Genomic DNA, 46,076 nt, shown 5'->3' with positions numbered 1-46,076 from the left:
GATTACCAGGGTGATCCGGCGGCGGTGCAGGCCACGGCCGAGGAGATCGCCTACCTGTGCGCGGCGGCGGGCGAGTACTTCGCCACGCCGGTCCGCGCGCAAGACGTGGTGTGGAGCTATTCCGGCGTGCGGCCGCTGGTCGACGACGGCGCCTCGGCGGCGCAGGCGGCGACGCGCGACTACGTGCTGGCGCTGGACACGCCGGAGGGCGGGGCGCCGCTGCTGAGCGTGTTCGGCGGCAAGATCACCACCTACCGCAAGCTCGCCGAGGCGGCGCTGGCGAAGCTGGCGCCGCACCTGCCCCTGGCCAACGGCTCCTGGTCGGACCGGGCGCCGATGCCGGGCGGCGACTTCGCGGTGGACGGAACCGGGGCGCTGATTACGGAGCTGCGCGCCCGCTACCGCTTCGTCGAGCCGGAGCACATGGCGCGGCTGGTGCGCGCCTACGGCACCCGCACGCGCGTGCTGCTGGGCAGCGCCACGCGCGCGACGGACCTGGGGCGGCGCTTCGGGGCGGACCTGACGGAAGCGGAGGTCCGCTACCTGATGGCGGAGGAGTGGGCGCAGACGGCCGAGGACGTGCTGTGGCGCCGCTCTAAGCTCGGCCTGCGGCTGGCGCCGGCCGAGGTGCGGGAACTCGAGGATTTCATGGCCGCGGCGCGCGCGAGCATCGATGCGGCGGCGGAATGACGGGAGGAACGACGCGGTGAGCCTGGTCCTGGACACGGTCAGCATGCATGTGGGCGGGCACACCCACATCGAGCAGGTGTCGCTGACGCTGGAGCGCGGCTCGCTGAACGTGCTGCTGGGCCCGACGCTGTCCGGCAAGACGTCGCTGATGCGGCTGATGGCCGGGCTGGACAAGCCCTCGGCCGGGCGCGTGCTGGTGGACGGGCGCGACGTGACCGGCGTGCACGTGCGCCAGCGCTCGGTCGCCATGGTCTACCAGCAGTTCATCAACTACCCCTCGCTGACGGTGTACGAGAACATCGCCTCGCCGCTGCGCGTCGCCCGCCGTCCGAAGGCCGAGATCGATCGCAAGGTCCGCGAGGCCGCCCGGCTGCTGAAGCTGGAGCCCTACCTGGACCGCACGCCGGCGCAGCTCTCGGGCGGCCAGCAGCAACGCACCGCCATCGCCCGCGCGCTGGTCAAGGACGCGCAGCTGGTGCTGCTCGACGAGCCGCTGGCCAACCTGGACTACAAGCTGCGCGAGGAGCTGCGCGAGGAGCTGCCGAAGATCTTCGCCGCCAGCGGTGCCGTCTTCGTCTACGCCACCACCGAGCCGGCGGAGGCGCTGCTGCTGCGCGGCAACACGGCGACGCTGTGGGAGGGACGGCTGGCGCAGTTCGGCCGCACGCCGGACGTCTACCGCCGCCCGGCCAACATCACCAGCGCGCGCGTGTTCTCCGACCCGCCGCTCAACACCATGCGGGTGCACAAGCGCGGCGCCCAGGTGGTGCTGGACACCGGCGACGCCGAGGCGGCGCGCGGCGTGCTGGCCGGGCTGCCGGACGACACCTACACCGTCGGTTTCCGCGCCGACTACCTGTACCTGCGCCGCCCCGACGCCGAGGCGATCGCGGTGACCGGCACCGTGGCGGTCAGCGAGATCACCGGTTCCGAGAGCTTCGTGCACGTGGACGTGCCGCGCGCCGACGGCGGCAGCGACCGCTGGGTGGCGGTGTCGCGCGGCGTGCTGGACGTGGAACCGGGCGAGCGCATCGAGGTCTTCATCGACCCGCGCCGCGTCTTCGCCTTCGGGCACGACGGCACGCTCGCGGCCGCGCCGCCGCTGGCCGTGGCGGCGTGAGGGGAGGGGAGCATGGCCCGCATCGACCTTCAGAACCTGGCGCACAGCTACGTCCCCAACCCCAGGGGGCCGCAGGACTACGCGCTGAAGCGGATGGACCACGTCTGGCGGCAGGGCGGCGCCTACGCGCTGCTCGGGCCGTCGGGCTGCGGCAAGACCACGCTCTTGAACATCATCTCCGGCCTGCTGGTGCCCAGCGAGGGGCGGGTGCTGTTCGACGGTAAGGACGTGACCGGGCTGCCGACCGAGGCGCGCAACATCGCCCAGGTGTTCCAGTTCCCGGTCGTCTACGACACCATGACGGTGTACGAGAACCTCGCCTTCCCGCTGCGCAACCGCGGCCTGCGCGGGCTGGCGGTGGACGCGCGGGTGCGCGAGATCGCCGAGCTGCTCGACCTCACGCCCGACCTCAAGCGGCGCGGCAGCGGCCTGACGGCGGACGCCAAGCAGAAGATCTCGCTGGGCCGCGGCCTCGTGCGTCCGGACGTCGCCGCCATCCTGTTCGACGAGCCGCTGACCGTCATCGACCCGCACCTGAAGTGGGAGCTGCGGTCCAAGCTGAAGGCGCTGCACCGCGCGCTCGACCTGACGATGATCTACGTGACGCACGACCAGACCGAGGCGATGACCTTCGCCGACACGGTGGTGGTGATGCACGACGGCGCGGTGGTGCAGATGGGCCGCCCGCAGGAGCTGTTCGAGCGCCCGGCGCACGTCTTCGTCGGCCACTTCATCGGTTCGCCCGGCATGAACGTGCTGCCGGCGACCGTCTACGGCCGCACCGCGCACGTCGGCGGGCACGAGATCCGGCTGGCGCGCGGCTACCCGCCCATCGCGGCGAACCGCGTCGAGATCGGCGTGCGGCCGGAGTTCGCGACGCTCGGCCCAGCAGGTTCCGGCGTGCCGGTGCGGGTGCGCCGCATCGACGACCTGGGCCGCGTCCGCCTCGCCAAGGTGGAGCTGGCCGGCATCCCGATGGCGGCGACGGTGCCGGAGGCGATGCCGCTGGTGGGCGACGAAGCCTCGCTGACGTTCGAGCGGGACATGGTGCACGTCTACGCCGACGGGCATCTGGTGGAAGGGGAGGCGGCATGATGGACAAGCCGGTCAACCAGGGAGCATGGCTGCTCGTCCTGCCGGTGCTGCTGATCGTCGCCTTCTCGGCGATCGTGCCGCTGATGACGGTGGTCAACTACTCGGTCCAAGACACGTTCGGGAACAACCAGTTCTTCTGGAACGGCATCGGCTGGTACCAGGAGCTGCTGGACCCCTCCACCGACCTGGGCGGGCGCTTCTTCGACGCGCTGTGGCGCAACCTGCTGTTCTCGTTCCTGATCCTCGCCATCGAGGTGCCGCTGGGCATCGCCGTGGCCTTGAGCATGCCGCGCCAGGGCTGGCGGGTGGCGGCAACGCTGGTGGTGCTGGCGCTGCCGCTGCTGATCCCCTGGAACGTCGTCGGCACCATCTGGCAGATCTTCGCCCGCGAGGACATCGGCCTGCTGGGGTGGGTGGTGAACCACCTGGGCATTTCCTACAACTACACGGCCGACCCGCTGTCGGCGTGGGTGACCATCGTCACCATGGACGTGTGGCACTGGACCTCGCTGGTGGCGCTGCTGTGCTACGCCGGGCTGCGCTCCATCCCCGACGCCTTCTATCAGGCGGCGCGCATCGACGGCGCGTCGCGCTGGGCGATCTTCCGCAACATCCAGCTGCCGAAGATGCGCCGGGTGCTGCTGATCGCCGTGCTGCTGCGCTTCATGGACAGCTTCATGATCTACACCGAGCCGTTCGTCGTCACCGGCGGCGGCCCCGGCAACTCGACCACCTTCGTCTCCATCGACCTCGTCAAGCTGGCGCTCGGCCAGTTCGACCTGGGCAAGGCGGCGGCGCTGTCCATCGTCTACAACCTGATCATCCTCGCGGTTTGCTGGGTCTTCTACACGGTGATGACCCGCATGGATTCGCAAAGGAGCTAGAGCCATGCTGCGCGCGCGGATCGTGCTGGGCCTCTACATCGTCTTCCTGCTGCTGCCGATCTACTGGCTCGTCAACATGAGCCTGAAGACCAATTCGGAGATCGTCAGCGGCCTGACGCTGTGGCCGCACACTCTGACGTTCGAGAACTACACGAAGATATTCACCGATCCGTCCTGGTACTCGGGCTACATCAACTCGCTGCAGTACGTGGCGCTGAACACGGTGCTGTCGATCGCGCTGGCGCTGCCGGCGGCGTACGCCTTCTCGCGCTACCGCTTCGTTGGCGACAAGCACCTGTTCTTCTGGCTGCTGTCGAACCGCATGGCGCCGCCGGCGGTGTTCGCGCTGCCGTTCTTCAACCTGTACTCGGCCATCGGGCTGTTCGACACGCCGTTCGCCGTGGCGCTGGCGCACTGCCTGTTCAACGTGCCGCTGGCGGTGTGGATCCTCGAAGGCTTCATGTCCGGCGTGCCGCGCGAGATCGACGAGACCGCGTACCTCGACGGCTACGGCTTCCCGCATTTCTTCGTGAAGATCTTCACGCCGCTGGTGGCCAGCGGGATCGGCGTCACCGCCTTCTTCTGCTTCATGTTCAGCTGGGTCGAGCTGCTGCTGGCGCGCACGCTGACCTCGGTGGACACCAAGCCCATCGCCGCCACCATGACCCGCACGGTGTCCGCCGCCGGCATGGACTGGGGCCTGCTGGCCGCGGCCGGCGTGCTGACCATCGTGCCGGGCGCCTTGGTGATCTGGTTCGTGCGCAATTACATCGCCAAGGGCTTCGCCCTCGGCCGGGTGTGAGGAGGAAGCCATGGAACACCTCGCCTGGATGGCCTGGACGTGGCAGACCGGCGTGTTCTTCGCCGTGGTCGCCGGCCTGCTGGCGCTGCTGACCGCGCTGGCCGTCAACCGGCCGGAGATCGCGCGGCCGGGGATCCTGGGGATCACCACCACGCGCGGCGACCGGCTGTTCATCGCGCTGCTCGGCAGCGCCTTCATCCATCTCGCGTGGCTCGGGCTGGTCGGCCCGGAGCTGGAGATCGCGTCGGGGCTGGCGCTGCTCTACGCGGCGGCGGTGTTCCGCTGGGTGTGAATCAAAACTGGGGAAGGGAGGAAACCATGCGCAAACTCTGTCTGGCCACCGCGTCCGCGGCGGCCCTGCTGATCGGTTCGGCGCCGGCGTTCGCCGACATGGAGGCGGCGCGCCGCTGGGTGGACAGCGAGTTCCAGCCCTCGACGCTGTCGAAGGAGGAGCAGCTCAAGGAGCTGGAGTGGTTCGTCAACGCCGCGAAGCCCTTCGCCGGCATGGAGATCAACGTCGTCTCCGAGACGATCACCACGCACGAGTACGAATCCAAGGTTCTGGCCAAGGCGTTCAGCGAGATCACCGGCATCAAGCTGCGCCACGACCTCATCCAGGAGGGTGACGTCGTCGAGAAGATCCAGACGCAGATGCAGTCGGGCAAGAACATCTACGACGCCTGGATCAACGACAGCGACCTGATCGGCACGCACTTCCGTTACAAGCAGGCGGTGCCCTTGAGCGACTGGATGACCGGCGAGGGCAAGGACGTCACGCTCCCCAGCCTGGACGTCGACGACTTCATCGGCAAGTCCTTCACCACCGGCCCGGACGGCAAGCTGTACCAGCTGCCCGACCAGCAGTTCGCCAACCTCTACTGGTTCCGCTACGACTGGTTCCAGCGCGCCGACCTGAAGCAGAAGTTCAAGGCCAAGTACGGCTACGAGCTGGGCGTGCCGGTCAACTGGTCGGCCTACGAGGACATCGCCGAGTTCTTCACCAACGACGTGAAGGAGATCGACGGCGTTAAGGTCTACGGCCACATGGACTACGGCAAGAAGGACCCGTCCCTGGGCTGGCGCTTCACCGACGCCTGGCTGTCCATGGCCGGCAACGGCGACAAGGGCATCCCCAACGGCAAGCCGGTGGACGAGTGGGGCGTGCGCATGGAGGGCTGCCGCCCGGTCGGCTCGTCGGTCGAGCGCGGCGGCGACACCAACGGCCCGGCCGCCGTCTACTCCATCGCCAAGTACGTGGAGTGGCTGAAGAAGTACGCGCCGCCGCAGGCCGCCGGCATGACCTTCTCGGAATCCGGCCCGGTGCCGGCGCAGGGCAACGTCGCCCAGCAGATCTTCTGGTACACCGCCTTCACCGCCGACATGGTGAAGCCCGGCCTGCCGGTGGTGAACGCCGACGGCACGCCGAAGTGGCGCATGGCCCCGTCGCCGCACGGCGCCTACTGGAAGGACGGCATGAAGCTCGGCTACCAGGACGCCGGCTCGTGGACGCTGCTGAAGTCCACGCCGCTGGAACGCCGCAAGGCCGCCTGGCTGTACGCCCAGTTCACCATGTCGAAGGCGGTCAGCCTGAAGAAGAGCCACGTCGGCCTGACCTTCATCCGCGAGAGCGACATCTGGGACAAGAGCTTCACCGAGCGCGCGCCCAAGCTGGGCGGCTTGATCGAGTTCTACCGCTCGCCGGCGCGCGTGCAGTGGACGCCGACCGGCGTCAACATCCCGGACTACCCGAAGCTGGCGCAGCTCTGGTGGCAGAACATCGGCGACGCCTCGTCGGGCGCCAAGACCCCGCAGGCCGCCATGGACGCCCTGGCCGCCGCGCAGGATTCGGTGCTCGAGCGCCTGGAGAAGTCCGGCGTGCAGGGCGAGTGCGGGCCGAAGCTGAACAAGAAGGAGAAGCCCGAGTTCTGGTTCGCCAAGGCGGAGAAGGACGGCAACATCGCGCCGCAACGCAAGCTGGCCAACGAGAAGCCGAAGGGCGAGACCGTCGACTACGACGAGCTGATCAAGTCGTGGCCGGCCAATCCGCCCAAGAAGGCGGCGATGAAGTGAGCATGGGGGCTCGCGCGGCGGGCCCCCTTCCTCCCACGGCTTCGCCGCGGGCCCCTCCTTCCCCCACTGCGCGGGGGCAGGTTAGTATGCCCTCCCCCGTCGAAGATGGGGGAGGGTTGGGTGGGGGCCCAACGCCATGAACTCCAGGGACGCCGACCATGCCCACGCCCGCCCACGTCCTGGCCATCGACCAGGGCACCACGTCCACCCGCGCCATCGTCTTCGACGCGCAGGGCCAGCCCGCCGGCGTCGCGCGGCGGGAGTTCGCGCAGCACTACCCCGCCGACGGCTGGGTCGAGCACGACCCCGAGGACATCTGGCGCGACACCGTCGCCGTGATGCGCGAGGCGGCCGCCGCCGCCGGTCTCGCCGCGTCGGACATCGCCGCCATCGGCATCACCAACCAGCGCGAGACCACCGTGGTGTGGGACCGCGCCACCGGCGCTCCCATCCACAACGCCATCGTCTGGCAGGACCGCCGCACCGCCGACGCCTGCCGCACCCTGGTGGAGGAGGGCTTCCTGCCGCTGGTCCAGGCCAGGACCGGCCTGCTGATCGACGCCTATTTCTCGGCCACCAAGATCGCCTGGATCCTCGACGCCGTGCCCGGCGCCCGCGCCCGGGCGGAGCGCGGCGAGCTGTGCTTCGGCACCATCGACAGCTTCCTGCTGCACCGCCTGACCGGCGGCGCCGTGCACGCCACCGACGCCACCAACGCCTCGCGCACGCTGCTGTTCGACATCCACCGGCAGGACTGGGACGACGAGCTGCTGGCGCTGTTCCGCGTGCCGCGCGCCATGATGCCGGACGTGCTGGACAGCAGCGCCGAGTTCGGCGCCGCCACCGCGGACCTGCTCGGCCGGCCCGTCCCCATCACCGGCATCGCCGGCGACCAGCAGGCGGCGACCTTCGGGCAGGCCTGCTTCGAGCCGGGCATGGTCAAGTCCACCTACGGCACCGGCTGCTTCGCGCTGCTCAACACCGGGGCGGAGCCGGTGCGCTCCGGCAACAACCTGCTGACCACCGTCGCCTACCGGCTGGAGGGCAGGCCGACCTACGCGCTGGAGGGGTCGATCTTCGTCGCCGGCGCGGCGGTCAAATGGCTGCGCGACGGGCTGGGCATCATCACGCACGCCTCGCAGACCGACGACCTCGCCACCCGCGTGCCGGACAGCCACGGCGTCTACTTGGTGCCGGCCTTCGTCGGCCTGGGGGCGCCGCACTGGGACCCGCACGCGCGCGCCGCGATCTCCGGCCTGACGCTGGACACCGGGCCGGCGCACATCGCCCGCGCGGCGCTGGAGGCGGTGGCCTACCAGACGCGCGACCTGCGCGACGCCATGCGCGCCGACTGGCCGGCGCCGGCCGGGGCGCTGCGGGTGGACGGCGGCATGGCGGCCAACGACTGGCTATGCCAGTTCCTCGCCGACATGCTGGAGGTGCCGGTCGAGCGGCCGGCGGTGATCGAGACGACCGCGCTGGGCGCGGCGTGCCTCGCCGGGCTGAAGGTCGGGCTCTACCCCGACCAAGCGGCGGTGGCCGGGGCGTGGCGCTGCGAACGGCGCTTCGAGCCGCGCATGGAGGCGGCGAAGCGCGACCGGCTGTACGGCGGCTGGCTCGACGCGGTGGAGCGGGTGCGGCGCGCGGGGAAGATGGCATGAGCGGGTGGGCGGCGAGCGCGTTGGGCGACGACCTGCGCGGCAAGCGGGTGCTGGTGACCGGCTCCAGCCGCGGCATCGGCGCCGCGGTGGCGGCGGCCTTCGCTGGGCTGGGCGCGCGGGTGGCCCTGCACGCCTCGGCCAGCCGCGAATCCGGGGAGCGTCTGGTGGCGGAGCTGGCGGCCGGCGGCGCCGACGTGCGCCTGCTCGCCGGCGACTTCCGCCGCCCGTCCGAGGTGACGGCGGTGGTGGACGGCGCGGTGGACGCGCTGGGCGGCCTCGACGTGCTGGTCAACAACGCCGGCACCATGGTCGGCCGCACGCCGCTGGCGGCGATGGACGACGCCTTCCTGGACGAGGTGATGGACCTCAACCTGCGCTCGGTGGTGGTCGCCTGCCGGCGGGCGCTGCCGGCGCTGACGGCGGCCGGCGGCGGGGCGATCGTCAATACCGTGTCGATCTCGGCGCGCACCGGCGGCAGCCCGGGCTCGTCGGTCTACAGCGCGTCGAAGGCGTTCGTGGCGACCTTCACCCGCTCGCTGGCGGCGGAGCTGGCGCCGGTGCGCATCCGCGTCAACGCGGTGTCGCCCGGCACCATCGACACCGACTTCCACGGCCGTTACTCGACTCCGGAGAAGCTGGCCGCCACCGCGGCGCGCATCCCGCTGGGCCGGCTCGGCACCGCGGAGGATTGCGTCGGCGCGTACCTCTTCCTCGCCTCGGAACGGCTTGCCGGCTACGTCACCGGCCAGACCATCGAGGTCAACGGCGGCCAGCTGATGCCGTGATTCGGAGACGATGCCGCCCACCTCCCCGGCGTCGTCAGCATTCCCGTCCCATTTCTCTAAAATTCTGTGCGCCAATAGTTACCTCTCTAAGGGCGTGAATTGGCGGGATCCTGAAGCGTCGGCGAGCCTGGACTGCGCAATTAACACAACCTAAACCATTGCGCCTTTAAGGTGATGGCCTGGAATGGCGAATCGTGCGGCCCCGGCGTCCTTCCGCTCCGCGGAAGGGCTGCGGCGGCCGTTCGGTGTTTTCGGTCGGCAAAAGCCGATCGCGTGTCATCGGCGGGCAGGGGGACGTCACATGGTATCGATCAACCCCATATCGTACCTCACGCGGACGCAGTTCTCGTCCCTGACCACCACCTCGCTGGCCAGCCTGTCGACCTCCGACATGAAGGTGCTGACGACGTCGCAGATCGACGCGCTGTCCACCACCCAGATCACCGCGCTGACCAGCAGCCAGGTGGGCGCGCTGACCACGACGCAGGTGGGCGGACTGTCGACGGAGCAGATCAAGGCGTTCGACTTCAGCCAGGTCAGCTTCAGCGCGGCGCAGCTGGCGGTGTTCAGCAGCACGCAGGTGCAGGCGCTGGAGACCGAAGACATCAATGCCCTGTCGTCCAGCCAGTTCGCCGGCCTGACCGCCACCCAGCTGGGCGCGCTGACCACGACGCAGCTCGGCGTGCTGGACACCGGCGACATCGCCCAGCTGAGCACGACGCAGATCAAGGGGCTGACCGCCACCCAGCTGGGCGCGCTGACCACGACGCAGCTGGGCGCGCTGACCGCGACGCAGGTCGGCGGCCTGAGCACGGCGCAGGTGGCGGTGCTGTCCACCGACCAGATCACCACGCTGTCTTCGGGGCAGCTCGCCGGCCTGACGGCGACGCAGTTGGGCGTCCTGAGCACCGCGCAGATCGGCGCGCTCGACACCGCCGCCATCGCCCGGCTGAGCACCGCGCAGGTCCGCGGCCTGACCACCAACCAGGTGGCGGCGCTGACCACCGCGCAGACCAACGCGCTGACCTCCACGCAGTTCGCCGCGCTCTCGGCGACCCAGGTCGGCACGCTGAGCACCGCGCAGCTGGCGTCCCTGGACGCCACGGACGTGGCGGCGCTGACGGCGACGCAGGCGAAGGGCCTGACCACCACCCAGCTGGCCGCGCTGACCACCGAGCAGGTCGGCGGCCTGACCACGTCGCAGGTCGCGGCGCTGAGTTCCAGCCAGATCGGCAGCCTGAGCACGTCGGGCCTGTCGGCGCTGACCGGCACCCAGGTCGCGGCGCTCGGCGCCAGCCAGCTCCAGGGGCTGAGCACCGCTCAGGTGGCGGCGTTGAGCACCGCCGACATCCGCGAGCTGTCGGCCACCCAGGTCTCGGCGCTGACGACGTCGCAAGTCTCGGCGCTGAGTTCCGCGAACGTCGCGGCGCTGACCGGGACGCAGGTCTCCGCGCTGGGCTCCAGCCAGATCGGGGCCCTGGCGGCGACGCAGTTCTCCGCGCTGGGCACCACCGGCCTCGGCCTGCTGACGACCACCCAGCTGCGCGGCCTGACCACGGAGCAGACGGGATCGCTCGGCACCAGCGGCGTGGCGACGCTGACCACCACGCAACTGGGCGTGCTGACGGCGACGCAGCTCTCCGGGCTGTCCTCCTCCGGCCTGTCGGCGCTGACCTCCACCCAGGTGGCGGCCCTGGCGGCCACGCAGCTGTCCGGCCTGACGTCGGGCCAGCTCGGCGGGCTGACCACCGCCGACGTCGGCGAGCTGTCCACCAGTCAGGTCGCCGCGCTGTCCAGCGCCGCGGTGTCCGGCCTGACCACCACAGCCGTCGCGGCGCTGACCACCGACCAGATCAACGCCCTGTCGGCCACCCAGCTTTCCGGGTTGACCGTCGAGCAGTTCGCGGTGCTCGGCACCGGTGGCCCGGCGTCGCTGAGCACCACGCAGCTCGCCGGCCTGAACTCGGCGCAGGCCGCCTCGCTGACCACCACCCAGATCACCTCCCTGACCACCACCCAGCTCGCCTCGCTGACCAGCAGCGCCATCGGCGGGCTGAGCACCAGCGGCCTGACGGCGCTGACGACCACACAGCTGTCCACGCTGTCGGCCACGCAGGTGAGCGGGTTCACCTCGTCGCAGCTCTCCGCGCTCGGTCCGGCGACGCTGTCGACGTCGCAGCTGGGCGGCCTGACCGCCACCCAGATGTCCTCGCTGAGCAACACCCAGTTCGCGACGCTGTCCACCACGCAGGTGTCGTCGCTGACCACCGCGGCGGTGCAGGGGCTGAACGCCGACGTCCTGTTCAACCTGTCGGGGACGCAGCTGTCCGCGCTGTCCGGCACCCAGATCGGGGCGCTGTCGACCAGCCAGTTCTCGTCGCTGCAGTTCGCGTCGATCTCGTCGCTCAACAACACGCAGGTCTCGTCGCTCAGCCGCGACATCATCGGCACGCTGTCGACGACCCAGGTCAGCGTGCTGTCGGCGGCGCAGATCGGCAGCCTGAGCAACTACCAGGTCACCGCGCTGTCGGCGGACAACATCCTGGCGATGACCCGCACGCAGGTGCAGGGCCTCACCCAGACCCAGACGCAGGTGATGTCGCCCGCCCAGCTCAACGCCTATGCCACCGCGCTGCAATACTAGGGAGCCGGCGGCGACCGCTCAGCGGTGTTCGGAGAACAGGTCGCGCACCTTGCACAGCAGCCGTCCGATCGGGCGCGGCCTGGGCGGCGTGACGGCGTCCGCGCACCACGCGGCCACCGCGGCGGCGGGGTCGGTCTCGCCGGTCATCACGGCGACGCCGCCGCGCTTCTCCATGCGGCGCAGGAAGCCCTCGCCGGCCGACGCGGCGATCACCGCCGCGATGCCGTCCAGCGGGTGCGCCCCCGCCTCGTCGCGCCAGTGGTGGAAGACCTGCTCCTTGCTCAGCTCGACCTGGCCGGCCAGGGTCGGCGTGCGACCGGGGGCGGCCTCGAACACCAGCCAGCGCCGCGCCTGCCCGGCGTGGCCTCCGACGGTCTGGTAATCCGGCGTGGCGACGGCGACCCGCATCGTGATTCCCCCTGCGGCTGTACCCCTGGGACCACGACTATAGACCATAAAAAAATTATGGCTACTCCCGCGGAATGAGCGCCAGCACCGCGTCGATGGCCGGCGCGCCGTCGTCGCGCATGGAGTCCGGCAGCACGGTGCGCGCGCTGTCGATGGCGGCGCGGAGCTCCGTCGGGGCGACGCCGGCCGCCGTCAGGCCGCGCGCCAGCGTGCCGCACACCGCGCTCAGCGCCGCGATCTGCGCGTGCAGGGCCTGCTGCTGCCTGTGCAGCGTCTCGATCTGGCCCTGCGCCTGCCGGGTGGCAGTGATCAGGCTGCGGAACGCGTCGTTCTGGTCGAGGAGCGCGGTGCGCATCGCCTCCGCCTCGGCGCGGGTGCCGAAGTCGTTGCTGGCTTGGTCCAGGAAGGCCTTCCACAGCCGTTCGAACTCGTTCCGCGTGATGCCGTCGTACATGAGGGGGGCCGCCGGGGCTGTGGTTTTCGAGCCCGAGTCTAGCACGCGCCGCCGCCGCGTGACAGCCGGGGCGGCATGCCCGGAGGGGGTGTCCGGATGGGAGCCGTCAAGCGTGCGATGGGGGCATGCCCCGACGGTCATCAACCGTTCGTGGCGTTGCGGCGGCGGGGCAGGGCGGGTAGGGTCCGGCCCATCCAAACGACAACGAGACCAGCCATGAACGGACTGCACTCCCCGCAGGCGTGGCGATGCCGCGTTGCCGATCTCCTTGACGACCCCGTGGCGGAAGCGGTGCTGCGCCGCGATGGGCTGTCCCGCGACGACGTGTTCGCCGAGCTTGCCCCCGTCGCCGACGCGCTGACCCGCCGCCAGCGGCGCCAGCGCCGCTCCAGCCCCTGGGCCTTCGCCGAGGCCGACCCCGCGACGAATTGACCCGCCCGGCCGTTCCGCATAGGCCGCGCCCGCACCGGCATCACGATGTGGTGACGGACCTTGAAGCCGTTTGCACACTGAACGATCTGTCTCCTTGCACCCCACGGTCCAGGGAGGCAGGTTTGTTCAATCCGTTGATCACGGCCACCGCCGGCTGGTCGGAGGCGGTGGAGGAACGCGCCAAGCGGTTCCTCGCCTTCCCCATGGGCGGCGAGGACGGCGTCCCGGTGACCATGGCCACCCTGCTGGAGCGGGCCGGGCAGGATCCGGTCAACACCGCGCGCTACCTGATGATCGTGCCGCCGCTGGCGGCGCAGCGCGAGCTGATCGGGATGATCGGCGCCTTCCGCATCGACGGCGAGCCGTGCCCGGATCCCGTGGCCGCGGCGCACGCCGCGCTGTCCTACGCCGGTCGCGCCGTCACCATGAACGAGATCCACCCGGAACGGCGGTGGCTCGCCGCCCTGCTGTGCGCCCTGTTCGGGGGCAGGCGACAGCCGCACTGAAGCGGCGCCCCGGCCCCTTTTCCCCACTGCGTTATCGCGTCGCGCAACCGTAGACGGGGTGCGGCCGTATGCACACGCGTGCATGACCAACGGGGGGTCGCCACCACGTGCGACGGTTGATAAACTGCCGCCCGGATGTCGAGGCGAGGGAGGCGGATGGGCGGCAAACGGTCCGGGGTGGCACGGCGCCGGCTGGCGGGAACGGCCGGCGCGCTGGCGCTGGTATTGACGCTGGTGTTGACGCTGGTGTTGACGCTGGTGGCGGCGCTGCTGGGCGTGCTGGCGCTCGGCGCGGTGCCCGATGGCGCGGCCTCCGAGTCGCTGCGGCCGCTGCTCGCCGGCGCGGTGGCGGCGTCGCTGGCCGGCGCGCTGGCCGTGCTGGCTCTCGGCGTTGCCGTCGTCCGCCGCCCGCCGGAGGCGGCCGACCGCGTGCCGGACGCGCCCCCGATCGTCCTCGCCGCCGCCAACGACGCCGTCGAGCCCACCCTCGCCGAAGGCCGGCGGCGGGAGGAGGCGCTGCGCGAGAGCGAAGCGCGTTTCCGCGGCCTGATCGAGGGGGCGTCCCAGGGCATCCTGGTCCACCGCCGCTTCGTCCCGCTGTTCGCCAACGAGGCGTTCGCGCGCATCCACGGCTTCGGCGCCGCCGCGGAGGTGATGGCGCTGCCCGACGTCAAGGGGCTGATCGCGCCGGAGGACCGGGCGCGCGCGTGGAAGTCGTACATCGCCCTGATGGCCGGCGACGAGGCGCCCGACGCGCAGCGGGTGCGGGGCCGGCGGCGCGACGGCGGCGCGCTGTGGCTCGACCTGATCGACCGCGTGGTCGAGTGGACGGACGGCCCGGCGGTGCTGACCACCGTCATCGACGTGACCGAGCGCGTGCACGCCGAGACCGAGGCCGCCACCATCGCCGGCCACCTGCACGACGCGGTGGAGGCGATGCCCAGCGCCGTCCTGCTGATCGACGAGGACCGCAACATCCTGCTGCACAACCGGCGCTTCCGGGAGTTCTGGAACTTCACGCCGGAGGAGATGGCCGCCCACACCAACGCGGCCGAGCACCTGCGCTACTGGGCCCGCCGCGACCTGCCGGACATCGACCCCGACGCGTACGTCGAGAGCCGCTGGCGGGTGCTGGACGGCGGCAGGCCCTACGCCCACCAGGTGCGCACCTCGGACGGCCGCGACATGGAGATCCGCGGCTCGCCGCGGCCGGCCGGCGGCTGGGTCATCACCGTCACCGACATCACCGACCGCATGCGCACGCTGGCGGCGCTGCGCGACAGCGAGGCGCGCTTCCGCGACCTGATCGAGGGGTCGGTGCAGGGCATCCTGATCCTGCGCGACTTCCGCGCGCTGTTCGTCAACCGCGCCTTCGCGGCGATGACCGGCTATGACGAGCCGCGCGCGCTGATGGGCGTGTCGCTGCTCGACGACCTGGTGCCCGCGAAGGAGCGCGCGCAGGTGCTCGCCTGGAACGCCCGCTTCCTGTCCGGCGCCTCCATCGACGAGCCGGCGCGCCGCGGCCGGCTGCGGCGGCGCGACGGGTCGTACATCTGGGTGGACATCGCCACCCGCGCCGTCGATTGGATGGGCGAGCGGGCGATCCAGCTGACCTGCGTCGACATCTCCGCCCAGGTGGCGGCGGAGCGGGTGCTGGCGGCGCGCACCGCCCAGCTCCAGGCGCTGGTCGAGGCGATGCCCAGCGGGCTGTGCATGTTCGGCGCCGACCTGCGCGCCGCGGTGTGGAACGACCGCTACGTCCAGCTCTGGCGCTATCCGGAGGGCCTCCTCGACGGGCGCCCGACGCTGGCGGAGCTGGTCCGCTTCGTGGCGTCGCGCGGCGACTTCGGCCCGGTGGACGTCGAGGAGCAGGTCCGGCGCATCACCGCCTACGTCGCGCGCGGCGCGGCGGTGGACCTGGAGATCAAGCTGGCGCACGGCCCGGTGCTGGCGATCCGCGGCAACGGCATGCCGGACGGCGGCTACGTCTACACCTACGCCGACGTCACCGACCGCCACCGCGCCGAGGACGCGCTGCGTAAGGCGCTGGCGCAGGCGGAGGAGGCGGCGCACGCCAAGTCCACCTTCCTCGCCACCATGAGCCACGAGATCCGCACGCCGATGAACGGCGTGCTGGGCATGCTGGAGGTGCTGGAGCGCACCACGCTCGACATCGAGCAGCGCAAGGTGCTCGGCGTCATCCGCGAGTCGGCCTCGGCGCTGCTGACCATCATCGACGACATCCTCGACTTCTCGAAGATCGAGGCCGGGCGCCTGCACATCGAGGCGGTGCCGGTCCCGGTCCGCGACCTGACGGAGGGCGTGGCCGACCTGCTGGCCACCCGCGCGCGCGACAAGCGCCTGGACCTCGTCACCGACGTGGCGATGGACGGGGAGGGAACGCGCGTCGGCGATCCGGTGCGGCTGCGGCAGATCCTGCTGAACCTCGTCGGCAACGCGGTGAAGTTCACCGAGCGCGGCTTCGTCGCCGTGGTGGTGCGGCCCGGGGCCGGACCCGACGGCGTCCGCTTCGAGGTGCGCGACAGCGGCATCGGCCTCAGCGACGAGCAGAAGGCCCGCCTGTTCCAACCCTTCACCCAGGCCGACGCCTCCACCACCCGGCGCTTCGGCGGCAGCGGCCTCGGGCTGTCGATCTGCCGGCGGCTGGTCGACATGATGGGCGGCGCCATCGGCGTGCACGACACGCCCGGCGGCGGCTCCACCTTCTGGGTCGAGGTGCCGCTGCCCCGCGCCTCCTCGTCCAGCGATGCCGCCGCGCCCGCGGGGCCGTCCGTCGACCTCGGGGGGGTGCGGGTGCTGGTGGTGGACGACACCGCCGTGGTGCGCGACGCCTTCGCCGCGGCGCTCGCCGGGGCGGGGGCAGCGGTCGCCGTGGCGGCGGGGGCCGCCGACGGGCTCGACGCGCTGCGCGCCGCGCAGGCGGCGGAGGCGCCGGTGCAGGTGCTCGTGCTCGACCATGACCCGGGCGTGCTGGACGGCCTGGCGCTGGTCGACGCGCTGACGGGCATTCCGGGGCTGGACGCCACCCGCGTGGTGCTGGCGACCGGCCGCGAGGACTGCGGCGTCGCCGCGGCCGGCGAGCGGCTGGGCATCGCCGAGGTGCTGTACAAGCCGGTGCGCCGCGACGTGCTGCGCGCCGCCGTGGCCCGCGCCGCCGGCCGCGCGGGCCCCGAGTTGGAGCCCGCGGCGCTGGAGGCCGACGTCGGCGCCGTGCTGCCGCCTCCGGTGGCGGAGGCGCGCGCGGCCGGCGCGCTGATCCTGGTGGCGGAGGACAACCCGACCAACCAGGTGGTCATCCGCAAGCAGCTGGAGCAGCTGGGCTTCGCCGCCGAGATCGCCGACAACGGCGCCGCCGCCTGGGAGGCGCTGCGGCGCGACGGCCACGGCCTGCTGCTGACCGACTGCTTCATGCCGGAGGTCGACGGCTGGGAGCTGGCCCGCCGGATCCGCGCGGCCGAGCGTGACGGCACGTTCGGCGCGGCGCGGCGCCTGCCCATCGTGGCGCTGACCGCCAACGCGCTGTCCGGCGACGCCGAGCGCTGCTTCGCCGCCGGCATGGACGATTTCCTGTCGAAGCCGGTCGGTCTGCAGAGCCTGTCGCGGGTCATCGCCCGCTGGCTGCCGCAGGCGCTGCCGCTGCGCCGGCCGGTCGGGGATGCCGCGCCGGCCCTTCCGCCGCCGAAGGCGAGCGGGGCCGCCGTGCTCGACCTCGGTCATGTGGCGGAGACGTTCGGCAGCGTCGAGGCGGCGCATGACCTGCTGCTGTTCTTCCTGGAGACCACCGAGCCGCTGATCGACCGGCTGGCGGCCGGCTTGGCGGAGGGCGACGCGGAGGGCTGCCGCCACGCCGCCCACGCCGCCGCCGGGGCCGCCCGCACGGCCGGGGCGGTGGAACTGGCGGCGCTGTGCTCGGACATCGAGCGCTGCGCGGCGGGCGGCGACCTGGATGCGGCGAAGCGGCGCGCCGCCGGCCTGCGGGCGGCCTTCGCCCGCGTCGAACGGGCGATCCGCCAGGATCTCGCGCGCGGGCGGGCGCCCGAGCTGGTGTGAGCCGTTGGTCTGAGTCGCAGTTGCCCGCGGCGGTGTGCGCCTGCTACGGTCCGAACGGGGTAGGGGGTGCCGAACGGCACGGGAGGAATGAGCATGGACAGGAAACCCGTCGACTACGAGCAGTACACGATCCTCGTGATCGAGGATCAGCCGTTCGTGCGGCGCACCATCATGCAGATCCTCATGCAGATCGGCTTTAAGACCATCGCCGAGGCCGACAACGGCGAGACCGGCATGGCCGAGTGCATCCGCGTCAACCCCGACGTCGTCGTCTGCGACATCGACATGAAGCCGGTGAGCGGCCTGCAGTTCCTCGCCCAGCTGCGCGCCAGCCCCGACGTGACCAACAGCCGCACCCCCGTGGTCTTCCTGACCAACCACACCGAGTCGGAAATCGTGAAGAAGGCGATGGCGCTGGGCGTCAACGGCTTCGTGGTGAAGCCGCCGTCCTTCGGCGCGCTGAAGGAGCGCGTGGACCGCCTGCTGGCCGGCCGCTAGGCCCCGCCCCCATGAGCCCGCCCGCCGACCGACCGCCCGCCGACCCCGCCGCCGACCTGCACGCCGCGGAGATCGCCCGCCTGACCGCCGCGCTGGAGGCCGCCCAGGTCCGCGCCGAGGAGGCGGTGCGCGCCAAGACCCGCACGCTCGCCTTCATGAGCCAGGAGATCCGCGTGCCGGTCGGCGCCATCGTCGACGCCGTCCGCCCGCTGCTCGCCGCCCCGCTGGGGCCCACGGAGCGCGAGCGGGTGTCGCGCATCCTGCGCTCGGTCGGCACGCTGCGCCTGCTGCTGGAGGACCTTTCCGACCTCGCCCGCCTGGAGGCCGACGAGCTCCGGCTGGAGCAGGAGCCCTTCGCCGTCGAAACGGTGGTCGGCAGCGCCGTCTCGGCGCTGCGCGAGGCCGCCGAGGAGCGTGGCATGCGCGTCGAATCCTTCATCGATCCGGCGGTGCCGGCCAAGGTGGTGGGCGACGCGGCGTGGCTGCGCCACGTGCTGGTCGACCTGCTGGGCATGGCGCTGCGCGACGGCGAGGCGCCGGTGCTGACGGTGCGGGTCGCCGTCGCCGCGCTGGACCGCGGCCGGCAGGGCCTGCGCTTCACCGTCGCCGAGGCTGGCCCCGGCCTGATCGCCGAGCTGCGCCGCTGGACCGCCGCCGGGGCGGAGGGCGGGGCGGACGGCGAGGCGCCCACGCCCCCCGGCCGGGCCGGCGAGCGGGCGCTGGGACTGCACGTCTGCCGGCGCATCCTCGGCCTGATGGGCGGCGCGGTGGGCTTGAGTGCGGACGGCACGGTGTGGTTCACCGTCGGCGCCGACCCCGGCCCGGCCGCACCGACGGCGCCGCGCGACCGGCCGTCGCTCAGCATCTTGGTGGTCGAGGACAACCCGGTGAACCAGCGCGTCAACGCCTGGCTGCTGGAGAAGGACGGCCACCGCGTCACCGTCGTCGGCGACGGCCGGCAGGCGGTGCGGCTGGTGGCGACCGGCGGCTTCGACGCCGTGCTGATGGACCTGGACGTGCCCGGCCTCGACGGGTTGGAGGCGACGCAGGCGATCCGCGCGCTGCGCGGGCCGGAGGCGCAGGTGCCGGTGATCGCCATCACCGCCAGCACCCGGCCGGAGGACGTCGAGCGCTGCCGCGCCGTTGGCATGGACGACCACGTGCCCAAGCCGGTGAACCCGGCGGCGCTGGCCCGCGTGCTCGCCCGCCTGACCGATCCGGAACCGCCGCCCGAGGCGGCGGAGTTCGATTCCGCGGCGCTGGCCGCGCTGGAAGGAGTGCTGGGCGCCGACCGGGTGCGCGCCCTGGTCGACGACTTCCTGGCCCGCGCCGCCACCCTGCGCACCCGGCTGGAGCGCGCCGACGCGCCGGAACTGGCCGACGTGGCCGCGGAACTGAGGAAGACCGCGGGCACGGTGGGTCTCGCCGCCGTCCACCGCACCGCCGTGGCGCTGGAGCACGCCGCGCACGAGGGCCGGATGGAGGCCTCCACCCTCGCCGTCACGCTCGACGGCCAACTGGCGCGCGGGGTGGAGCGGCTGCGCGCGTTCGTCGGTTAGAGGCTCTCCGCTTCGCTGCCAAACCCCTGTCCCTCGACGGGAGAGGGGCCTTGAGGTGAGCGCAAACCGCTCTGTGGGGCGGCCGCCCGCAACGGCGCGCCCTTCTCGCCGTCGAAACAGGCGTCGTAGTCGTCGCACCGCTCGCAATGCGGCGATTTGCACAGCAGGAAGCCCTCGCGCGCGCAGAGCTGGCGGTAGAAGAATTTCTTCCACTTCATGTCGCCGCTGTTGAGCGCCACCAGCGACGGGAAGTGCCGGCCGAACATGGCGCCCAGCTCGCCGCGGTCGGCGAAGCCCATGTCCTGCCACAGGTGGTTCGTTTCCAGGCTGCGCCGCGCCACGATGGTGGCCAGCCAGACCGGCTCCGGCCCGTCGCCGGCGCGGTGCTCCAGCAGCAGCGCGCGCAGGTCGGCCTCCTCCAGCGCGTCCTCGCCCGTATCCTCGTCCAGCCCCTCCAGCAATGCCCCGCGTTCCGGCAGGTGCACGCCAAGCAGGCGCGTGAGGTCGGCCCGGCCGAGGCCCAGCGCCTGCGTCAGCGGCCGGGGGTCGTGCACGGCCAGATCGACGATCCGGCCGAACAGGTGGCGGTCGAGCTCTTCGTCCGGAGGAAGCATGGCGGCGCACCATCCCAAGGGCGGAGGACGATGGATGATGACCTATTTCGCAGGTGCAGCAAAGCCCCTTCATGAGTGTGGTATTTCGCCCATTGATCCAAAAGGGTTTTCGCCTCAGACTCGGCTCCGGGTCCACACGCGGGGAGGGACGGCGATGGCGCAGGCGGCGGGGCACGGCGTGCTGGCCCGGCTGGCGGCGCTGCGCGATGCGCCGGAGCCGCTGGCGGCCCTGCTGGTCGATTTCAGCGGCATCGAGCATGCCGACGACCCGCGCTTCTCGCTGACCCTCGACCATTACCTGGAAAGCTGGCTGGGGGCGCGGCAGCGCGAGGTGTTCCGGCTGCCCGGCCCGCGCCTGCTGATCCTCGCCCCGGCCGACACCGCGCCGTTGCTGGAGAGCGGGGCGCAGGCGCTGGTGCAGGTGCTGCGCCAGCACGGCTTCGGCGCCATGCGCTTCACCACCTGGGACGTGACCAGGGACGCCGCCCGCCTCGCCGCCGCGGTGGCGCCGCCCGAGGCGCTGGACCGCGCCAGGGCGCTGGCCGCGGCCGAACGCGTTCCCACCGCGGCGCTGGGCCAGGTGTTGGAGGTCGAGCGGGTGCTGCACGGCGCCGATATCGAAAGTCTGGTGCGCGAGCAGACCGTCTGGTCCTTCGCCGACCCGGACCAGCCGGAGCCGGTGCTGACCGAACTGGCGGTGTCGATGGAGGAGCTGGAGGCGCGCCTCGACCTGCCGCTGCGCCGGGACGCGTGGCTGCGGCACGAGGTGTTCGCGCGGCTCGACCGCGGGCTGATGCGCCACGTGGCGCGCGACCGGCTGCACGACCGCCGGCCGCTCGCCATCGACCTGCACACCGCCACCGTGCTGGACGACCGCTTTTCCGAGCTGGCGCACGCCATCCCCGCCGAGATGCGCCGCCGCCTCACCGCCGAACTGGCCTGCTGGGAAACCGGCCTGTCGTCCGAGCGCTTCGTGGCCGCCGCCACGCGGCTGGCCGACCTGGGCTTCGCGGTGGCGGTGGACCACGTGCCGCTGGCGGCGCTGGGCACGCTCGACCTCGGCGGGATCGAGGTGGCGGCGGTCAAGGCGCTGTGGGTGCCGGGCATCCCGGACGCCGAGGCGCTGCTGCGCGCCGGAGTCGAGCGATTCGGGCCCGAGCGGCTGGTGCTGTGGCGCTGCGAACGCCCGGACGCCTTCGAGACCGGCCGCCGGGCCGGCGTCGCGCTGTTCCAGGGCCATGCCGCCGACGCGGTGGCGCATGGTCAGGCCGCCGGGACTCCCGAGCCGCCGCCCCGGTCCCGCGGGCGCACCGAGCCCGAGGAGATCGTGGCGGGCGAGGCGCCGGAGGTCGAAAAACCAAAGGGTGGCGTGCTGGCCCGCCTGTTCGGGCGCGGCGGTTGAGCGCAGCTGACCTCCGCCGATGTGCGTTGACGCTGCATCGTTCCGGGTGTGCAATACCTTTGATTTGATGCATGTCCTCAGCGTCGGAGGTGGGTGTTGAACCCGGCGCGCAGACTTCCCGGCTTCCTCAGCTCGACCGTGCTCGGCCTCACCGGGGCGCTCGGGCTGCTGGTGTACATCGCCATGGGGCACGGGGTGGAGGCCCTGTGGAACCCGACGGGCGCGGTGATCGTCGCCGGCGGCATCGCGGTGGCGGCGCTGCTGGCGTTCCGGGCGCGCGAGCTGTGGGCGGCGCTGTCCGCCTTCGCCGCCATCTTCCGCGACGAGGACTCCATATCCTCCGACATCGAGGAGGTCGTCGCCTTCGCCCGCCTGTACCAGCGCGGCCAGGTGCAGCAGGCCGAGGCCTACGGCGCCAAGGTGAAGAGCCCGTTCCTGCGCCTGGGCCTGCAGCTGATCGCCGACGCGGCGCCGGTCAACGACATCCTGCACGTGATGAACTGGCGCATCCAGAAGCTGATCGAGCAGGAGACCGTGCAGGCCCGGCTGTTCCGCACGCTGGCCGGTCTGGCGCCGGCCTTCGGGCTGCTGGCGACGCTGGTCGGGCTGATCGGCATGATGGCGCAGCTGGGGACCGCCACCATCGCCCAGGTGGGCGAGCACATGTCGGTGGCGCTGGTCGCCACGCTGTACGGCGTGGTCCTCGCCAACGTCGTCTTCAAGCCCATCGCCATCAAGCTGGAGCAGCGCACGGCGCGCCGCGTGGCGATGCTGAACGTGCTGCTGGAAGGCATCCTCCTGGTGCGGCTCGGCCGCTCGCCGACGGTGGTCGCCGACGCGCTGGCCGAGTTCGTCCGCGAACGCAGGGACGAACTCCATGGCGCCGCGTGACCCCGTCGAGCTGCCGGCGGAGCGGGTCCGCATGCCGGCCGCCAACGCCGACGAGGACCAGGAGATCTGGCTGCTCAGCTACTCCGATCTGGTGACGCTGCTGTTCTCGGTGTTCGTCATGCTGCTGGCGATCACCACGCTGAAGGACCAGCTGCCGACCACGCCGTTGCCCCCCGAGGCGCCGGCGGTCACCGTTCCGGCGGACGAGCCCGCGCCGCCAGAGCCGGTACCCGTACCGATCCGTGAGGATCCGCGCCCGCACCTCGACCCCGACCAGGTGGCGGTGGAGGCGCCGGAGCCGCTGATCGACCGCTGGCGGGCGAAGCTGTCGGATCTCGGGGTGCCGCCGGGCGTGGCGGTCAGCGTGCGGCAGAACCGCGTGGGCATCGTCATCGGCGACGCCATCCTGTTCGCGCCGGGGCAGGTGGAGCTGTCCACCCCCGGCCGCGGCGTGCTGCGCCGCCTGCTGCCGGTGCTGCTGGCCGCCCCCGGCGAGATCCTGGTGGAGGGCCACACCGACGCCGTCCCGACCACCGGCGGCCGGTTCGTCTCCAACTGGGAGGTGTCCACCGCCCGCGCCTCCAGCGTCGTGCGCGCGCTGGTCGATCTGGGCGTGCCGGCGCGCCGTCTGTCGGCGGTGGGCTACGCCGACACGCGGCCGATCGCGGCGGGGACCGACCCGGCCTCGAACGCGCGCAACCGGCGGGTGGCGATCTCCCTGCAGGCGAGCGAGTAGCCTTCCCTCTTGAAATCGCAGGGCCATCTGTCCGAACTACTATGCCGCATCGCACACCACGGCAGACACTCCCATGGCGATGATCCTCATCGAGAGCCTCGTGAAGCGCTTCGGCGCGTTCGCGGCGGTGGACGGCATCAGCTTCGCGGTCGAGCGCGGCACGGTGCTGGGATTCCTCGGTCCCAACGGCGCCGGCAAGTCCACCACCATGAAGATGATCACCGGCTTCCTGCCCCCCACCTCGGGCAGCATCCGCGTCTGCGGCCACGACGTGCAGGCCGAGCCGCTGGCGGCCAAGCGCCGCATCGGCTACCTGCCCGAGGGGGCGCCGACCTACCCGGACATGACGCCGCTGGCCTTCCTGGAGTTCGTCGCCCGCGTCCGCGGCCTGAAGGGCCGGGCCGCCATTGGCCGGGCGGTGGAGCGGGCCGACCTCGGCGCCGTGCTGCACCAGCCCATCGACACGCTGTCCAAGGGCTACCGCCGCCGCGTCGGGCTGGCGCAGGCGATCCTGCACGACCCCGACGTGCTGATCCTCGACGAGCCGACCGACGGCCTCGACCCCAACCAGAAGCACGAGGTGCGCCGGCTGATCCGCGCCATGGCCGCCGACAAGGCGATCATCCTGTCCACCCACATCCTGGAGGAGGTGGAGGCGGTGTGCACCCGCGCCCTCATCATCGGCCGCGGCAAGGTGCTGGCCGAGGGCGCGCCGGACGGCCCCAGCTGGCGCTTCGGCGAGCTGGAGGCGCCGCCCGGCGGCCTGGACGCCCTGTTCCGCCGCGTCACGCTGGGGAACGCCGCATGACGGGGACCCTCGCGATCTTCCGCCGCGAGCTGGCGGCGTACTTCGCCACGCCGGTGGCCTACGTGTTCATCGTGGGATTCCTGCTGCTGGCGGGGATCTTCACCTTCTACGTCGGCGACCTGCTGGGGCGCGGGCAGGCCGACCTGCGGCCGTTCTTCCAGTTCCACCCCTGGCTCTACGTCGTGCTGATGCCGGCGGTCGCCATGCGCCTGTGGGCGGAGGAGCGCCGCGCCGGCACCATCGAGTTGCTGCTGACCCTGCCGCTGGGCCTGGGCGCCGTGGTGGTGGGGAAGTTCCTGGCGGCCTGGGCCTTCACCGCGGTGGCGCTGGCGCTGACCGCGCCGGTGTGGCTGACCGTCAACGCGCTTGGGCATCCCGACAACGGGGTGGCGCTGGCCGGCTATGTCGGCAGCCTGCTGATGGCCGGCGGCTATCTGGCGGTGTGCGCGGCGCTGTCGGCGCTGACCCGCAACCAGGTGGTCGCCTTCGTGCTGGGCGTGGTGGCCTGCCTGCTGCTGACGGTGGCGGGCAGCCCGATCGTGCTGGACGCCGTGGCGGGCTGGGCGCCGCGCGCGCTGGTCGACGCGGTGGCGGGGTTCAGCGTGCTGACCCGCTTCGCCGCCATCATGGACGGCGTCATCGACCTGCGCGACGTGGTGTTCTTCGCCTCGCTGATCGCGCTGGCGCTGTTCGCCAACGCGCTGATCGTGGACCTGCGCAAGGGGGTGGGGTGATGGGCCGCTCCGCCCGATCCCTCGCCGCGCTGGGCCTCGCCGCCGTCCTGTTCGTGGCGGTCAACGTGCTGGCGCAGAACACGCTGCGCGACGCGCGCCTCGACCTGACCGCGGAAGGCCGGCACACCCTGTCGCCCGGCACGCGCACCCTGATTGGCGGCCTGCGCGAGCCGCTGGCGCTGACCTTGTACTTTTCCGCCTCCCTCGCCGACGAGATCCCGGCGCTGCGCACCCACGGCCAGCGCGTACGCGAACTGCTGGAGGAGATCGCCGCCCGCGCCGACGGCCGTATCCGCCTGACCGTTATCGACCCCGAGCCCTATTCCGACGCCGAGGATCGCGCCGTCGAGGCCGGCCTGCAGCCGGTGCCGCTCGACCGCGCGACCGGGCGGCCGTTCTACCTGGGGCTGGTCGGCACCGACAGCACCGACCGGCAGGAGACCGTCCCCTTCCTCGACCCGGCGCGCGAGGCGTTCCTGGAGTACGACGTCACCAAGCTGCTGCACACGCTGACCGAGACGCGCAAGCCGGTGGTCGGCATTCTCACCGACATGCCGCTGGCCTTCGGCCCCGGCGGGCTGGCCGAGGCGATGCGCGGCGGCGCCAAGCCCTATGCGGTGTACCAGCAGCTGCGCGCGCTGTTCGACGTGCGACTGCTGCCGCCGACGCTGACGGCCGTGGACCCGGAGGTGAGCGTGCTGCTGGTCGCCCGGCCCGCCGGCCTGTCGGACGACACGCTGCACGCCATCGACCAGTACGTCCTGAAGGGCGGCAAGGCGCTGCTGTTCGTCGATCCCTGGGCGGAGAGCGACCTAGACCACGGCGCCGACAAGGCGGCGACGCTGCCGGCGCTGTTCGACGCCTGGGGCCTGACCATGGACGCGGGACGCTTCGTCGCCGATCCGCGCCTCGCCATCTCCGCCGGCACCGGGCGGCGCACCGTGCCGTACCCGGCGTGGCTGGCGCTGGGCGCCGAGGAGCGCGACCGCGCCGACGTGGTCACCGCCGACCTCGGTATGGTCAACGTCGCCACCGCGGGCAGCCTGGGCGTGCGCGACGGCGCGGGCGTCACGCTGGCGCCGCTGCTGACCTCCTCGCCGGCCGGGCAGCTGGCCGACGTGGGGCTGGTGGCCGGGCGGCCGGACCCGGAGAAGCTGCTGGCCTCGCTGGCGCCGCAGGGCCGGGTGCAGGTGTTGGCGGCGCGGGTGGGCGGCCGGCTGAGGACCGCCTTCCCCGACCGCGACGGCGTCAGGGAGAGCACGGCGCCGGCCAACCTGATCGTCGTCGCCGACAGCGACCTGCTGGAGAACCGCTTCTGGACCGACGGGCGGCAGCCCTTCGCCGGCAACGGCGATTTCGTGGTGAACGCGGTGGAGAACCTCGCCGGCGGGGCCGACCTGATCGGGCTGCGCGGGCGCGCCGGTTCGGCCCGGCCGTTCACGCTGGTCGAGGACCTGCGCCGCGCCGCCGGGCAGCAGGTGCTGGCGCACGAGCAGGAGCTGCGCCGCCAGCTCGACGACACCGAGCGGCGCCTGTCCGCCATCCAGGCCAAGGCGCGCCCCGGCTCCGGCACGCTGCTGCCGGCCGAGGAGCAGGCGGAGATCGACCGCTTCCGCGCCGAGGTGGCCCGCATTCGCAAAGAACTGCGCGTCGTGCAGCACACCCTCAACCGCGACATCGAGCACCTGGAGGCGACGGTCAAGGCGGTCAACATCGCGGCGATGCCGCTGGCGGTCGCGGTGGGCGCAATCGGCCTCGCCGGCTGGCGTGCGCGCCGCCGGGCGCGCCGGGTGCGGGAGTGAGCCGATGCGCACGCGATCCCTGATCGTCCTGGCGGCGCTGACCGCCGTCACTGTTGCCGCCGCCGGCTGGTCGGTGGCCGTCCGCAGCCGCGCCGCGCCGGTGGCGGAGGGGCCGCTGGTCCCGGGCCTCGCCGCGCGGGTCAACGACGTCGCCCGGCTGGAGATCGTCGGCCAGGGCACCCGCGTCACCATCGCGCGCACCGCCGAGGGCTGGGGCGTCGGGCAGAAGGACGGCTACCGCGCCGATCCCGACATGGTGAAGGCGCTGGTGCTGGCGGTCGCCAACGCCCGCACGCTGGAGCCGCGCACCGCGCAGCCGGACCTCCACCCGCGCCTGCGCGTCGAGGATCCGACCTCTCCCGGCGCCGCCTCCACCGGCGTGACGCTGCGCGCCGCGGACGGCACGCCGCTCGCCGCGCTGGTGGTCGGCAAGCCGGCCGCCGCGCCCGGCACGCTCTACGCCCGGCGGGCGGGGGAGGGGGCGTCCTGGCTGGTCAGGGCCGACCTTGCCGTCGAGGCCGATCCGCTGCGCTGGATCGACGCCACGCTGCCACGGGTCCCGCGCGACGCGGTGGCGTCGGTGGAGATCCGCCAACCGGACGGCCGGACCGTCCTCATCAAGCGGGATGCACCGGACGCGCCGTTCGCCGCGTCGGGTCCCGCCGTTCCAGCGCTGGTCGAGGAGACGGTGGACGCGGCGGCGCAGCTCGTCCCGCAGGACGTGGCGAAGGCCGACCCGGCGCCGGACGCGGTCACCACGACGGTGCGCCGCTTCGACGGCACGGCCCTGGTGCTGCGCACGGTTCGGCGCGACGGTCAGGCCTGGGTGATGTTCGGGGACAGGGCGGGCTGGCGGTTCCGGGTGTTCGACGCCCCCGGCCGGGCATTGACCCGCGCGCCCGAGGGCTTTGCGGAGGGAAAGTCGTGAGACAGGCCACCACCACTCTGCCGGTCGGAACCCGCGGCCAGGGCCTCGTGGAGATCACCGCCCCGGTCGCCCGCTGGCTGTCCGGCACGGGGATCGGCACCGGGCTGCTGACGCTGTTCTGCCGGCACACCTCGGCGTCCCTGGTCATCCAGGAGAACGCCGACCCCGACGTGCGCACCGACCTGGAACGCTTCTTCAAGCGCCTGGTGAAGGAGGACCCGTCGCTCTACGACCACACCATGGAGGGGCCGGACGACATGCCGGCGCACATCCGTTCGGCGCTGACGGCGGTGCAGCTGTCGATCCCGGTGATCGGGGGCCGGATGGCGCTCGGTACGTGGCAGGGGATCTACCTGTTCGAGCACCGGGCGCGCCCGCACGGGCGCGAGGTGGTGGCGCATGTGATGGGGGAGTAGGGCGCTATTGCCCCCTCCCTATCCCTCCCCCTCTTCGAGGTGGAGGGAACTCCGCCGCCTGCCCCCTCCACCGCGCAGCGGGGGAGGGATGGGGAGGGGGCAAAAGAAGCTCACCCCGCCGTCGTCCCCGCCCCCGACGCCCCCCGCAGCCGCTCCAGCAGCGTCTTGGTGGCGAACCCGTCCGGCACCGCGCCGATGCTCTTCTGGAAGCGGCGCACCGCGTTGCGGGTGTTCGCCCCGACGATGCCGTCCGCGGTGCCCGGCTCGAAGCCCAGGGTGGCGAGGCGTTCCTGCAGCTCGATGCGCTCGTCGCGGCTCAGCGCCGGTTCCTGGCGCGGCCAGGAGGCCTGGACGCCGGGCCGCCCGCCCATGCGGTCGGCCAGCAGCGCCACCGCCAGCGCGTAGCTGGTGGACGGGTTGTACTTCATGATGGCGCGGAAGTTCTCGCGCACCAGGAAGGCCGGCCCGCTCGCCCCCGCCAGCAGCAGCACCGAAGCGTTGCCGTCGCCCGCCAGCTCCGCGCCGTCCAGCGGCCGCACGCCGAGGCGCCGCCATTCCGACACCGGCTTGGACACCGTCAGCTCCGCCTGCTCATACGGGAAGTCGGCGGGCAGCGTCACCTCCTCGCCCCAGCGCTCGCCGGTGCGCCAGCCGTTGGCCAGCACGAACTTGGCGGTGGAGGCGAAGACGTCCGGCAGGCTGCCCCAGATGTCGCGCCGGCCGTCGCCGTCCTCGTCGATGGCGTGCTTGAGGAAGATGGTCGGCATGAACTGCGTCATGCCCATGGCGCCGGCCCAGGAGCCGCTCATACGCTCCGGCGCGATGTCGCCGCTGTCGAGGATCTTCAGCGCCGCCAGCAGTTCGGTGCGGAAATACGTGGCGCGGCGGCCCTTGTAGGCCAGCGTGGTCAGCGCATCGACCACCGGGAAGCCGCCGGTCTCGCGCCCGAAGTCGGTCTCGATGCCCCAGAACGCCACCAGGATCTCCGGCGGCACGCCGGCGCGCGCGGAGATGCGCTTCAGCAGCGCGCCGTTCTGCTGGATCTTCTCCCGCCCGTTGCGCACGCGCAGGTCGGACACCGCGCTGTCCAGGTACTGCCAGGGCTGGCGGGCGAACTCCGGCTGGCTGGAGTCCAGCTCGATGACGCGGTCGCGCAGCTGCACGCGGGCGAAGGCGCGGTCGAAGGTGGCCGGGCGGATGCCCTGGCCCAGTGCCTCGGTGCGCAGGCCGGCCAGCCAGTCCTGGAAGCTCAGCGGCTGCTGCGCGGACGGCGCGGCGATGACCGTGTCGGCCGCGGTGGCGGTGGTGACCGGAGTCGCGTTGGTGGTCTGGCAGCCGGCCAGGAGCGCGGCGGCGAACAGGGCGCGGAAGGAATGCTTCATGGAGAAAAAACACGCTGGGCAGGGGACCGGAAGGGATGCCCGCGCAAGGTAGGCGCGCACGCCGCCGGGCTCAACCGCGAAAGCGTCCGGAGCGTTGAAAATCCTCAGGGAAATCCGTGAACAAAACTTGAACGGAATGGGCTGAAACCCCATATCTAGAGCCGTTCCGAAACGATCCGAAAGACACGCTGGGGCGGCCCGCAAGCCGGCCCCGGGAGGAGACCCATGCCGTACTTTCCCACCATCGAGCTGACGCCGCAGGTGTCCATGCTGCTGGCGCGCGGCGCCCTGCAGCTGAACCCCGGCCAGTGGGTGCGGGGGGAGAAGGGCCGCGGCCGCTACCTGCGCACCGACCCGCGCACGGGCGTCAGCTACATCAGCTGGGTGCGCCCGGGCGACGACTGGAGGGCGGCCGCCGACCGCTTCCACCGCGCCTGCCGCAAGGGCTTCATCGGCAAGTACCGCCCGCTCTACGAGGCCGAGAAGGCGCGCCGCGAGATGGCGCGCCAACTCGCCGAGTTGAACAGCCAGGAGGCGGAACCGGAACTGGCGTTCTGAACCGGCCCGCTGTTACCCACGGTTACAAAGGGCGGAGCCAGCGGAAACGAAGCGGTTACACGGCGGCGCTAGGGTGGAGGCATGATCTCAACGCATAACGCGAGCCCCTAGCCATGTCCGCCGCCCTCCGCACCGTGTCCCGTACCATCGTCACGCCGGTGACCATCGTCCTGTTCGTCGTCTCGACCGTCACCGGCGTCATGCTGCTTCTGCGCTGGCAGGCCGGGCTGGTGCGCTTCTCGCACGAGTGGCTGAGCATCGGCTTCTCCGCCATCGCGGTCTGGCATCTGGTGCGCAACTGGACCGCCTTCCTCCAGTATTTCCGGCGCAACCTGGCCCTGGGGGCGTTCGCCGTCAGCCTGATCGCCTCGGTGGTCATCACCGGGATGACCGGAGCCCCCTCGTCGAACGCCAACCCCGGCGCGATCTTCCGCGCTCTGTCCGCGTCCACCCTGGAGACGGCGGCTCCGGCGCTGGGCCTGACGCCCACGGCCGCCATCCAGACGCTGAAGACCGCGAACATCGACGCCGCGGCCAGCGAGACGCTCACCCAGATCGGCGCCCGGGCCGGCATGAACGGGGCCGGGGTCGCCTCGCTCCTGGTGACCAGGCAGCGCCGCTCCTAGGAAAGCCGGGGCGGAACTCCGACCCTGCGGCCCCCGTTGGCCCTTCGGAAGGGCAGGGAGGGGCAGGATTGGAGAGTTCAAAGCCCGTCTTCATCGGCACCGCCGGGTGGAGCGTCCCGAAGGCCGTCGCCGACCGTTTCCCCGGCGTCGGCACGCATCTGGAGCGCTACGCCCGCACGCTGCCCTGCGTGGAGATCAACAGCTCCTTCTACCGCCCGCACAAGCCGGAGACCTACGCGCGCTGGGCGGCCTCGACGCCGCCCGGCTTCCGTTTCGCCGTCAAGGTGCCGAAGGCGATCACCCACGTCCGGCGCCTGAACAACGCCGCCGACCTGCTGGACCGCTTCCTGGGCGAGGCGGGGGAACTGGGCGACCGGCTCGGGCCGCTGCTGGTGCAGCTGCCGCCGACCGGCCGCTTCGACCCGGAGGTGGCGTCGGCCTTCTTCGAGGAGCTGCGCGCCCGCTTCGACGGCGACGTGGTGTGCGAGCCGCGCCACGCCTCCTGGTTCACCGGCCCGGCCGAGCGGCTGCTGGTGGAGCACCGCGTCACCCGCGTCGCCGCCGACCCGGCCCCGGTTCCGGACGCGGCGGAACCGGGCGGCTGGGACGGGCTGCTGTACTGGCGCCTGCACGGCGCGCCGGAGATCTACCATTCCCCGTACCCGCCCGCCGAACTGGAGCGCGTCGCCGCCACCCTGGCCGTCGAGGCGGCGCGCCAGCCGGCGTGGTGCATCTTCGACAACACCGCGCTCGGCCACGCCACGGCCGACGCGCTGGACGTGCTCTCCCGGCTGGCGGCCAGGCTGGCGGCCAGGCTGACGGGTTGACAGCGGGGGCGTGCCCGCGCTCCCATGTTGGCCAACCAAACAAATAGCCCGGGAGCACCAGCGCATGGCCACCGCCCATCCCATCGACCCGCAGGGGGAACGCGGCTTCACCGTCGAGGCCTCGTCCATGAAGTTCGGGCCGGGCATGCTGGCCGAGCTGGGCATGGACGCGCGGAACCTGCGCCTGCAGCGCGTGGCGCTGTTCACCGACCCGCACGTGGCGGACACCGAACCGGTCCGCCACGCCCTCGACTCGCTGAAGCGCGAGGGGGTGGACGCGGTGGTCTACGACCGCTGCCGGGTCGAGCCGACCAGCGCCTCGTTCCTGGAGGCCGCCGACTTCGCCCGCGACGGCAAGTTCGACGGCTTCATCTCCATCGGCGGCGGCTCGGTGATCGACACGGCCAAGGCGGCCAACCTCTACGCCACGCACCCCGCCGACTTCCTAGCCTACGTCAACAAGCCGCTGGGCGAGGGACGCCCGGTGCCCGGACCGGTGAAGCCGCACATCGCGTGCCCCACCACCTGCGGCACCGGCAGCGAGACCACCGGCGTGGCGATCTTCGACCACGTCGAGATGAAGGTGAAGACCGGCATCTCGTCCAAGTTCCTGCGACCGACCATGTCGGTGGTGGACCCGACGACCACCTACAGCCTGCCGCCCGGCGTGGTGGCGGCGACCGGCTTCGACGTGCTGACGCACGCCATCGAATCGCACACCGCGCGCCCCTATCGCAGCCGCCCGCGCCCGGCCACCAGCGCCGAGCGCCCGCCCTACCAGGGCGCCAACCCCTGGTCGGACATGGGCAGCCTGCAGGCGATCCGCCTCGGCGGCCTGTACCTGGAGCGTGCCGTGAACGACCCGGACGACCATGAGGCGCGCGACGGCCTGATGTGGGGCGCCACGCTGGCCGGCCTGGCCTTCGGCAACGCCGGGGTGCACATCCCGCACGCCATGTCCTATTCGGTGGCCGGCATGAACCACAGCTTCGTGGCGAGTGGTTACGAGAAGGCCGACCCGATGGTGCCGCACGGCATCTCGGTGGTCCTCAACGCCCCGGCGGCCTTCCGCTTCACCGGCCCGTCCGCCGCCGAGGCGCACCGCCGCGCCGCCGAGGCGCTGGGCGCCGACGTGCGCGCCGCCGCCCCCGACGAGGCCGGCGCCGTCCTCGCCGACCGGCTGGTCGAACTGATGCGTGCGACCCACCTGCCGAACGGGCTGTCGGCGCTGGGCTACGGTTCAGACGACATACCCGGTTTGGTCAGGGGCGCCATGGCGCAGCAGCGCCTGCTCTCCATCGCGCCGTGTCCGGTGAGCGAAGACGACCTGCGCGGGCTGTACGCCGACGCCATGGCGTACTGGTAAACCGCCCTTCCGCATGGGACGCCGCGCACCCATCCGGCCGGTGCGCGGAACCCGCGGTCATTCCCCTCGTTTCCTCGGCAAATGCCGCGAAACCCCGCGGCTCTACGCGCGAGGTGGAGGGGCGATGACGGGCATGGGCAAGGGCGGCAAGGTCCGGGTGGCGGTCGTCGGCGTCGGCAACTGCGCCTCGGCCCTGGTGCAGGGCGTTCAGCACTACCGCGCAGCACCCGACGACGCCGAGGTGCCGGGGCTGATGCACGTCCGTCTCGGCGGCTACCACGTCGGCGACGTGACCTTCGCCGCCGCCTTCGACGTCGCCGCCTCCAAGGTCGGGCGCGACCTGTCGGAGGCGGTGTTCGCCGCGCCCAACAACACGCTGCGCTTCGCCGAGGTGCCGCACCAGGGCGTGCCGGTGCACCGCGGGCCGACGCTGGACGGGTTCGGCAAGTACCTCACCGGCTTCGTCGAGGAGTCCTCGGCCGAGGCGGAGGACGTGACGGCGATCCTCAAGCGCACGCGCACCGACGTGGTGGTCTCCTACCTGCCGGTCGGCTCGGAGCAGGCGACGCGCTGGTACGCCGAGCGCGCGCTGGAGGCGGGGTGCGGCTTCGTCAACTGCATCCCGGTGTTCATCGCGTCGGACGAGGGCTGGGCGCGGCGCTTCGCCGAGAGGGGGCTGCCCATCGTCGGCGACGACATCAAGTCCCAGGTCGGCGCCACCATCGTGCACCGCGTGCTGGCCAACCTGATGCGCGAGCGCGGCGTGCGGCTGGATCGCACCTATCAGCTGAACTTCGGCGGCAACACCGACTTCCTCAACATGCTGGAGCGCGAGCGGCTGGAGTCCAAGAAGATATCCAAGACGCAGGCGGTCACCAGCCAGGTCGGCCACGATCTGCCCAAGGGCGACTGCCACATCGGGCCGAGCGACCACGTGCCCTGGCTCGACGACCGCAAGTGGGCGCACATCCGCCTGGAGGCCACGGCCTTCGGCGGCGCGCCGATGAGCATCGACCTGAAGCTCGAGGTGTGGGACAGCCCGAACTCCGCCGGCGTGGTGATCGACGCGGTGCGCTGCGCCAAGCTGGCGCTCGACCGCGGCATCGGCGGGCCGCTGGAGGGGCCGTCCTCGTACTTCATGAAGTCGCCGCCGGTGCAGTTCACCGACGCCGAGGCGCGGCTGCGCACCGAGCGCTTCATCGAGTCCGGCGACCCCTGCTAGGCGGATGACCTCCATCCACCTCATCCGCCACACCGACCATGACTGGGTCGCGCGGGGGCTCGCCGGGCGCATGCCGGTGCCGCTGAACGCCGACGGCGTCCGGCAGGCCGAGGCGCTGGGCCGCTGGTACGCCGGCCGGCGGGTGGACGGCGTGTGGTCCAGCCCGCTGCCGCGCACCCGCCAGACCGCCGAGCCCATCGCCCGCCCGCACGGCCTGACGGTGCAGGCCGCCGACGCGCTGCTGGAGGTGGACTTCGGCGCCTGGGAGGGCCGGGACTTCGCCGACCTGGAGAACGACCCGGCGTGGCGGCGCTGGAACGGGTCGCGGGGCCGGGCGCGGGCGCCGGGCGGCGAGACCATCGCCGCGGTGCAGGCGCGGATGTGCGGCTTCATCAACGACCTGTGCGACCGCGACCCGGAGGGGACCCATGCGCTGGTCAGCCACGGCGACCCGATCCGCGCGGCTCTCGCCTACTACCTTGGTGTGCCCATCGATCTTTTTCTTCGGCTGGAGGTCTATCCCGGCTCCGTGAGCGTTCTTTCTATCGACGGTTGGGGTCCGCGGGTCGAGCGGGTCAACCTGACCATCGGGGACGGAGGCATCGCGGCGTCGCCATGAAAATCGTCATCTTCGGACTCACCATCAGCTCCTCCTGGGGCAACGGCCACGCCACGCTGTGGCGCGGCATGGTCAAGGCGCTGGTGCATCGGGGGCACCGGGTGGTGTTCTTCGAGCGCGACGTGCCCTACTACGCCGAGCACCGCGACTGCTGGGAGATTCCCGGCTGCGACCTGGTGCTCTATCCGGACTGGGACGGCATCGCCAGGCACGCCGAGGCGCAGGTCGCCGACGCCGACGTGGCGATGGTCACCTCCTACTGCCCGGACGGGGTGGCGGCGTCGGACCTCGTGCTGGGCTCCAAGGCGCAGCGCAAGGTCTTCTACGACCTCGACACGCCGGTGACCCTGGCGCGGCTGTCGGCCGGCGAGCGGCCGGCCTACCTGCCGCCGGACGGGCTTGGCGGTTTCGACCTCGTGCTCAGCTACACCGGCGGGCAGGCGCTGACCGAGCTGCGCGAGCGCCTCGGCGCCAGGGTGGCGCTGCCGCTGTACGGCTGGGTGGATCCGGAGGTGCACCGGCCGGTGCCGATGGTCGAGAGCTACATGTCCGACCTGTCCTACCTCGGCACCTACGCCGAGGACCGTCAGGAGACGCTGGAGCTCCTGTTCCTCGAACCGGCGCGCCGGCTGCCGCGGCGGCGCTTCCTCATCGGCGGTGCGCAGTACCCGCACGACTTCCCGTGGACGCCCAACCTGTTCTTCGTCCGCCACCTGCCGCCCTCCGAGCACCCGGCCTTCTTCTGCTCCTCGCGCTTCACGTTGAACGTCACGCGCGGCGCCATGAAGCGCATGGGCTGGTGCCCGTCCGGCCGGCTGTTCGAGGCGGCGGCCTGCGGCGTGCCGATCATCTCCGACCATTTCGACGGGCTCGACGGCTTCTTCGAGCCGGGCCACGAGATCCTGGTGGCGCGCGAGACCGACGACGTGACCACGGCGCTGGCCCTGCCGCGCGCCCACGTCGAGCAGATGGCCCGCCGGGCGCGCGAGCGCACGCTGGCCGAGCACACCGCCGACCGCCGCGTCACCGACCTGCGCAACGCGCTGGAAGCCGCCGGCACGCGGGCGGGGGGGATGTGAGTGCACGCGTCGTTTGCCCCCTCCCTAACCCTCCCCCGCTGCGCGGTGGAGGGAACTCCGCCGCTCTGCCCCCTCCACCGCAACGCTCTCGCGCAAGCGAAGCTTGCGCTGACGCGGCAGGCGGATCCTTTGGATCCGCCGAGAGCGGGGAAGGGATGGGGAGGGGGCAAATGCAGCCGAAGAATGGCGGGAGGCACGTGACATGTGGGGCATCATACCGGCGGCCGGCAGCGGCACGCGCATCCAGCCGCTCGCCTTCTCCAAGGAACTGCTGCCGGTCGGCAGCCGGTTCGACGGCGGCACCGAACGGCCGCGGGCGGTCAGCGAGTACCTCGTCGACCGCATGGTGAGGGGCGGCGCCGACAAGATCGCCTTCGTCATCGCGCCGGGGAAGTTCGACATCCTGCAGTACTACGGCGACCATTACGGCGACGCCGCCATGGCCTACGTGGTGCAGCCGCGCCCGGGGGGGCTGTGCGACGCTCTGTTCCGCGCGCTGCACCTCGTCCACCCGAGCGAGCCGGTGATGATCGGCCTGCCCGACACGGTGTGGTTCCCCGAGGACGCGCTGGCCGCGCTGCCCGACGACCGGCTCTCCTTCCTGCTGTTCCCAGTGGAGCAGCCGCAGGTCTTCGACGCCGTGGTGACCGACGGGCACGACCGCGTGCTGGAGATCCAGGTCAAGAGCCCGCACGCCTCCACCAACTGGATCTGGGGCGCCTTCAAGATGCCGGGCGCGGTGTTCCACGACCTGCACCGCCTGTGGCTCGAGCGCGGGCGGCAGGACGAGTACATGGGCACCCTGGTCAACGCCTGGATCGCCCGGGGCGGCGATGCGGTCGGGGTGCGCGCCGGCACCTCGTACGTGGACGTCGGCACGGTGCGCGGCTACCGGGCGGCCATCGGCCTGCTCAGCAACGCCTTATCCGAAGCGGCGGAATGACAGCGAAGGAGACCGACATCGTGAGTTCCGACCTCGCTCCCGATCAGATCGAGCGGCGCGTCCGCGAGCTTGGCCAGTGGTTCCACAACCTCGACCTCAAGGGCGTGCAGACCGCGCCCGACCATTTCCTGGGCGACTACCCGCGCATCAAGTGGCAGCGCTTCGCCCACGCCATCCCGGCCGACCTGACCGGCCGGTCGGTGCTGGACATCGGCTGCAACGGCGGCTTCTACGCGCTTGAGATGAAGCGGCGCGGCGCCGAGCGGGTGGTGGCGGTGGACTACGACGACGCCTACCTCGCCCAGGCGAAGTTCGCCGCCGAGGTGATGGGCGCGGACATCGAATTCGCCAAGCTGTCCGTCTACGACGTGGCGGCGCTGAAGGAGAGGTTCGACCTCGTCATCTTCATGGGGGTGCTCTACCACCTGCGCCATCCCCTGCTGGCGCTCGACCTCATCCGCGAGCATGTCGCGGGCGACCTCCTGCTCTTCCAGTCCATGCTGCGCGGCACGCAGGAGGTGGAGCCGGTGGAACCCGATTATCCCTTCAGCGCGGCGGAGCACTTCGAACGCCCGGGTTACCCGCGGATGGCTTTTATTGAAAATAAATATTGCGGCGACGAAACAAACTGGTGGGTCCCGAACCGGGCCTGCGCCGAGGCGATGCTGCGCTCGGCCGGGTTCCAGGTGATTGACCACCCGGAGGAGGAGGTCTTCGTCTGCCGTGTCGGCGAACGCTCGCACTGGGCGGCGCCGGTCTATCCGACGCGTGGGGCTTGAGGAGGGGGCGGGGGAATGATCGAAGCGGTGATGCTCTGGAACGAGCCGAACAACAAGTCCCACTGGGACTTCCCGATCGATCCGGAGTGGGTCCAGTTCGCCGAGATGATCAAGTGCGCGGCCGACGCCATCCGCGAGGCCAACCCGGACCTGCCGCAGGTGCTCGGCGGCATCTCGCCCATCGACCCGGCGTTCATTGAGAACATGAAGCGCCAGGGCGTGCTGGACAAGCTCGACGCCGTGGCGGTGCACGGCTTCCCGCTGGACTGGAACCACTGGCAGCTGAAGGACTGGCCGGACAAGCTGAAGGAGATCCAGGCGGTCACCGACCTGCCGCTGTGGGTGTCGGAGGTCGGCGTCTCCACCTTCGGCGCGGAGGAGGTGCAGGTCTTCGGCGTGCAGCGCACCGCCGAGCTGCTGAAGGGGCGCGCCCCGCGCGTCCACTGGTACAGCCTGTTCGACCTGCCCCGCGCCTGGCCGGCGACGACCCGGCACAAGGAGGCCGAGGGCTCCTCCTACTACCGGCACTTCTACATGGGCCTGATCCGCGAGGACGGCACGCCGAAGCCGGCGCTGGACGAGTTCCGCAAGCACACGCCCGATCTGGGGCTCTGCCAGTGGTTCCACTTCCAGGACCACCGCCTGGACGAGGGCGTGCGCTGGATGAAGGACCTGGGCGTCACCTACCTGCGCACCGGCCTGAGCTGGGCCGACTATTACCGCGAGGGGGCGCTGGACTGGTTCGACCGGCAGATGGAGGCGCTGGCCGACTTCGACGTCACCGTCACCTTCTGCTTCACGCCCGAGCACATGGGGATCGAGCCGCACCACACCAGCCCGCCCAAGGCCAAGGAGGACTTCGCGGAATTCTGCGCCGAGATGGTGCGCCGCTATGCCCCGGCGCGGGCGCCGGCGTTGTCTCCCGCCGTGGCGCGGTGAGTCATGACGCTCACCGTTCTCAACGTCGCGTCGCCCTTCGCTCCGGTCGGCCATGAGGGGGCCGACGGGGCGGAGGCGGCGGTGGCGGCCCTCGACGCGGCGCTGGTCCGCGCGGGGCATCGCTCGCTGGTGATCGGCCCGGACGGCTCGCGCGTGGCCGGGGAGCTGATCGCGCTGCCGCCGGTGCGCGGCTCCCTGGACGACGGGGCGCGCGCCGCGGTGAACCGCCGGGTGCGCGCCATGGTCGCCGACGCCGTCGGCCGCACGCCGGTCGATCTGGTGCACCTGCACGGCGCCGACTTCCACGACCACCTGCCGCCGGCCGGCGTGCCGGTGCTGGCGACGCTGCATCGGCCGCTCGACGCCTATCCGCCCGCCGCGCTGAGCCCGGCGCGCCCGGCGACGTGGCTGCACGGCGTGTCGGCGGCGCAGCGGCCGCCCGCCGGCGTGCATCTTCTGCCGCCGCTGGAGCCCGGCGTGGCGGTGGACCGGCTGGCGATCCGCGTGCCGAAGCGGCGCTTCGCCGTGGCGCTCGGCCGGGTGACGCCGGGCTCCGGGCTGCATCGGGCGCTCGACGCCGCGGCCATGGCCGAGATGCAGATCCTGCTGGCCGGCGAGCTGCGTTCGCTGCCGGAGAACCAGGACTATTTCCGCGCCGAGATCCAGCCCCGCCTGGACGGCCGGCGCCGCTACCTGGGCGTCATCGGCTTCGCGCGCAAGCGCTGGCTGCTCGGCTCCGCCCGCTGCCTGCTGGCGCCGGGCGGGGATGGGGAGATCGGCGCGGTGGCGGCGCAGGAGGCGCTGGCTTGCGGCACCCCGGTGGTGGGGTTCGCGGATGGGCCGCTGGCCGGCGTGATCGAGCCGGGGGTGACCGGGTTCCTGGTGAAGGACGTGCCGGAGATGGCCGAGGCGATCGCCGCCGCCGAACGCCTCGACCCCGACGCCTGCCGCGCCGCCGCCCGCAGCCGCCATTCCGAGGAGCGCATGGCGGCGCGGTACCTGGCGCTGTACGAGCAGCTGGCGGTGGGGGAGGCGCGGGCGGCGGGGGTGGCGTAGGTTGGGTTTTACACCTTGGGAGACCTTTTGGACGTCATCCCCGCCTTCGCGCTACGGTATGCACACATGTTGCGGTGCGGGACTTTAGCCAGGTCAACAACTTAGCCGTCATCCCCGCGAAGGCGGGGATCCATAACTCCCTAAGCGTGCGACTGTGGAACTTATGGATCCCCGCCTTCGCGGGGATGACGGAAAATCTTCTATATTTCCAGCGGCTTACCGCTCCGCAATATGTGTGCATACCGTAGCGCCTTCGCGGGGATGACGGAAGCACTCTGAGTTTTCAAGGAAAGCCTCACCCCAGAATCTTCCCCATCGCCACATGGTCGGCGAAGCGCCCGTCGATGAGGGCGTAGCGCCGGCACACCGCCTCCTCCTGGAAGCCGCACGCGGCGTAGAAGCGCCGTGCCCGCAGGTTGGGGCCGAGCACCCACAGCGAGAGCCGGTGCGCGCCGCGTCCGCGCGCCCACGCCTCGGCCGCCGCCATCAGGCGCTTGCCGACACCGCTCGCCCAGTATTCCTGCCGCACCGCCATGCCGAGGCTGGCCTCGTGCGCGGTGCGCTGCGAGCCGCCGAACCACACCGAGACGGTGCCGGCCAGTTCCGCCCCGACCGCCGCCCCGACCGCAGCCACGATGGTCGTGCGCTGCGGGTCCAGCCCCTGCCCGGCGAGGAAGCGCCGCGCCGCGATGACCGTGGTCAGCCCCTCGTCCGCGGTGCGCAGCAGGAACGGGGTCTCCCGCCGCACCGCCTGATCGTAGGCGGTGTAGGCCGCGGCGTCGCCGGTCTGCGCCTCGCGCACCGTCAGGCCGGCGAGTTCCGCCGCCGGGAGCGAGTCCAGCAACAGCGGCCCCCACTCCGGCACCTCGGTCGGGCCGAGATCCTTCGCCATCACGATCTCGTCGCAGAAGGTTCCGCCGAAGCACAGGGATTCGCGCAGCCGCCCCTCGTCCCGGTAGCCCAGGCGGCGGTACAGCGCGTGCGCCCGCCGGTTGGGCGCGGCCACCGTCAGCTCCAGCCGGTGCAGGCCGCGGCTGCGCGCCCAGGCCTCGGCCTCGGCCAGCAGCCGGGTGCCGGCGCCGCGCCCCTGCTGGCGCGGCAGCACGCCGAGCGCCACCGTCGCCACGCCGCAGTTCCTTTGGAAGCGCCCGCCGGTGGCGATCAGCGCGCCGGCCGGGCGGCCGTCCACCGCCGCCACCAGCACCACGTTGAGGCCGGGCGCCAGGAACGCCGCGAGGTCCTCCGCCGGGTTGGCGCCGGCGTGCCAGGACGGCCGCTCGCCGGCGGCGTGCAGCGTGTAGGGGGACGCGGCGTTCACCGCCTCCGTCAGGGCGAGCAGGGCGCGCGCCTCGTCGGGGCGGGCGGGGTGGATGGCGATCGCGGCGGGCATGCGCCCATTACACCCGCAGGGCAGGGCGGACGCAAAGCGCGTTGTCGGGGGACCACCGTCCGGCTATCGTCCGGCCCGAAAAATCAGGGAGAGACACAGCATGCCCACCGTCACCATCCGCCCGGCCGTGGAGGCCGACGCCGCGGCCATCCTCGGCTTTGTCAAGGAGCTGGCGGAGTTCGAGCGCGAGCCGCACGCGGTGAAGGCCACCGTGGACGACGTGCGCCGCGACGGCTGGGGGCCGGACGCGGTGTTCGAGGCGCTGATGGCCGAGCTGGACGGCGTGCCGGTCGGCTTCGCGCTGACCTTCCGCAACTACTCGACCTGGGAAGGCCGCGCCGGCCTGTTCGTCGAGGACCTGTACGTGCAGCCGCACGCCCGCAAGTTCGGCGTCGGCCGCACGCTGCTGGCCGCGGTGGCGCGGCGCGCCGTCGAGCGCGGCTGCAAGCGGGTGGACCTCAGCGTGCTGAACTGGAACCCGGCGCGCGGCTTCTACGACCGCATCGGCTTCAAGCAGATGGAGGAATGGCTGCCGTACCGCCTGACGGGGGACGCGCTGCACGCGCTGGCGGAGGAGGCCTGACGGCCCGGCCTCCGGCGGATCGGGCGGAAGGGGGCGCTGTAACCGCTGAACCATCCAGAGGAAGCGGTGCCGCGCCCACCGCATCGCTTCCCGGCGATCACGCCGCCTCTTCGAGGGCCGGCATCTCGACCAGACGGGCGTAGCCGTCGCGCTCGTCGCGCAGGGTCAGCAGCAGGTCGCCAAGGCTGTCGCGGACGAACGCATCGTCCTGGGTACCCAGCTTGTCCTTGGTAATCCGAATGAACTCATCCAAAAGCGCCATGTGGGTCAGAGAAGCGGACTGAACGCGGCGGTTAGCGGAAGAGTAGGCCATCGGGAAGCTCCATCGGTGGGTGTGCGTCGATGAAGCCATTAAGCGGCCAGAACAGTTAACGACTTACTAACAAGCCTAGGCGGCGGGTCGTATCTTGGGAATTACTCCGCTGAGCAAAGTCGTATATTGGACGATTACTCGTAGGTGGTAATACTATGCGATCTATGCCGCCTCTTCCAGGCGCTCCATAGCGCGCAGCCACGCCCGGCCGACCAGCGGTTGGGTGAGGGATTCCAAGGATTCCGGCTCGCACAGGTCGGGGTCCGGCCCCTCCATCAGCATCATGCCCTCGCCGCCGGGGCCGAGGATGGTCCAGCCGCGCGCCAGCATCTCCGCCACCCGGTTGCGCGCGATGTAGGCCTTAACGGTTTCCGTGACGGTGTCCGCAGCGAACGAGCCCATGGCAGCCTCCGGCGTTAACAACCTTCACCCGAACTGTGCCGAAGTTCTCGGAACGTTTCAAGAACAATGTTCGTGCTCCCTTGCCGGGGTCCCTGTATCGGGCAAGATAGAAGCCCGGAACGCCAGCCACCGGGAACGCCAGCCATGCCAGCCCCGAACACGCGCATCGAGACGGACTCCTTCGGTCCCATCGAGGTGCCGGCCGACCGTTACTGGGGGGCGCAGACGCAGCGTTCGCTGCAGAACTTCCGCATCGGCGGGGAACGCATGCCGCCGCCGCTGGTCCGCGCGCTGGGCATCCAGAAGAAGGCGGCGGCGCAGGCCAACATGGTGCTGGGTGCGCTCGACCCGACACTCGGCCGCGCCATCGGCGACGCGGCGGAGGAGGTGGTGGACGGCACGCTGCTCGACCACTTCCCGCTGGTGGTCTGGCAGACCGGCTCCGGCACCCAGACCAACATGAACGCCAACGAGGTGATCTCCAACCGCGCCATCGAGATGCTGGGCGGCGAGAAGGGCTCGAAGACGCCGATCCATCCGAACGACCACGTCAACATGGGGCAGTCGTCCAACGACAGCTTCCCCACCGCCATGCACATCGCCGCGGTCGAGCAGATCCACCACGAGCTGATCCCGGCGCTGGAGCACATGGCCGGCGTGCTGGAGAACAAGGTCCGCGCCTTCGCCGACATCGTGAAGATCGGCCGCACCCACCTGCAGGACGCCACGCCGCTGACGCTGGGGCAGGAGTTCTCCGGCTACGCCGCGCAGGTGCGCTTCGGCATCGAGCGGCTGCGCGCCTGCCTGCCGCGGCTGTACCAGCTGGCACAGGGCGGCACCGCGGTCGGCACCGGGCTGAACGCGCGGAAGGGCTTCGCCGAGGAGTTCGCGCGGCAGGTCGCCGACATCACCGGCCTGCCGTTCGTCCCCGCCGCCAACACGTTCGAGGCGCTGGCGACCCACGACGCGCTGGTCGAGGCGCACGGCATGCTGAACACCATCGCCGTTTCCTTCATGAAGATCGCCAACGACATCCGCCTCCTGGGCTCCGGCCCGCGCTGCGGCATCGGCGAGCTGGTGCTGCCGGAGAACGAGCCCGGCTCCTCCATCATGCCCGGCAAGGTCAACCCGACGCAGTCCGAGGCGATGACCATGGTCGCCGCCCAGGTCATGGGCAACCACACCGCGGTGACGGTGGCCGGCGCCACGGGGCATTTCGAGCTGAACGTCTTCAAGCCGGTGATCGCCTACAACGTGCTGCAGTCGATCCGCCTGCTGGCCGACGCGGCGGTGAGCTTCACCGACAACGCGCTCCTCGGCATCGAGCCGAACCGCGAGCGCATCACGAAGCTGATGAACGACAGCCTGATGCTGGTCACCGCGCTCAACCCGCACATCGGCTACGACAACGCCGCGAAGATCGCCAAGAAGGCGCACAAGGAGGGCACGACGCTGAAAGAGGCCGGCGTGGCGCTGGGCCTGCTGACCGAGGAGCAGTTCGACCAGTGGGTCCGGCCGGAGACGATGATCGGGCCGCGGTGATGTGGTAGACGGGGGCATGAAGAAGCGCTCCGTCCTCATCGCCGGCCACCCCACCAGCGTCTCGCTGGAGGAGGAGTTCTGGGACGCCCTGAAGGCCGAGGCCGCGGCGCGCGGCGTCTCGGTCAACGCGTTGATCGAGGAGATCGACGCCGGGCGCACCGGCAACCTGTCCAGCGCCATCCGCGTCTTCATCCTGACCGCGCTGCAACGCCGCCTTGCCGCCGGGGCGTGAGCGGTCTACACCCGGGGCGTTGCCGCTTCACAGAGGGCGCCCGTGCCGTCCGACGCCACCCCGCTCGACCTCATCGCTTTCGTCTGGCTCCTCGGCGCCTGGACCGCCTTCACCCTGGTGCAGGACTACCTGCTGGAGGGCCGGGTCGCCGTCAACCAGCACCTGACGCTGATCCGCAGCGTCTGGATGGAGCGCATGCTGGAGCGCGACAACCGCATCATGGATTCGCAGCTGGTCGGCCACACCATGAACAGCTGCACCTTCTTCGCCTCCACCACCATGCTGGTGCTGGCCGGCCTCGTCGGCTCCTTCGGCGCCATCGAGCGGGTGCACGAGATCATGGGCGGGCTGTCCTTCACCGTCCGCACCTCGCGCGAGCTGCTGGAGCTGAAGGTGCTGGTGCTGATGGGCATCTTCGTCTTCGGCTTCTTCAAGTTCACCTGGGCGCTGCGCCAGTACAACTACTGTTGCGCGCTGCTCGGCTCGGCGCCGCTGCCGCCGGTGCCAGAGGCGGAGCGCAAGACCATGGCCCGCAACATCGCCGCCGCCATGACGCTGGCGGTGAAGGCGTTCAACGGCGGCCTGCGCTCCTATTACTTCGCGCTGGCGGCGCTGGCGTGGTTCATCCACCCCGGCGTTCTGATCGCGGCAACCGCCTTCGTGCTGGTGGTCCTGATCCGCCGGCAGGCCTTCTCGCGGACCGAGCGCGTCATCTCCGCCCAGGCCGACGCGCTGGAGCGCGGTGTGACAAAACAATAACGCATACGAATAATCCGCTATACCACCTTTTCGTCCTTCCCCGCAGCGCCCATAGTCCCTTTCCTAAGGGTCCAGGACGTTCCAGCGGGGAAGACAGCATGAGCCTTGAGGAGTTTCGCCCGACCGCCGCCCCGGTCGCGGCGCCGGCCGCCGCCGGCTTCCCGCGCGCCGACGAGGTGCGCACCGTCGATGCGGCGCGGGTGGCCGGCTGGCTGGGGGCGGGGTGGGCCGACATGCGCGCGGCCGGCTGGGTCAGCCCGGCCTACGGCGCCATGTTCGTGGCCATCGGCTTCGCGCTCACCGCGGGCCTGACCATGCTGGACATGGCCTACCTGATTGCGCCGATGATCGGCGCCTTCCTGCTGGTGTCGCCGCTGCTGACGCTGGGGCTCTACCAAGTGTCGAAGGATGTGGAGGAGGGGCGGCGGCCCAGCTTCTGGCGGGCGCTGTGCGCGTGGCGGGCCAACCCGTACCACATCCTCACCGCCGGCCTCGTGCTGATGCTGTTCATGATGATCTGGGTGCGGCTCAACGTCATCGCCTTTGCGCTGTTCTTCCCCTATGTGTCGATGAGCTTCGCCAGCCTGCTGGAGCAGACCTTCACGCTGCAGGGGATGTTCTTCACGGCGTTCGTCACGTGCCTGGGCTTCGCCTTCGCCAGCGTCGCCTTCGTCACCAACGTGACCGCGCTGCCGATGATGCTCGACCGGCCGGAGGACATCTTCAGCGCCGCGCTGGTGTCGATCATCGCGGTGGTGAAGAACCCGCGGGTGATGGCGCTGTGGGCGGCGCTGATCGTGCTGGTGACCGGCATCGGCATGGCCACGGCCTTCGTCGGCCTCGCCGTCGCGCTGCCGCTGATCGGGCACGCCAGCTGGCACGCCTACCGCGATCTGGTGATCCGGCCGGACGCGGCGGCCTAAGCGTACAGGCTCATGATGATGCTGGTGGCGGAGTCCGCGGTGGCGCCGCCCAGCAGGCTGGTGCGCCAGTCGGTGGACGCGCCGGTGTCCGGGTTGGCGATGTCGTACTGCGTCAGGTAGCGCTTGATGAAGGCGTCGCGGTACTTGGAATCGTTGAGCTTGGTGACGTCCAGGCGGCTGGTGATCGCCGCCGCCTGGGTCTCCACCGGCTGCACGGCGATCTGCTGCGGCAGGCCGAGCGTCGACGTCACCACGTCGCGCAGGATGGCGTCGCCGAGGATGTTGTAGACCGACGAGGTCGCGCTGGTGATGTACTTCTCGAAATAGCGGGCCTTGCGGACGGCGATGTTCTCGGTGCCGATGGAGGTCTCGAACTTCGCCTGCTTGTAGGCGGCGATCAGCGCGTCCTGGGTGGACGACTGCTTCAGCGTGTCGACGCCGGTCTCGGCGAGTTGCAGCGTCTCCGCCGCCTGGGCGTAGCGCTTGTCGCTCAGGCGGTTCATCACCGCGTTGCTGTCGCTCACCT

Annotated in this window: 47 protein-coding genes (1 of these 47 cut by a window edge); 39 read left to right on the top strand and 8 right to left on the bottom strand. The window is 71.6% G+C overall.

What is annotated here, in order from left to right:
* The 10 genes from ACRWK7_RS18615 to ACRWK7_RS18570 form a co-directional block, all read left to right on the top strand.
* The coding region (locus ACRWK7_RS18615; protein ID WP_431857778.1) for a glycerol-3-phosphate dehydrogenase C-terminal domain-containing protein at nucleotides 1-690 on the top strand (690 nt) is incomplete at its 5' end.
* A 16-nt stretch (nucleotides 691-706) separates the two neighbouring features.
* The gene (locus ACRWK7_RS18610; protein ID WP_431857777.1) at nucleotides 707-1,810 is read left to right on the top strand and encodes an ABC transporter ATP-binding protein; all 1,104 of its coding nucleotides are present in this window, start codon (nucleotides 707-709) and stop codon (nucleotides 1,808-1,810) included.
* A gap of 12 nt (nucleotides 1,811-1,822) precedes the next feature.
* A complete protein-coding gene (locus tag ACRWK7_RS18605) occupies nucleotides 1,823-2,905 on the top strand; it encodes an ABC transporter ATP-binding protein (protein WP_431857776.1) in 1,083 nt (360 codons plus the stop codon).
* A complete protein-coding gene (locus ACRWK7_RS18600) occupies nucleotides 2,905-3,789 on the top strand; it encodes a carbohydrate ABC transporter permease (protein WP_431857780.1) in 885 nt (294 codons plus the stop codon). The genes ACRWK7_RS18605 and ACRWK7_RS18600 overlap by 1 nt, the downstream gene beginning before the upstream one ends.
* 4 nt (nucleotides 3,790-3,793) lie before the next feature.
* A complete protein-coding gene (locus ACRWK7_RS18595; RefSeq protein WP_431857775.1) occupies nucleotides 3,794-4,591 on the top strand; it encodes a carbohydrate ABC transporter permease in 798 nt (265 codons plus the stop codon).
* 10 nt (nucleotides 4,592-4,601) lie between these two features.
* Nucleotides 4,602-4,883: a DUF2160 domain-containing protein gene (locus ACRWK7_RS18590; RefSeq protein ID WP_431857774.1), complete on the top strand. Its 282-nt coding sequence runs from the start codon at nucleotides 4,602-4,604 to the stop codon at nucleotides 4,881-4,883.
* A 26-nt stretch (nucleotides 4,884-4,909) separates the two neighbouring features.
* Nucleotides 4,910-6,661 carry an ABC transporter substrate-binding protein gene (locus tag ACRWK7_RS18585; RefSeq protein WP_431857773.1) on the top strand — a complete coding sequence of 584 codons (1,752 nt, stop codon included), beginning with the start codon at nucleotides 4,910-4,912 and terminating at the stop codon, nucleotides 6,659-6,661.
* 158 nt (nucleotides 6,662-6,819) lie between these two features.
* Nucleotides 6,820-8,322 carry a glycerol kinase GlpK gene (gene glpK, locus ACRWK7_RS18580; RefSeq protein WP_431857772.1) on the top strand — a complete coding sequence of 501 codons (1,503 nt, stop codon included), beginning with the start codon at nucleotides 6,820-6,822 and terminating at the stop codon, nucleotides 8,320-8,322.
* Complete coding sequence (locus tag ACRWK7_RS18575; RefSeq protein WP_431857771.1) at nucleotides 8,319-9,107, top strand: SDR family NAD(P)-dependent oxidoreductase; 789 nt, start codon at nucleotides 8,319-8,321, stop codon at nucleotides 9,105-9,107. The genes glpK and ACRWK7_RS18575 overlap by 4 nt, the downstream gene beginning before the upstream one ends.
* A 301-nt stretch (nucleotides 9,108-9,408) precedes the next feature.
* The gene (locus ACRWK7_RS18570) at nucleotides 9,409-11,751 is read left to right on the top strand and encodes a beta strand repeat-containing protein (protein ID WP_431857770.1); all 2,343 of its coding nucleotides are present in this window, start codon (nucleotides 9,409-9,411) and stop codon (nucleotides 11,749-11,751) included.
* 18 nt (nucleotides 11,752-11,769) lie between these two features.
* Here the strand turns inward: ACRWK7_RS18570 and ACRWK7_RS18565 are convergent, their stop codons facing one another.
* Together ACRWK7_RS18565 and ACRWK7_RS18560 are read right to left on the bottom strand one after the other, a co-directional pair.
* Nucleotides 11,770-12,159, bottom strand: coding sequence for a NifB/NifX family molybdenum-iron cluster-binding protein (locus ACRWK7_RS18565; protein ID WP_431857769.1), 390 nt, complete (start codon nucleotides 12,157-12,159; stop codon nucleotides 11,770-11,772).
* A 61-nt stretch (nucleotides 12,160-12,220) separates the two neighbouring features.
* Nucleotides 12,221-12,613: a hypothetical protein gene (locus ACRWK7_RS18560; protein ID WP_431857768.1), complete on the bottom strand. Its 393-nt coding sequence runs from the start codon at nucleotides 12,611-12,613 to the stop codon at nucleotides 12,221-12,223.
* Between the two features lie 216 nt (nucleotides 12,614-12,829).
* Here ACRWK7_RS18560 and ACRWK7_RS18555 point away from each other — a divergent pair, with 216 nt between their 5' ends.
* The 5 genes from ACRWK7_RS18555 (at nucleotide 12,830) to ACRWK7_RS18535 (ending at nucleotide 19,679) form a co-directional block, all read left to right on the top strand.
* Nucleotides 12,830-13,045: a hypothetical protein gene (locus ACRWK7_RS18555; RefSeq protein ID WP_431857767.1), complete on the top strand. Its 216-nt coding sequence runs from the start codon at nucleotides 12,830-12,832 to the stop codon at nucleotides 13,043-13,045.
* A gap of 122 nt (nucleotides 13,046-13,167) precedes the next feature.
* Nucleotides 13,168-13,551, top strand: coding sequence for a hypothetical protein (locus ACRWK7_RS18550; RefSeq protein WP_431857766.1), 384 nt, complete (start codon nucleotides 13,168-13,170; stop codon nucleotides 13,549-13,551).
* A gap of 156 nt (nucleotides 13,552-13,707) precedes the next feature.
* Entirely contained in the window at nucleotides 13,708-17,622 is a 3,915-nt protein-coding gene (locus ACRWK7_RS18545) for a PAS-domain containing protein (protein WP_431857765.1), read from the top strand.
* 93 nt (nucleotides 17,623-17,715) lie between these two features.
* Nucleotides 17,716-18,120: a response regulator gene (locus tag ACRWK7_RS18540; protein WP_431857764.1), complete on the top strand. Its 405-nt coding sequence runs from the start codon at nucleotides 17,716-17,718 to the stop codon at nucleotides 18,118-18,120.
* Between the two features lie 11 nt (nucleotides 18,121-18,131).
* Entirely contained in the window at nucleotides 18,132-19,679 is a 1,548-nt protein-coding gene (locus ACRWK7_RS18535; protein WP_431857763.1) for a response regulator, read from the top strand.
* Here the strand turns inward: ACRWK7_RS18535 and ACRWK7_RS18530 are convergent.
* Nucleotides 19,676-20,293 (bottom strand): nitrogen fixation protein NifQ, encoded by a 618-nt coding sequence (locus tag ACRWK7_RS18530; RefSeq protein ID WP_431857762.1) that lies wholly within the window; start codon nucleotides 20,291-20,293, stop codon nucleotides 19,676-19,678. The genes ACRWK7_RS18535 and ACRWK7_RS18530 overlap by 4 nt on opposite strands.
* 154 nt (nucleotides 20,294-20,447) lie before the next feature.
* On the opposite strand from ACRWK7_RS18530, the gene ACRWK7_RS18525 reads away from it, so the two are divergent.
* The 8 genes from ACRWK7_RS18525 (at nucleotide 20,448) to ACRWK7_RS18490 (ending at nucleotide 28,010) form a co-directional block, all read left to right on the top strand.
* On the top strand, nucleotides 20,448-21,695 hold the full coding sequence (locus tag ACRWK7_RS18525) for a hypothetical protein (RefSeq protein WP_431857761.1): 1,248 nt from the start codon (nucleotides 20,448-20,450) through the stop codon (nucleotides 21,693-21,695).
* 96 nt (nucleotides 21,696-21,791) lie between these two features.
* On the top strand, nucleotides 21,792-22,586 hold the full coding sequence (locus ACRWK7_RS18520) for a motility protein A (protein ID WP_431857760.1): 795 nt from the start codon (nucleotides 21,792-21,794) through the stop codon (nucleotides 22,584-22,586).
* Entirely contained in the window at nucleotides 22,573-23,322 is a 750-nt protein-coding gene (locus tag ACRWK7_RS18515; RefSeq protein ID WP_431857759.1) for an OmpA/MotB family protein, read from the top strand. Before ACRWK7_RS18520 ends, ACRWK7_RS18515 begins: the two co-directional genes overlap by 14 nt.
* 73 nt (nucleotides 23,323-23,395) lie before the next feature.
* A complete protein-coding gene (locus ACRWK7_RS18510; protein ID WP_431857758.1) occupies nucleotides 23,396-24,130 on the top strand; it encodes an ABC transporter ATP-binding protein in 735 nt (244 codons plus the stop codon).
* Nucleotides 24,127-24,864, top strand: a complete 738-nt coding sequence (locus ACRWK7_RS18505; RefSeq protein ID WP_431857757.1) for an ABC transporter permease subunit — start codon at nucleotides 24,127-24,129, stop codon at nucleotides 24,862-24,864. The genes ACRWK7_RS18510 and ACRWK7_RS18505 overlap by 4 nt, the downstream gene beginning before the upstream one ends.
* Nucleotides 24,864-26,666 carry a GldG family protein gene (locus ACRWK7_RS18500; protein WP_431857756.1) on the top strand — a complete coding sequence of 601 codons (1,803 nt, stop codon included), beginning with the start codon at nucleotides 24,864-24,866 and terminating at the stop codon, nucleotides 26,664-26,666. The genes ACRWK7_RS18505 and ACRWK7_RS18500 overlap by 1 nt, the downstream gene beginning before the upstream one ends.
* Nucleotides 26,667-26,670: 4 nt before the next feature.
* Complete coding sequence (locus ACRWK7_RS18495; RefSeq protein ID WP_431857755.1) at nucleotides 26,671-27,594, top strand: DUF4340 domain-containing protein; 924 nt, start codon at nucleotides 26,671-26,673, stop codon at nucleotides 27,592-27,594.
* Entirely contained in the window at nucleotides 27,591-28,010 is a 420-nt protein-coding gene (locus tag ACRWK7_RS18490; protein ID WP_431857754.1) for a secondary thiamine-phosphate synthase enzyme YjbQ, read from the top strand. The genes ACRWK7_RS18495 and ACRWK7_RS18490 overlap by 4 nt, the downstream gene beginning before the upstream one ends.
* Before the next feature lie 110 nt (nucleotides 28,011-28,120).
* On the opposite strand, the gene ACRWK7_RS18485 is transcribed toward ACRWK7_RS18490, so the two are convergent.
* Nucleotides 28,121-29,392: a lytic murein transglycosylase gene (locus ACRWK7_RS18485; RefSeq protein ID WP_431857753.1), complete on the bottom strand. Its 1,272-nt coding sequence runs from the start codon at nucleotides 29,390-29,392 to the stop codon at nucleotides 28,121-28,123.
* Nucleotides 29,393-29,617: 225 nt separating this feature from the next.
* Between ACRWK7_RS18485 and ACRWK7_RS18480 the strand changes: the two genes are divergently transcribed.
* The 11 genes from ACRWK7_RS18480 to ACRWK7_RS18430 all read left to right on the top strand — a co-directional run bounded on the left by ACRWK7_RS18480 (nucleotide 29,618) and on the right by ACRWK7_RS18430 (nucleotide 39,406).
* Nucleotides 29,618-29,950 carry a hypothetical protein gene (locus ACRWK7_RS18480; RefSeq protein WP_431857752.1) on the top strand — a complete coding sequence of 111 codons (333 nt, stop codon included), beginning with the start codon at nucleotides 29,618-29,620 and terminating at the stop codon, nucleotides 29,948-29,950.
* Nucleotides 29,951-30,063: 113 nt separating this feature from the next.
* Entirely contained in the window at nucleotides 30,064-30,576 is a 513-nt protein-coding gene (locus tag ACRWK7_RS18475) for a DUF4405 domain-containing protein (RefSeq protein WP_431857751.1), read from the top strand.
* Nucleotides 30,577-30,644: 68 nt separating this feature from the next.
* The gene (locus tag ACRWK7_RS18470) at nucleotides 30,645-31,403 is read left to right on the top strand and encodes a DUF72 domain-containing protein (RefSeq protein WP_431857750.1); all 759 of its coding nucleotides are present in this window, start codon (nucleotides 30,645-30,647) and stop codon (nucleotides 31,401-31,403) included.
* 64 nt (nucleotides 31,404-31,467) lie between these two features.
* A complete protein-coding gene (locus ACRWK7_RS18465; protein ID WP_431857749.1) occupies nucleotides 31,468-32,769 on the top strand; it encodes a hydroxyacid-oxoacid transhydrogenase in 1,302 nt (433 codons plus the stop codon).
* A gap of 124 nt (nucleotides 32,770-32,893) precedes the next feature.
* Complete coding sequence (locus ACRWK7_RS18460) at nucleotides 32,894-33,991, top strand: inositol-3-phosphate synthase (RefSeq protein WP_431857748.1); 1,098 nt, start codon at nucleotides 32,894-32,896, stop codon at nucleotides 33,989-33,991.
* A gap of 4 nt (nucleotides 33,992-33,995) precedes the next feature.
* Nucleotides 33,996-34,610 (top strand): histidine phosphatase family protein, encoded by a 615-nt coding sequence (locus ACRWK7_RS18455; protein WP_431857747.1) that lies wholly within the window; start codon nucleotides 33,996-33,998, stop codon nucleotides 34,608-34,610.
* Entirely contained in the window at nucleotides 34,607-35,689 is a 1,083-nt protein-coding gene (locus ACRWK7_RS18450; protein WP_431857746.1) for a CgeB family protein, read from the top strand. Before ACRWK7_RS18455 ends, ACRWK7_RS18450 begins: the two co-directional genes overlap by 4 nt.
* Nucleotides 35,690-35,891: 202 nt before the next feature.
* Nucleotides 35,892-36,632, top strand: a complete 741-nt coding sequence (locus ACRWK7_RS18445) for a sugar phosphate nucleotidyltransferase (RefSeq protein ID WP_431857745.1) — start codon at nucleotides 35,892-35,894, stop codon at nucleotides 36,630-36,632.
* A 20-nt stretch (nucleotides 36,633-36,652) separates the two neighbouring features.
* Nucleotides 36,653-37,411 (top strand): TIGR04290 family methyltransferase, encoded by a 759-nt coding sequence (locus tag ACRWK7_RS18440; RefSeq protein ID WP_431857744.1) that lies wholly within the window; start codon nucleotides 36,653-36,655, stop codon nucleotides 37,409-37,411.
* 15 nt (nucleotides 37,412-37,426) lie between these two features.
* The gene (locus ACRWK7_RS18435; protein ID WP_431857743.1) at nucleotides 37,427-38,350 is read left to right on the top strand and encodes a beta-xylosidase; all 924 of its coding nucleotides are present in this window, start codon (nucleotides 37,427-37,429) and stop codon (nucleotides 38,348-38,350) included.
* A 3-nt stretch (nucleotides 38,351-38,353) separates the two neighbouring features.
* Nucleotides 38,354-39,406 carry a glycosyltransferase gene (locus tag ACRWK7_RS18430; RefSeq protein WP_431857742.1) on the top strand — a complete coding sequence of 351 codons (1,053 nt, stop codon included), beginning with the start codon at nucleotides 38,354-38,356 and terminating at the stop codon, nucleotides 39,404-39,406.
* A gap of 295 nt (nucleotides 39,407-39,701) precedes the next feature.
* Here the strand turns inward: ACRWK7_RS18430 and ACRWK7_RS18425 are convergent, their stop codons facing one another.
* On the bottom strand, nucleotides 39,702-40,796 hold the full coding sequence (locus ACRWK7_RS18425; protein ID WP_431857741.1) for an N-acetyltransferase family protein: 1,095 nt from the start codon (nucleotides 40,794-40,796) through the stop codon (nucleotides 39,702-39,704).
* 100 nt (nucleotides 40,797-40,896) lie between these two features.
* On the opposite strand from ACRWK7_RS18425, the gene ACRWK7_RS18420 reads away from it, so the two are divergent.
* Nucleotides 40,897-41,379, top strand: coding sequence for an N-acetyltransferase family protein (locus tag ACRWK7_RS18420; protein WP_431857740.1), 483 nt, complete (start codon nucleotides 40,897-40,899; stop codon nucleotides 41,377-41,379).
* 97 nt (nucleotides 41,380-41,476) lie between these two features.
* Here the strand turns inward: ACRWK7_RS18420 and ACRWK7_RS18415 are convergent, their stop codons facing one another.
* Nucleotides 41,477-41,692, bottom strand: a complete 216-nt coding sequence (locus ACRWK7_RS18415; RefSeq protein WP_431857739.1) for a hypothetical protein — start codon at nucleotides 41,690-41,692, stop codon at nucleotides 41,477-41,479.
* A 162-nt stretch (nucleotides 41,693-41,854) separates the two neighbouring features.
* Nucleotides 41,855-42,094 carry a hypothetical protein gene (locus tag ACRWK7_RS18410; protein ID WP_431857738.1) on the bottom strand — a complete coding sequence of 80 codons (240 nt, stop codon included), beginning with the start codon at nucleotides 42,092-42,094 and terminating at the stop codon, nucleotides 41,855-41,857.
* 144 nt (nucleotides 42,095-42,238) lie between these two features.
* Between ACRWK7_RS18410 and fumC the strand changes: the two genes are divergently transcribed.
* The 4 genes from fumC (at nucleotide 42,239) to ACRWK7_RS18390 (ending at nucleotide 45,550) form a co-directional block, all read left to right on the top strand.
* A complete protein-coding gene (gene fumC / locus ACRWK7_RS18405; protein ID WP_431857737.1) occupies nucleotides 42,239-43,636 on the top strand; it encodes a class II fumarate hydratase in 1,398 nt (465 codons plus the stop codon).
* A 16-nt stretch (nucleotides 43,637-43,652) separates the two neighbouring features.
* A complete protein-coding gene (locus tag ACRWK7_RS18400) occupies nucleotides 43,653-43,868 on the top strand; it encodes a ribbon-helix-helix domain-containing protein (RefSeq protein WP_431857736.1) in 216 nt (71 codons plus the stop codon).
* Between the two features lie 42 nt (nucleotides 43,869-43,910).
* Complete coding sequence (locus ACRWK7_RS18395; RefSeq protein WP_431857735.1) at nucleotides 43,911-44,627, top strand: DUF599 domain-containing protein; 717 nt, start codon at nucleotides 43,911-43,913, stop codon at nucleotides 44,625-44,627.
* Between the two features lie 98 nt (nucleotides 44,628-44,725).
* Entirely contained in the window at nucleotides 44,726-45,550 is an 825-nt protein-coding gene (locus ACRWK7_RS18390; RefSeq protein WP_431857734.1) for a DUF2189 domain-containing protein, read from the top strand.
* Here ACRWK7_RS18390 and ACRWK7_RS18385 read toward each other — a convergent pair.
* Nucleotides 45,547-46,076 carry the 3' portion of a DUF1217 domain-containing protein gene (locus ACRWK7_RS18385; RefSeq protein WP_431857733.1) on the bottom strand. The gene runs 271 nt beyond the window's last position, so the window shows 530 of its 801 coding nt (coding positions 272-801); its start codon lies off the right edge, out of view; the stop codon is at nucleotides 45,547-45,549. The genes ACRWK7_RS18390 and ACRWK7_RS18385 overlap by 4 nt on opposite strands.

Source organism: Azospirillum sp. (assembly GCF_050789165.1).
Note: the sequence above shows the minus strand (reverse complement) of the source record. Positions and strands in the feature narration are given on the sequence as shown.

Bases quoted from the DNA above. Each gene is read 5' to 3' on its own strand.
- ACRWK7_RS18475 (WP_431857751.1), top strand. From the start codon at position 30,064: ATGTCCGCCGCCCTCCGCACCGTGTCCCGTACCATCGTCACGCCGGTG.
- ACRWK7_RS18565 (WP_431857769.1), bottom strand. From the start codon at position 12,159: ATGCGGGTCGCCGTCGCCACGCCGGATTACCAGACCGTCGGAGGCCAC.
- ACRWK7_RS18590 (WP_431857774.1), top strand. From the start codon at position 4,602: ATGGAACACCTCGCCTGGATGGCCTGGACGTGGCAGACCGGCGTGTTC.
- ACRWK7_RS18485 (WP_431857753.1), bottom strand. From the start codon at position 29,392: ATGAAGCATTCCTTCCGCGCCCTGTTCGCCGCCGCGCTCCTGGCCGGC.
- ACRWK7_RS18595 (WP_431857775.1), top strand. From the start codon at position 3,794: ATGCTGCGCGCGCGGATCGTGCTGGGCCTCTACATCGTCTTCCTGCTG.
- ACRWK7_RS18500 (WP_431857756.1), top strand. From the start codon at position 24,864: ATGGGCCGCTCCGCCCGATCCCTCGCCGCGCTGGGCCTCGCCGCCGTC.
- ACRWK7_RS18555 (WP_431857767.1), top strand. From the start codon at position 12,830: ATGAACGGACTGCACTCCCCGCAGGCGTGGCGATGCCGCGTTGCCGAT.
- ACRWK7_RS18400 (WP_431857736.1), top strand. From the start codon at position 43,653: ATGAAGAAGCGCTCCGTCCTCATCGCCGGCCACCCCACCAGCGTCTCG.
- ACRWK7_RS18435 (WP_431857743.1), top strand. From the start codon at position 37,427: ATGATCGAAGCGGTGATGCTCTGGAACGAGCCGAACAACAAGTCCCAC.
- ACRWK7_RS18530 (WP_431857762.1), bottom strand. From the start codon at position 20,293: ATGCTTCCTCCGGACGAAGAGCTCGACCGCCACCTGTTCGGCCGGATC.
- ACRWK7_RS18430 (WP_431857742.1), top strand. From the start codon at position 38,354: ATGACGCTCACCGTTCTCAACGTCGCGTCGCCCTTCGCTCCGGTCGGC.
- ACRWK7_RS18545 (WP_431857765.1), top strand. From the start codon at position 13,708: ATGGGCGGCAAACGGTCCGGGGTGGCACGGCGCCGGCTGGCGGGAACG.
- ACRWK7_RS18510 (WP_431857758.1), top strand. From the start codon at position 23,396: ATGGCGATGATCCTCATCGAGAGCCTCGTGAAGCGCTTCGGCGCGTTC.
- ACRWK7_RS18420 (WP_431857740.1), top strand. From the start codon at position 40,897: ATGCCCACCGTCACCATCCGCCCGGCCGTGGAGGCCGACGCCGCGGCC.
- ACRWK7_RS18575 (WP_431857771.1), top strand. From the start codon at position 8,319: ATGAGCGGGTGGGCGGCGAGCGCGTTGGGCGACGACCTGCGCGGCAAG.
- ACRWK7_RS18390 (WP_431857734.1), top strand. From the start codon at position 44,726: ATGAGCCTTGAGGAGTTTCGCCCGACCGCCGCCCCGGTCGCGGCGCCG.
- ACRWK7_RS18410 (WP_431857738.1), bottom strand. From the start codon at position 42,094: ATGGGCTCGTTCGCTGCGGACACCGTCACGGAAACCGTTAAGGCCTAC.
- ACRWK7_RS18445 (WP_431857745.1), top strand. From the start codon at position 35,892: ATGTGGGGCATCATACCGGCGGCCGGCAGCGGCACGCGCATCCAGCCG.
- ACRWK7_RS18560 (WP_431857768.1), bottom strand. From the start codon at position 12,613: ATGTACGACGGCATCACGCGGAACGAGTTCGAACGGCTGTGGAAGGCC.
- ACRWK7_RS18465 (WP_431857749.1), top strand. From the start codon at position 31,468: ATGGCCACCGCCCATCCCATCGACCCGCAGGGGGAACGCGGCTTCACC.
- glpK (WP_431857772.1), top strand. From the start codon at position 6,820: ATGCCCACGCCCGCCCACGTCCTGGCCATCGACCAGGGCACCACGTCC.
- ACRWK7_RS18525 (WP_431857761.1), top strand. From the start codon at position 20,448: ATGGCGCAGGCGGCGGGGCACGGCGTGCTGGCCCGGCTGGCGGCGCTG.
- ACRWK7_RS18505 (WP_431857757.1), top strand. From the start codon at position 24,127: ATGACGGGGACCCTCGCGATCTTCCGCCGCGAGCTGGCGGCGTACTTC.
- ACRWK7_RS18600 (WP_431857780.1), top strand. From the start codon at position 2,905: ATGGACAAGCCGGTCAACCAGGGAGCATGGCTGCTCGTCCTGCCGGTG.
- ACRWK7_RS18605 (WP_431857776.1), top strand. From the start codon at position 1,823: ATGGCCCGCATCGACCTTCAGAACCTGGCGCACAGCTACGTCCCCAAC.
- ACRWK7_RS18585 (WP_431857773.1), top strand. From the start codon at position 4,910: ATGCGCAAACTCTGTCTGGCCACCGCGTCCGCGGCGGCCCTGCTGATC.
- ACRWK7_RS18460 (WP_431857748.1), top strand. From the start codon at position 32,894: ATGACGGGCATGGGCAAGGGCGGCAAGGTCCGGGTGGCGGTCGTCGGC.
- ACRWK7_RS18570 (WP_431857770.1), top strand. From the start codon at position 9,409: ATGGTATCGATCAACCCCATATCGTACCTCACGCGGACGCAGTTCTCG.
- ACRWK7_RS18425 (WP_431857741.1), bottom strand. From the start codon at position 40,796: ATGCCCGCCGCGATCGCCATCCACCCCGCCCGCCCCGACGAGGCGCGC.
- ACRWK7_RS18480 (WP_431857752.1), top strand. From the start codon at position 29,618: ATGCCGTACTTTCCCACCATCGAGCTGACGCCGCAGGTGTCCATGCTG.
- ACRWK7_RS18450 (WP_431857746.1), top strand. From the start codon at position 34,607: ATGAAAATCGTCATCTTCGGACTCACCATCAGCTCCTCCTGGGGCAAC.
- ACRWK7_RS18455 (WP_431857747.1), top strand. From the start codon at position 33,996: ATGACCTCCATCCACCTCATCCGCCACACCGACCATGACTGGGTCGCG.
- fumC (WP_431857737.1), top strand. From the start codon at position 42,239: ATGCCAGCCCCGAACACGCGCATCGAGACGGACTCCTTCGGTCCCATC.
- ACRWK7_RS18415 (WP_431857739.1), bottom strand. From the start codon at position 41,692: ATGGCCTACTCTTCCGCTAACCGCCGCGTTCAGTCCGCTTCTCTGACC.
- ACRWK7_RS18540 (WP_431857764.1), top strand. From the start codon at position 17,716: ATGGACAGGAAACCCGTCGACTACGAGCAGTACACGATCCTCGTGATC.
- ACRWK7_RS18495 (WP_431857755.1), top strand. From the start codon at position 26,671: ATGCGCACGCGATCCCTGATCGTCCTGGCGGCGCTGACCGCCGTCACT.
- ACRWK7_RS18535 (WP_431857763.1), top strand. From the start codon at position 18,132: ATGAGCCCGCCCGCCGACCGACCGCCCGCCGACCCCGCCGCCGACCTG.
- ACRWK7_RS18515 (WP_431857759.1), top strand. From the start codon at position 22,573: ATGGCGCCGCGTGACCCCGTCGAGCTGCCGGCGGAGCGGGTCCGCATG.